Source organism: Pseudanabaena sp. UWO311 (genome assembly GCF_006937785.1).
Lineage (GTDB): Bacteria > Cyanobacteriota > Cyanobacteriia > Pseudanabaenales > Pseudanabaenaceae > Pseudanabaena.
Genome location: NZ_SJEE01000007.1, coordinates 115,343 through 168,679, shown reverse-complemented (window position 1 = coordinate 168,679; position 53,337 = coordinate 115,343). Strand labels below are relative to the sequence as shown.

46 protein-coding genes, 2 pseudogenes and 1 CRISPR repeat array are annotated in these 53,337 nt (G+C 43.1%); of the genes and pseudogenes, 24 read left to right on the top strand and 24 right to left on the bottom strand.

The annotated features are described in order from the left end of the window. Positions 1-462: 462 nt before the first annotated feature. From PseudUWO311_RS24580 to PseudUWO311_RS08265, 9 genes and pseudogenes are all read left to right on the top strand, one after another. A pseudogene (locus PseudUWO311_RS24580) lies at positions 463-576 on the top strand (oxidoreductase); the annotation flags it as partial. A gap of 45 nt (positions 577-621) precedes the next feature. Further along, positions 622-2,193 (top strand): oleate hydratase, encoded by a 1,572-nt coding sequence (locus PseudUWO311_RS08295; RefSeq protein ID WP_142654723.1) that lies wholly within the window; start codon positions 622-624, stop codon positions 2,191-2,193. A gap of 65 nt (positions 2,194-2,258) precedes the next feature. Further along, on the top strand, positions 2,259-2,951 hold the full coding sequence (locus PseudUWO311_RS08290) for a type 1 glutamine amidotransferase domain-containing protein (protein ID WP_142654734.1): 693 nt from the start codon (positions 2,259-2,261) through the stop codon (positions 2,949-2,951). A 115-nt stretch (positions 2,952-3,066) separates the two neighbouring features. Beyond that, positions 3,067-4,119, top strand: a complete 1,053-nt coding sequence (locus tag PseudUWO311_RS08285; protein ID WP_142654722.1) for an NAD(P)-dependent alcohol dehydrogenase — start codon at positions 3,067-3,069, stop codon at positions 4,117-4,119. 42 nt (positions 4,120-4,161) lie between these two features. Beyond that, positions 4,162-4,338 (top strand): annotated as a pseudogene (locus tag PseudUWO311_RS08280) (NADP-dependent oxidoreductase); the annotation flags it as partial. A gap of 538 nt (positions 4,339-4,876) precedes the next feature. Further along, positions 4,877-5,281: a VOC family protein gene (locus PseudUWO311_RS08275; protein ID WP_223807499.1), complete on the top strand. Its 405-nt coding sequence runs from the start codon at positions 4,877-4,879 to the stop codon at positions 5,279-5,281. Further along, positions 5,256-5,417: a hypothetical protein gene (locus PseudUWO311_RS23965; protein ID WP_190303436.1), complete on the top strand. Its 162-nt coding sequence runs from the start codon at positions 5,256-5,258 to the stop codon at positions 5,415-5,417. The genes PseudUWO311_RS08275 and PseudUWO311_RS23965 overlap by 26 nt, the downstream gene beginning before the upstream one ends. Before the next feature lie 18 nt (positions 5,418-5,435). Beyond that, positions 5,436-5,729 carry a DUF6335 family protein gene (locus PseudUWO311_RS08270; protein ID WP_142654720.1) on the top strand — a complete coding sequence of 98 codons (294 nt, stop codon included), beginning with the start codon at positions 5,436-5,438 and terminating at the stop codon, positions 5,727-5,729. Between the two features lie 102 nt (positions 5,730-5,831). Then, positions 5,832-6,836 carry an NADP-dependent oxidoreductase gene (locus PseudUWO311_RS08265; protein ID WP_142654719.1) on the top strand — a complete coding sequence of 335 codons (1,005 nt, stop codon included), beginning with the start codon at positions 5,832-5,834 and terminating at the stop codon, positions 6,834-6,836. Positions 6,837-7,199: 363 nt separating this feature from the next. Here PseudUWO311_RS08265 and PseudUWO311_RS08260 read toward each other — a convergent pair whose 3' ends face one another. Both PseudUWO311_RS08260 and PseudUWO311_RS08255 read right to left on the bottom strand, forming a co-directional pair. Beyond that, complete coding sequence (locus PseudUWO311_RS08260) at positions 7,200-8,048, bottom strand: energy-coupling factor transporter transmembrane component T family protein (RefSeq protein WP_142654718.1); 849 nt, start codon at positions 8,046-8,048, stop codon at positions 7,200-7,202. Between the two features lie 3 nt (positions 8,049-8,051). Then, entirely contained in the window at positions 8,052-9,773 is a 1,722-nt protein-coding gene (locus tag PseudUWO311_RS08255; protein ID WP_142654732.1) for an ABC transporter ATP-binding protein, read from the bottom strand. Positions 9,774-10,473: 700 nt separating this feature from the next. Between PseudUWO311_RS08255 and cas6 the strand changes: the two genes are divergently transcribed. From cas6 to cas2, 9 genes are all read left to right on the top strand, one after another. Further along, positions 10,474-11,133, top strand: a complete 660-nt coding sequence (cas6, locus tag PseudUWO311_RS08250; protein ID WP_142654717.1) for a type I-MYXAN CRISPR-associated protein Cas6/Cmx6 — start codon at positions 10,474-10,476, stop codon at positions 11,131-11,133. Beyond that, the gene (gene cas3, locus PseudUWO311_RS08245) at positions 11,133-13,511 is read left to right on the top strand and encodes a CRISPR-associated helicase Cas3' (RefSeq protein WP_142654716.1); all 2,379 of its coding nucleotides are present in this window, start codon (positions 11,133-11,135) and stop codon (positions 13,509-13,511) included. The genes cas6 and cas3 overlap by 1 nt, the downstream gene beginning before the upstream one ends. Next, positions 13,499-15,139, top strand: coding sequence for a type I-MYXAN CRISPR-associated Cas8a1/Cmx1 (gene cas8a1 / locus PseudUWO311_RS08240; RefSeq protein ID WP_142654715.1), 1,641 nt, complete (start codon positions 13,499-13,501; stop codon positions 15,137-15,139). Before cas3 ends, cas8a1 begins: the two co-directional genes overlap by 13 nt. Positions 15,140-15,142: 3 nt before the next feature. Then, on the top strand, positions 15,143-15,442 hold the full coding sequence (locus PseudUWO311_RS08235) for a DUF433 domain-containing protein (RefSeq protein ID WP_142654714.1): 300 nt from the start codon (positions 15,143-15,145) through the stop codon (positions 15,440-15,442). 2 nt (positions 15,443-15,444) lie between these two features. Continuing rightward, positions 15,445-15,783 (top strand): DUF5615 family PIN-like protein, encoded by a 339-nt coding sequence (locus PseudUWO311_RS08230; protein WP_142654713.1) that lies wholly within the window; start codon positions 15,445-15,447, stop codon positions 15,781-15,783. A 69-nt stretch (positions 15,784-15,852) separates the two neighbouring features. Then, on the top strand, positions 15,853-16,764 hold the full coding sequence (locus tag PseudUWO311_RS08225; RefSeq protein WP_142654712.1) for a DevR family CRISPR-associated autoregulator: 912 nt from the start codon (positions 15,853-15,855) through the stop codon (positions 16,762-16,764). Positions 16,765-16,766: 2 nt separating this feature from the next. After that, positions 16,767-17,399, top strand: coding sequence for a type I-MYXAN CRISPR-associated protein Cas5/Cmx5/DevS (gene cas5, locus PseudUWO311_RS08220; protein WP_142654711.1), 633 nt, complete (start codon positions 16,767-16,769; stop codon positions 17,397-17,399). Between the two features lie 83 nt (positions 17,400-17,482). Continuing rightward, positions 17,483-19,174, top strand: coding sequence for a type I-MYXAN CRISPR-associated endonuclease Cas4/Cas1 (locus tag PseudUWO311_RS08215; protein ID WP_142654710.1), 1,692 nt, complete (start codon positions 17,483-17,485; stop codon positions 19,172-19,174). A gap of 4 nt (positions 19,175-19,178) precedes the next feature. Continuing rightward, positions 19,179-19,472 (top strand): CRISPR-associated endonuclease Cas2, encoded by a 294-nt coding sequence (cas2, locus tag PseudUWO311_RS08210; protein ID WP_142654709.1) that lies wholly within the window; start codon positions 19,179-19,181, stop codon positions 19,470-19,472. Between the two features lie 246 nt (positions 19,473-19,718). Next, positions 19,719-24,824: a CRISPR direct-repeat array (repeat unit 35 nt; unit sequence GTGTCGAATCTCTGATGCCGAAAGGCGTTGAGCAC). Positions 24,825-24,962: 138 nt separating this feature from the next. Here cas2 and PseudUWO311_RS08205 read toward each other — a convergent pair. From PseudUWO311_RS08205 to PseudUWO311_RS08195, 3 genes are all read right to left on the bottom strand, one after another. After that, positions 24,963-26,603 carry an acetolactate synthase large subunit gene (locus PseudUWO311_RS08205; protein WP_142654708.1) on the bottom strand — a complete coding sequence of 547 codons (1,641 nt, stop codon included), beginning with the start codon at positions 26,601-26,603 and terminating at the stop codon, positions 24,963-24,965. A 58-nt stretch (positions 26,604-26,661) separates the two neighbouring features. Further along, positions 26,662-28,026: an NAD-dependent succinate-semialdehyde dehydrogenase gene (locus tag PseudUWO311_RS08200; RefSeq protein WP_142654707.1), complete on the bottom strand. Its 1,365-nt coding sequence runs from the start codon at positions 28,024-28,026 to the stop codon at positions 26,662-26,664. Positions 28,027-28,372: 346 nt separating this feature from the next. Continuing rightward, positions 28,373-28,600 (bottom strand): Uma2 family endonuclease, encoded by a 228-nt coding sequence (locus tag PseudUWO311_RS08195; RefSeq protein WP_142654706.1) that lies wholly within the window; start codon positions 28,598-28,600, stop codon positions 28,373-28,375. Positions 28,601-28,785: 185 nt separating this feature from the next. Here PseudUWO311_RS08195 and PseudUWO311_RS08190 point away from each other — a divergent pair, with 185 nt between their 5' ends. The 3 genes from PseudUWO311_RS08190 (at position 28,786) to PseudUWO311_RS08180 (ending at position 30,723) form a co-directional block, all read left to right on the top strand. Beyond that, positions 28,786-29,301 (top strand): heavy metal-responsive transcriptional regulator, encoded by a 516-nt coding sequence (locus PseudUWO311_RS08190; RefSeq protein ID WP_142654705.1) that lies wholly within the window; start codon positions 28,786-28,788, stop codon positions 29,299-29,301. 203 nt (positions 29,302-29,504) lie between these two features. After that, positions 29,505-30,365, top strand: coding sequence for an acyl-CoA desaturase (locus tag PseudUWO311_RS08185; RefSeq protein ID WP_142654704.1), 861 nt, complete (start codon positions 29,505-29,507; stop codon positions 30,363-30,365). A gap of 88 nt (positions 30,366-30,453) precedes the next feature. Then, a complete protein-coding gene (locus PseudUWO311_RS08180) occupies positions 30,454-30,723 on the top strand; it encodes a PipX family protein (protein WP_142654703.1) in 270 nt (89 codons plus the stop codon). Positions 30,724-30,935: 212 nt separating this feature from the next. On the opposite strand, the gene PseudUWO311_RS08175 is transcribed toward PseudUWO311_RS08180, so the two are convergent. The 13 genes from PseudUWO311_RS08175 to PseudUWO311_RS08115 form a co-directional block, all read right to left on the bottom strand. Continuing rightward, positions 30,936-31,214: a putative toxin-antitoxin system toxin component, PIN family gene (locus tag PseudUWO311_RS08175; protein WP_223807500.1), complete on the bottom strand. Its 279-nt coding sequence runs from the start codon at positions 31,212-31,214 to the stop codon at positions 30,936-30,938. 28 nt (positions 31,215-31,242) lie between these two features. Next, positions 31,243-31,479 (bottom strand): hypothetical protein, encoded by a 237-nt coding sequence (locus tag PseudUWO311_RS08170; RefSeq protein ID WP_142654702.1) that lies wholly within the window; start codon positions 31,477-31,479, stop codon positions 31,243-31,245. 118 nt (positions 31,480-31,597) lie between these two features. Next, positions 31,598-31,831 carry a hypothetical protein gene (locus PseudUWO311_RS08165; RefSeq protein ID WP_142654701.1) on the bottom strand — a complete coding sequence of 78 codons (234 nt, stop codon included), beginning with the start codon at positions 31,829-31,831 and terminating at the stop codon, positions 31,598-31,600. 46 nt (positions 31,832-31,877) lie between these two features. Next, positions 31,878-32,288, bottom strand: a complete 411-nt coding sequence (locus tag PseudUWO311_RS08160) for a type II toxin-antitoxin system VapC family toxin (protein WP_142654700.1) — start codon at positions 32,286-32,288, stop codon at positions 31,878-31,880. Next, positions 32,275-32,532 carry a CopG family transcriptional regulator gene (locus PseudUWO311_RS08155; protein ID WP_142654699.1) on the bottom strand — a complete coding sequence of 86 codons (258 nt, stop codon included), beginning with the start codon at positions 32,530-32,532 and terminating at the stop codon, positions 32,275-32,277. Before PseudUWO311_RS08155 ends, PseudUWO311_RS08160 begins: the two co-directional genes overlap by 14 nt. A gap of 12 nt (positions 32,533-32,544) precedes the next feature. Further along, positions 32,545-35,913, bottom strand: a complete 3,369-nt coding sequence (locus PseudUWO311_RS08150; RefSeq protein WP_142654698.1) for a tetratricopeptide repeat protein — start codon at positions 35,911-35,913, stop codon at positions 32,545-32,547. Between the two features lie 10 nt (positions 35,914-35,923). Beyond that, on the bottom strand, positions 35,924-37,255 hold the full coding sequence (locus tag PseudUWO311_RS08145; RefSeq protein WP_142654697.1) for an AAA family ATPase: 1,332 nt from the start codon (positions 37,253-37,255) through the stop codon (positions 35,924-35,926). Positions 37,256-37,473: 218 nt separating this feature from the next. Beyond that, positions 37,474-38,505: a phosphoribosylformylglycinamidine cyclo-ligase gene (gene purM, locus PseudUWO311_RS08140; protein ID WP_142654696.1), complete on the bottom strand. Its 1,032-nt coding sequence runs from the start codon at positions 38,503-38,505 to the stop codon at positions 37,474-37,476. Positions 38,506-38,558: 53 nt separating this feature from the next. Continuing rightward, a complete protein-coding gene (locus tag PseudUWO311_RS08135) occupies positions 38,559-38,777 on the bottom strand; it encodes a CopG family antitoxin (RefSeq protein WP_142654695.1) in 219 nt (72 codons plus the stop codon). After that, the gene (locus PseudUWO311_RS08130) at positions 38,774-39,067 is read right to left on the bottom strand and encodes a BrnT family toxin (protein ID WP_142654694.1); all 294 of its coding nucleotides are present in this window, start codon (positions 39,065-39,067) and stop codon (positions 38,774-38,776) included. Before PseudUWO311_RS08130 ends, PseudUWO311_RS08135 begins: the two co-directional genes overlap by 4 nt. A gap of 108 nt (positions 39,068-39,175) precedes the next feature. Beyond that, the gene (gene proC / locus PseudUWO311_RS08125; protein WP_142654693.1) at positions 39,176-39,970 is read right to left on the bottom strand and encodes a pyrroline-5-carboxylate reductase; all 795 of its coding nucleotides are present in this window, start codon (positions 39,968-39,970) and stop codon (positions 39,176-39,178) included. Between the two features lie 22 nt (positions 39,971-39,992). Beyond that, entirely contained in the window at positions 39,993-40,577 is a 585-nt protein-coding gene (locus PseudUWO311_RS08120) for a cell division protein SepF (RefSeq protein ID WP_103669507.1), read from the bottom strand. Positions 40,578-41,392: 815 nt separating this feature from the next. Next, positions 41,393-42,073, bottom strand: coding sequence for a YggS family pyridoxal phosphate-dependent enzyme (locus tag PseudUWO311_RS08115; RefSeq protein WP_142654692.1), 681 nt, complete (start codon positions 42,071-42,073; stop codon positions 41,393-41,395). An 89-nt stretch (positions 42,074-42,162) separates the two neighbouring features. Between PseudUWO311_RS08115 and pheT the strand changes: the two genes are divergently transcribed. Then, the gene (pheT, locus tag PseudUWO311_RS08110; protein WP_142654691.1) at positions 42,163-44,574 is read left to right on the top strand and encodes a phenylalanine--tRNA ligase subunit beta; all 2,412 of its coding nucleotides are present in this window, start codon (positions 42,163-42,165) and stop codon (positions 44,572-44,574) included. Between the two features lie 44 nt (positions 44,575-44,618). Here pheT and PseudUWO311_RS08105 read toward each other — a convergent pair whose 3' ends face one another. From PseudUWO311_RS08105 to PseudUWO311_RS08085, 5 genes are all read right to left on the bottom strand, one after another. Continuing rightward, complete coding sequence (locus tag PseudUWO311_RS08105; RefSeq protein WP_142654690.1) at positions 44,619-44,891, bottom strand: hypothetical protein; 273 nt, start codon at positions 44,889-44,891, stop codon at positions 44,619-44,621. Between the two features lie 12 nt (positions 44,892-44,903). Beyond that, positions 44,904-45,305 carry a type II toxin-antitoxin system HigA family antitoxin gene (locus PseudUWO311_RS08100; protein WP_142654689.1) on the bottom strand — a complete coding sequence of 134 codons (402 nt, stop codon included), beginning with the start codon at positions 45,303-45,305 and terminating at the stop codon, positions 44,904-44,906. Between the two features lie 32 nt (positions 45,306-45,337). Then, the gene (locus PseudUWO311_RS08095) at positions 45,338-45,640 is read right to left on the bottom strand and encodes a type II toxin-antitoxin system HigB family toxin (RefSeq protein ID WP_142654688.1); all 303 of its coding nucleotides are present in this window, start codon (positions 45,638-45,640) and stop codon (positions 45,338-45,340) included. Positions 45,641-45,735: 95 nt separating this feature from the next. After that, a complete protein-coding gene (locus PseudUWO311_RS08090) occupies positions 45,736-45,945 on the bottom strand; it encodes a hypothetical protein (protein WP_142654687.1) in 210 nt (69 codons plus the stop codon). A gap of 43 nt (positions 45,946-45,988) precedes the next feature. Next, positions 45,989-46,726, bottom strand: a complete 738-nt coding sequence (locus tag PseudUWO311_RS08085) for an SDR family oxidoreductase (RefSeq protein WP_142654686.1) — start codon at positions 46,724-46,726, stop codon at positions 45,989-45,991. A gap of 318 nt (positions 46,727-47,044) precedes the next feature. On the opposite strand from PseudUWO311_RS08085, the gene PseudUWO311_RS08080 reads away from it, so the two are divergent. Both PseudUWO311_RS08080 and PseudUWO311_RS08075 read left to right on the top strand, forming a co-directional pair. Continuing rightward, positions 47,045-51,271 (top strand): PAS domain S-box protein, encoded by a 4,227-nt coding sequence (locus PseudUWO311_RS08080; protein WP_142654685.1) that lies wholly within the window; start codon positions 47,045-47,047, stop codon positions 51,269-51,271. A 135-nt stretch (positions 51,272-51,406) separates the two neighbouring features. After that, a complete protein-coding gene (locus tag PseudUWO311_RS08075; RefSeq protein WP_142654684.1) occupies positions 51,407-52,588 on the top strand; it encodes a DegT/DnrJ/EryC1/StrS family aminotransferase in 1,182 nt (393 codons plus the stop codon). Here PseudUWO311_RS08075 and PseudUWO311_RS08070 read toward each other — a convergent pair. Next, positions 52,569-53,237, bottom strand: a complete 669-nt coding sequence (locus PseudUWO311_RS08070) for a LuxR C-terminal-related transcriptional regulator (protein WP_142654683.1) — start codon at positions 53,235-53,237, stop codon at positions 52,569-52,571. The two genes, PseudUWO311_RS08075 and PseudUWO311_RS08070, sit on opposite strands and share 20 nt — an antisense overlap. Positions 53,238-53,337 lie beyond the last annotated feature (100 nt).

The window sequence follows — 53,337 nt, the reverse complement described above, 5'->3', positions numbered from 1 at the left end:
GCGCAGTGAACCGTAAAATTTCAACATCTCCGTCTCAAGTTCTTCGCTGTAATAACCCAAAATTATTCCTTTTCTTTCTTTATCTGAGATTATCCTAATTTGCACAAGTTATTTGTTTTTCATTCCTAACGGTGACATTGTCGCAATTTGGATTGCTGACGCTACTGGGAGAAAGACACTGGTCAAATTAGAAGCCTAGAGACAAATAACTCTCAAAACATCAACTTCATTTCCATTTTTGATACTCCCTTCCTACTAAAAGAATAGGAGTTATACAGTAAATAATGGATGGTGTGAGGCTTTGCCTCGTACCATCCATTACTTAAATGGAAGATAGTAAGCCCAAAACCTTACTGAGTTTGATTTTTAATTCTCGAAAGTGTGACTGCACTTTCGAGAATTGGTATTTGTTTGCCTCATATCCGAATCATACCCCACGATTTACAATCCACAGGAATCTATATGTCCGAGATTCAAAATAAAGTAGTAATCATCACAGCTAGCAGTCGCTTAGGTGAAGCAACAGCTTTTCGACTAGCTGCAAGTGGAGCAAAACTGATGTTAGCTGCTCGTCAATTGGTATTAGCTAGATAAACTAACTTTTTTAGGAGTTCTATCAACATGAATAATGAATCTAAAGCATATATGTTGGGTGGTGGAATTGGCTCTTTAGCCGCCGCCGCATTTATGATTCGCGATGGTGGATTCTCTGGATCAAATATTTCTATTTTAGAAGTGAAGCCGCTTCTAGGTGGGAGTATGGATGGAATTGGAAACCCAGTAGATGGCTATTCGATGCGCGGAGGTCGGATGTTAACTACTGACAATTATGAATGTACTTGGGATCTTTACAAGTCGATTCCTTCCCTAAACTCGCCAAATAAAACAGTGTTTGACGAAACGGTAGAGTTTAATGAGCAGCACAAGTCAAACTGTATGGCGCGACTCGTTGATCATCGTCGTGAAAAAGTGCCTGTCACTTCAATGGGCTTTTCGATGCAAGATCGTCAAGAGCTACTCAAGATCAGCCAAGCTGACGAAAAAGAGCTGGCAGCTAGTCGGATTACAGATTGGCTCTCTCCAGAATTCTTCGAGACTGAATTCTGGTATATGTGGTCTACGACTTTCGCTTTCCAGCCTTGGCATAGTGCTGTTGAATTCAAGCGTTATTTACATCGCTTTATGCTCGAATTTACTCGGATTGAAACCCTTGCTGGAGTGAAGCGATCAATCTACAATCAATATGATTCATTGATTTGTCCATTGCAGAGTTGGCTCAGCACTCAAGGTGTTAACTTTATCCTAGATTCTAAAGTATTAGATCTTGATCACTGCACTGAGGAGAGTAAATTTGTGGTCACGAGCATCCATTATGAGCAACATGGCGATCGCAAAACAATTGAAGTAAATAGCGACGATTTTGTGTTTCTCCAGAATGGCTCAATGACTGATGCTTCCAGTTTGGGTTCGATGACCAGTGCGCCTCAAAAATTGATTAAACAAGACTGTACTAGTTGGAACCTATGGGAAAAGCTGGCGATGAACAACCCAGAGTTTGGGAATCCTTCTGTTTTCAACAGTAGTATTGCTGAATCGCTCTGGGAATCTTTTACAGTCACCCTGAACACTCCCACATTCTTCAATAAAATGTTGGAATTTAGTGGCAATCAAGCGGGAACTGGAGGACTTGTAACTTTTAAAGACTCCAATTGGCTGATGTCAATAGTACTTGCCAATCAGCCCCATTTTAACAATCAGCCTGCAAATGTTCAAGTTTTCTGGGGATATGCGCTCTTTCCCGATCGCGTTGGTGATTTTGTCCCTAAACCAATGTCTGATTGTAATGGTGAAGAAATCCTTCAAGAACTCTGCGGTCATTTGCGATTCGATTTAGATGTGATGGCAACTGCAAACTGTATTCCTTGTCGAATGCCCTATATCACCAGTATGTTTATGCCGCGATCTCATAGCGATCGACCATTACCCATTCCTCATAACTCCAAGAACCTCGCTTTCATCAGCCAGTTTGTCGAAATTCCTGAGGATGTTGTTTTCACGGTCGAATATTCAATAAGGGCTGCACAAATGGCAGTTTATGAATTTCTAAATATCGATCGCCAAATCCCACCCGTTACACCTCACGACAAGTCTTTGCTAGTGCAGTTTGAAGCTTTAGTCAAGGCCTTTAAATAGCGCTATTCCAAGCGATCGTCGAATTCATGTTAGTTGAAAAAATCAAAGTAATTGAAAGAGTCAAGATGAAAATATTAATGGTGCTAACCTCGCACGATAGGCTTGGTAATACGGGTAAAAAAACTGGTTTCTGGCTTGAAGAATTCGCCGCCCCCTACTACACATTTAAAGACACAGGTGCGATCGTTACCCTAGTATCACCGCTTGGTGGTCAGCCGCCACTCGATCCTAAAAGCGATACCCCAGATTCCCAGACTAAAGACACGCAACGCTTCAAAGCAGATTCCGCAACCCAATCCGCGCTCGCACACACACTTAAATTAAGCGAGGTTGCCGCTGGCGATTTCGATGCTGTATTTTACCCTGGCGGTCATGGCCCGCTCTGGGACTTGGCTGAAGATGCATCTTCGATCGCTCTTATCGAAGCCACACTAGCAGCGGGGAAACCAATCGCCTTAGTTTGCCATGCACCTGGAGTGCTGCGCCACGTCAAGTCAGCCAAAGGAGATCCCGTGGTGCAAGGTAAAGCAATCACAGGCTTCACCAATACCGAGGAGCAAGCAGCAGGATTAACCGAAATTGTTCCGTTTCTAGTCGAAGACATGCTCCGAACGAATGGTGGGAATTATTCAAAAGTGGCTGACTGGCAGCCCCATGTTGTTAAAGATGGACTACTAATTACTGGGCAAAATCCCGCATCTTCTGCGCCAGCCGCAAAGGAGCTGCTGGAACAGCTCAGTCTGCTTGCTAGTGACTAGAATTAGCTTTTTTAGTGTCCAGTAGCGGCAACCATGATTTCAGTTTGCAGCTTTAGTCAAAGTATTTAAGTAAGTTTATCCAAACAAATAATCCAAATAATCAGGAGAAAAACCAATGCAAACGAATGCCTACGCTGCCCAAAATGCCACAACTCCCCTTGCGCCCTTTAGCTTTGAACGTCGAAAAGTTGGCAAGCATGATGTGCAGATCGAAATTCTATATTGCGGCGTGTGTCACTCCGATTTGCACACCGTCCGTGGCGACTGGGGCGGTGCTACTTACCCCTGCGTCCCCGGTCACGAAATCGTCGGTCGAGTCGTAAAAGTTGGCAAAGATGTAAACAGGTTTAAGGAAGGCGATAAAGTTGGGGTGGGCTGTATGGTCGATTCCTGCCTTACCTGTGCCAACTGCAAGGACAACTTGGAGCAGTTCTGCGAGAAAGGTACGATTTTTACTTACAACTCTCCCGATAAACATACTGGCGGAATAACCTACGGTGGATACTCCGAGAGCATTGTGGTGGACAAAGAATTTGTACTGAAAATCCCCAAGAATTTGGATCTCGCGGCAACTGCCCCATTGCTGTGTGCTGGGATTACGACTTATTCGCCTTTACGCTATCACAATGTGACCAAGGGTCAAAAAGTAGGTGTTGTGGGACTCGGTGGGCTAGGACATATGGGGGTAAAATTGGCGAAAGCTCTCGGTGCTCATGTCGTGGTCTTTACTACTTCACCAAGCAAAGTTGAAGATGCACTGCGGCTCGGAGCAGATGAAGTCGTCAATTCTAAAAATGCAGACGAGATGCAGAAACACCTAAATAGTTTCCACTTTATTCTCGACACTGTGTCTGCAAAACATGATATCAACGCTTACCTCCTCCAGTTGAGACGGGATGGAAACCTCACTCAAGTCGGAATTCCATCTGAGCCGCTTTTGCTTTCAGTGGGCAGCCTAATTTTCGGTCGGCGCAGTATGAGCGGCTCTCTGATTGGCGGCATTAAGGAAACCCAAGAGATGTTGGATTTTTGCGGTAAGCACAACGTTACTTCTGATATTGAACTTATCCCTATCCAAAACATCAATGAAGCCTACGATCGCCTCGTGAAAAGCGACGTGAAATATCGCTTCGTGATTGATATGGCTTCATTAAAACAGGCTTTATAAATCTATTTTCACGACTCATAATGAATTATTTGGAGAAAAAACATGACAGATGAAATAATCAGCTACGAGATTCGGTTGGATTCTCGCCCCAATGGGATTCCGACAAAAGATAACTTTGCGATCGCTCAGGTCAAGCTAGATTCACTTCCAGATCAGCAGGTTCTAGTTCGTAATTTATATATGTCAGTCGATCCCTATATGCGAGGTCGGATGAGCGATCGCTTATTCCTTAAAAGATGCCGAACAGATTTTGATCTTTAGTTGTGCCACGGGAGCCATTAGTGCCATGGATTATCTGACAGACGAATTCAATTAAAATCACGCAGATATTGCTAAAAAATAGTCGGTGCGATCGCGGTGAATGAACAACACACGACTAAAGATCAGTTACTTTCTCAGGCAAGGGCATTTTATGAAGGGAATGGCTAATATCCAATCTTATGAAAAAGGCGATCGCTTAATGGATATGGCGACTATCCAAAGGAGAGGCTACGCCAAAGCACCACGCTTAAACAAAACAATCACTTAAACCTATTCTGTTGGCATCATCCATCGTTGTGGGGTTTGCTACCAGAGAAGACCGCTCCTGTTCCTATTGTTCCAGATTGGCGCAATTTCTTCAAGGTTGTTTGCGCTATAGGTCATCACTAGATGAGCAATTGCCAAATGTTAAAAGAATAGATCAGCCATATCAGAAATGATAGCCAACCTCGTCCCACTGATAACTAAATCGGAATAAAACAACATAAATAAAATCATGGCTAACTTCCAAAGCATTATTCTCGACCATCTCAATATCGGCGTAACTGATATAGTACGCTCAACTTCCTTCTATCAGGCTGCGCTCTCCCCTCTTGGAATCCAGAAATTCTTTGATATTGATGCTTCCCGCAGTGAGTCGAAACAACAAATCGTTGGGTTCGGGAAGGAAAACGATCGACCAGTGTTTTGGCTAATCGACAAACAACCTGTCGGCGGTCATACCCATATCGCATTCGCCGCCGCCAGTCGGGAGCAAGTCGATTCATTCTATTTAGCTGCGATTAAGGCAGGTGGAATAGACAATGGACAATCTGGAATACGCTACTATCACCCAAATTACTATGGCGCATTTGTCCTCGATCCAGATGGAATCAATGTCGAAGCGGTTTGCCACTCGTAAAAATGATGCCCTCGACTCGCTCTGGAATATGCTCGATCTCACTCCCGAAGGACGCGGAGATTTTCATCCTCAGTTGAGTTATAAACGGTCCATAAAAGTTGCGTTACTTGCGATCGCTTCGCAAATAAATGCTTAAATTCAAAGGAGAAAATGTATGACAAACCCACAATCGCATTCATTAAAAGGTGCAGACTCATCCGATGACGCTGAGAATGATTCCTATCGAGCCGAAGTAAATGGTGATGAAGCCGTTGGCGGTAGCTCCGCAGTTCCCAATCACAATGACATGGAAGAAATGGCGAAAGCAGTAGGGATTGAAGTAGATGATGGCACACCCCTTGCTACTGAAGAAATTCTCCTAAAGCGCGATCGCGATCGCTGGGAATTAGATCCCGCATCGGCTGATAAACATTACAGCTATTTCCGATCAAACGAACCACAAGAATAAATTGGAAAGCATAGCGAAGCAATGCTTTCCAATTTATTCTTGGTTCGAGATTGAGTACAAAGCGCTTTAAATCACTTAAATAAATCATTAGGAAAAAAAACTATGACAGATATCATGAGTCGCGAAATTCAATTAGTTTCTCGTCCCAGTGGGATGCCAACCGCAGCCAACTTTGCGATCGCTACAACCAAATTAGAAACACTTCAAGATGGACAAGTGTTTGTTCGCAATCTCTATATGTCAGTCGATCCCTATATGCGCGGGCGTATGAGCGACAGGAAATCCTATGTTCCTCCCTTTGTGCTAGGCAAACCCCTTGATGGCGGCGCAGTTGGAGAAGTGATCGAGTCCCGCGCTAAGGAATTTAAGCAAGGAGATATCGTCACTTCCAGCTTTGGCTGGCGAGAATACTTTATCGCTGCACCAAAAGATTTGCATCTGGTCAGTCGAGATATCCAACCACTTTCAGCTTATCTCGGGGCATTGGGTATGACGGGTATGACCGCTTGGGCTGGATTGAATCTAGTAGAAGTCAAAGCAGGTGACGTGATTTTTATTTCAGGCGCGGCTGGAGCTGTAGGTAGTGTTGCTGGGCAACTAGCGAAATTGCGAGGATGTTATGTGATTGGGTCGGCAGGTTCTGAGGAAAAGATCAAGTTTCTGCAAGAAGAATGTGGTTTTGATATCGCCTTCAACTACAAAACCGCTCCTATCCTCGACCAATTAAATCGAGCTGCTCCCGATGGGATTGATGTCTATTTCGATAATGTCGGCGGTGAAACTCTTGAAGCTGCACTCTCAGCATTACGCATTCACGGACGGATCATTTCCTGTGGAGGCATTTCTGGTTACAACGAAGAAATTCCTCAGGCTGGGCCATCTAATCTTTTTAACATGACTATTAAGCGCTTGACGATGAAAGGGCTAATCGTCAGTGATTCTCTCACTCGTCAGGGTGAATTTGAGCAGGAAGTGGGCGGCTATTTCCGAAATGGCAAGCTGAAGAATAAAGAGACAGTAGTAGTGGGCATCGAACATGCCGTGAGCGCATTTATCGGACTCTTTGCAGGAAAAAATATTGGCAAGATGGTAGTGAAGTTAGATTAAGAGTCAAGATTGGTTGCTCTTCAAGCCACCAATCTCAATATCTTTAGGTGAAGGTTTGTATCTCATTCAATCAATTCACTTAGAAATCAAGTGATCGCCTGTCACAGTATCTCGATGCAGCAAGTCGTGAAAAACAACTGGCGAAGGCGATCGCTAATCAAGCTAACCTAAAAAAACAACAAGCAGAGGCGATCGTTGAGCAAGAGCGTCAGCAAAAAAAGAAACTTGCTGCACTTCTATCGATCGCTTAGCATTAATTCCAAAGAAATTAGCTGATCTCGTATAAACTTCTAAAAAAGCCAATCACTTGCAAATTTCTGCGAATATCGTTATAAAATCGCTTTATACCTACAAGCGACGCTTTTAGGTATAAAGAAGCCAAGCAAATTTGCCAATTCCCCAACCAAAATATAAGACGATCGCAATTACAAATATCAGACTAGAAACAATCATCAACAGGTAATCAGCAGTTGTTAAAGCTGACTCATGCAAATAAGTGCGATCGGAACTACCTGAAAAACCTTTTGACTGCAAAACTATTTCTAATTTTTGCGATTTCGAGAGTGAATTTAGAATTAAAGGTACAGCAACCTTGGCATAAACTCGCGCTTTTTTTAACCATCCCATCTTCTCGAAATTTAAGCCACGTAAGCGCTGTGACTCAATGATTGATTGCACTTCTTCTAGTAAAAGTGGCACAAATCGCAAGGTTGATGAAAAGATAAACACCACTTTATAAGGGATTTTGGCGCGTACCATGCCCACTGTCATTTGATTAACATCGGTAGTGAAAATCGCTAACGGAATCACCAAAATCATCGTCAGCGTTTTAAACACAATATTCAATCCGTAAAGCGTTCCCTCTTGACTCAGTTTTGCACCACCAACTACCCACCATGTTTGGGGCAAGCTCAATAGGGACGTTAATTCTAATTTATTGGTAAGCAACTTAACCTGCTCCACATTAAAAAACCCCATGCTCAAAATCAGAAAGATATAAAAGGGAATCATCACTTTTAAAATGCTTCCTAGATAATTGAGCCTGACTCCAGCAAGAACGCAGGAAGCAATCACGCTCAACATCAAAATCCCACCTGCGATCGGGCTTTCCCATAGGAAAGCAAGAATTGTGACCGAAAGCATCACCACCAACTTAGAACGAAAATCTAAGCGCGTAAATAGAGAATCATACTTAACTGTTTGCAATTTCATATTCTAAATTTGTGGAGGAGTAAAACAACTAGCAAATTCGGTTGGAGTAATCAAAGAATATTCGCGATCGCATATTTCACTGAGCTTTTGCGATAGCTCCACCGATTGCGGCGGCGTGAGGTAGGTGGACTCCAGCAAATCAGTTTGATGATAAGCTTGGCGCAAGGGTGCATCTAGCAAAATCGTGCCTTTGCCCATTACGATCGCGCGATCGGCATAGTCAGGCATGAGATATAAATGATGGGTAATCACAATCACGGTTTTTCCCATTTGGTGTAGCTGACGACTGACTTCTAAAATCGAAGAAGCACCCTGATAGTCTTGTCCTGTAGTCGGTTCATCAAAAATGATGATCTCAGGATTCATGGCTAATAGCGCCGCAATAACGATGCGACCACGTTCTCCCTTTGGTAAAGATAATGGATGAGCATGGCGCTGCTCCCATAGCTGCATGGCTTTAAGACTGCGCTCAGTTTCTTTCTTGACGATATCGGGCGCATAACCAAGGAAAGGCAGCGCAAAAGCAACTTCTTTCTCGACGGAAGTATTGAAGATTTGGTTGTCGGGATTTTGAGCGAGATAGCCGATGGATTGAGCAAGATCGCTGACTGATAGATCTTTAGTATCGCGATCGCGTACCAATACTTTTCCTGATGTGGGTTTTAGCAAATTTAGGAAATGCTTCACAAGGGTACTTTTTCCTGCACCATTCTGTCCGACGATTAGCACATATTCGCCTTCATGGATATCTAGCGAGATATTTTTGAGTGCTTCCGTGCCGTCATCGTAGGTATGTTTTAGATTTTGGACTGAGAGAACGGGCGATTTATTGCTACGAAAGGGAGTGGTGAATATTGGCGGCTCAATTGGTTGAATTTGCGATCGCAGTTCACTTAAGGCTTTAATCCCAGTCTCTAAAGTAACGGGAATTTTAGGGATATCAATGCCCTTTTGTTGGATTTGGCTAAAAGCTTGAGCGACTTCAGGAGGACGCAGTTTGTTGTGTTGTAGCAGATCTACCTGTGAGTAAATTTCTTCTGGAGTGCCAACTGCGATTAATTTACCATGTGAGAGTAAGGCAATGCGATCGCAAAATTCTGCCATTTCTTCAGCAGCATGGGAAACCATCACGATCGCTACGCCCAGTTCTTCTTTTAATTCCCTGACTGTAGCAAAGACTTCTTGAGAACCAACAGGATCGAGTTGTGAGGTTGGTTCATCGAGTATTAGTAAATCAGGTTGTAGAGCAAGAGCAGCAGCGATCGCTAAACGTTGTTTTTGACCGCCCGAAAGCTCTTGCGGATTTTTCTTTTCAAATCCTTCGAGACGAACTGATTTTAAAACAATGGGAATCCGTCGCAAAATTTCTTCGCGGGGAATGCAGAGATTTTCGAGGGCAAAGGCGATTTCATTTTCAACAGAGGTGGCGGTAATCTGGATTTCAGGATCTTCAAAAACAATTCCCACATGACGCGCTAATTCGCTCACGGGATGTTCGAGGGTATCTAAACCAGCGATCGCAATTTTGCCAAAAAAACGTCCACCATAAAACTGGGGAACGATACCTGTAAGGGCAAGACATAGTGTAGTTTTCCCTGCTCCTGTCGCACCAATTATGCCTAAAAATTCTCCTTTCTTAATCGTTAGCGATATATCTTTTAATACTGTCTCCTTCGCGTTGGGATATATAAATGAAACCTTATCTAAAACTGCGATCGCATCGATCTCATTCATAATTTTGACTAAAAATACGCCAATTCAAACCTGAAGTGTAACTCGCTAAGCCTTAAAAAATGATAAGGTTACAGTCAAATCTTTGATGCTTTAAAGATCTGTGCAAAAGCGTTGAGCACATACTAATGATCTCCGTTGGTTGATCAGTGCCGAGCAGATCTGCTTCAATCACGCCATCTGCTCTCAACCTCTGATGCCGTAAGGCGATAAACCCAAGTCAGGTTAGCCCTCTTTGGGGCTTATAACTTTTAAGATGATACTAATGATATCGGTAGGTTGTTAAGGATTAAAAAATCTTGACAGAACAAATAATTTGACATAGTATAAAAAAAAGGGGGCAACTATTTGGCTGCCCCACTTCTAAAATTTATTAATTATTAAGTTTATGCTATCACATCCCCCTCGTATACAAAGTGGGCAGCTTTGCCCATTTTGCTTAAAGTGTAAGGCTTACCAAGAGTTAGAGTCCGAAAATCAGCGATTGCGCCTTGATAACAGTTCGCTATCTGAGCGGAATTCCTTACTCGAATGTCGGGTAGATCATCTTTCGCCAGATTGCACACCTCTAGCTGACTGGTGGAACGATTACTAAACTTTTAGGCTTTCGTAGTAAGTATTTCATTGCTTCACAATGTCCAATCACTCAAAGCAAGCCTACAGAATTTTCTTTAACTAAATAGGAGAGTTACCAATGGTTACTTCTTTACAAACGGCTCGTCAGGTTTATTCCAGCGAGTCATTGGGATCGTTTATTGATTTATCTTTTCATGTGCGTGGTACACAGTTACCTGCCGATCATGGGTATGCACTTTTAGCCGCGATCGCCAATCATGTACCGAATATCAAAGAACATCATGACATTGCGATTTTGTCTGCGGCAGGGTTTGGAGATCGTAAAGGGAAAATTTTGCTTACGGAGAATTCCTATTTTCGGCTGCGCGTTCCTATAAGCAAGATCCAAATGGTTTATCCACTGGCAGGAAAACGCTTGAGATTAGGGATACACGAGGTGCAGTTAGGAATTCCCACTATTCATACCCTAAAGCCTCACGCCCATTTGCGATCGCGTATTGTCACAATTAAGGGCTATGAAGAACCAGAACCTTTTTTGGCAGCAGCAAAACGACAGTTAGAAGCATTAGAAATTCAAGGAGAGATTTTGATTCCTAGCGATCGTAATGGAGATCCTGCACGGAAAACTATCAAAATCAAACGTTTTACGGTGGTTGGGTTTACGGTAGAAGTAACTCGCATAAGTGAAGAAGATTCATTGAAATTACAAGTCTATGGACTTGGTGGTAAGCGTCACATGGGATGTGGTGTATTTATTCCAGTCAAAGAGAGGAAGTGATGTTTGAAAGATTACTTGCAAAATCGGCAAACTCTGTATCTTGCACATCGGCAACCTTTACAGGGCATATCTGGGCTGTGTATAAATCTGCAAAAACAATCCTTGGGGAAATTGGCGATCGCATTTTTCAACAATTGGAAGTAGACGCGAAAGATCGTCCAAAATTTGAAAGAACTGTGGAATTAGCCGCATATCTCCATGATTGGGGTAAGGCTAATCAACATTTTCAGGAAATGGTTTATCGTAACTCGACCTCGGATATTTTGCCACCGACTGAACATGTGCTAGTACAAAAAGCTTGGCGATCGCATGGACAGCGCCAAATGATTCGCCATGAGGTATTGAGCGGTATCTTGGCTTTACAGGTTCCAGCGTTTCGCACATGGCTTTCACAAGTGCCTGATGCCGATCTAATCGTGGCAGTGTGGGCGGCGATGGGGCATCATCTCAAACTTGATGCAAATAAAATCGATGATTTTCCTAATGGAACAGGCTCAACTCTCACAGTCTTTACATCCCACGAAGATTTTGAATTGATCACTAAGAAAATGGGGGTAAAGTATTTAGGTTTACCTTCGTTGGTTCCCACTGTGCCAACCCGTGATTGGAGTCGAGAGGAGCTAGAAGATGCGATCAGAAAACTCATGGATGAATTTGGCAATTTATCAAAACGTAACAAATATGAACAGCGCTTTATTGCCGCTGTAAAAGCTACGGTAATTGCTGCCGATCTTGCTGGTTCCGCTTTGACTGAACAAGGCGAAAATATTAAGGACTGGATTCCTAAAATGCTGGAACTAGTTTTAGATCATGAGGATTTAGATAATATTCTACAAGAAAAGCTGGGAAGCAAAAAATTACGCCATTTTCAAAAAGCCATAGCGAATACTGAACATCGCGTCACGCTGGTTAAGGCAGGTTGTGGCACTGGAAAAACCATTGCTGCCTATGCTTGGGCACAAAAATGGGCAACAAAAAATCCAAATCAGACTGCTCGTAAACTGTTCTTTTGCTATCCCACCACAGGAACAGCAACGCAAGGATTTATTGACTATGCAAATGGTAGCAAGACTGAATCAGCACTGATGCATTCTCGTTCAGAACTTGATCGCGAATTGTTGTTTTCTGGTGAACAAGATGATTCAGAAAGTATTGATGCGAGATTATCAGCATTGCAAGCATGGACAAAAAAAATCGTAGTTTGCACAGTGGATACAGTTTTGGGATTGATGCAAAACAATCGTCGTCCTTTGTACGCCTTTCCTGCTCTAGTGCAAGCTGCTTTTGTATTCGATGAAGTTCATGCCTATGACGATCGCTTGTTTGGGGCTTTATTGAAATTCCTAAAAACCTTTCGTGGTGCGCCAATTTTGCTGATGAGTGCTAGTTTTAGCGAGGAACAGAAGGAAGAAATCCGTAAAGTGATTGAAGAAGATCTCAAAGAGGGGATTAATATTTTGGATGAAGGTTACAAACCTCTTGAAGAAATTAAGCGTTATCAATTTGACTATCGTCCTGAAGTTAATTCTAAGATCGAGAATTTGCAGCCAATTTTTGCGGCTGTAGCTGAAGCTTTAGAACGTGGTGAAAAAGTCTTGTGGGTGACAAATTCAGTCCAATCTTGCATTGATATTTACCACAAAGCAAAAGAATATATTGCAAAACTAGATTACCCAAATATCAAACATTTGATCTATCACAGCCGCTTTCGCTATAAGGATCGCGTTAAAAAACATGAAAAAGTTATTGAAGCTTTTAAGTGTTGCGATCCCTGCCTAGCAGTCACAACCCAAGTTTGTGAAATGTCACTCGATCTTAGCGCCGACCTTTTAGTTTCTGCAATGGCTCCTGCGGCTGCATTAATTCAGCGTTTAGGACGATTAAATCGGAAAGCAGATGAATATGCTCCCGAACAGTTTCGAGTCAAACATATCCGTACTGCGATCTTTTATGCTTGGGATGGAATGCCATATACAAATGATGAAATGAGAACAGGAATTCGATTGATTGAGGAATTAAAGAATTATGAATCAATTAGTCAAGAAGATCTTGCCAACATTGCTAAAGAAATTGCTTTACCAGTTCCTCAAGAAGAAATACCCTCAGCTTGGCTAGAATTCGATTGGGAAACTTATCCTGTAGCGTTGCGTGAAGGTGGTGGAACGATGACCGTCATTCTTGACAATGATATGGCAGCAATCAAGGAAGCATCAGAAGTAAACAAGAAATCCTTTATACAAGAGGCTCAAGCTTGGAGCATACCGATCCGACTTATGAAAGGATGGGAAACTTGGAAACGTTGTAAATTCTATCTAAGAGCGCCAAATGATGCGATTCAATACAGCGAAGAAGTAGGAGCAGAACCATGCAAACATTAATTGCGTTAGAAATAGAGACACAAACCCTGACTTTTGATCTCGCCGATCCACAGATGACTTTAATGCATCGGGCTGGATTAGCAGGTCTATACATGACGCTTCGGCAGCTTGATCGCGAAAATCAGAATTTCCAACATAATTCTCAGATCCCTCTGCAATGGAATCTCGATCAAAGATCTATAACTTTAAGCTGGCAAGGTAAAGCGCTTGATACCTTGAAATGGTTGTTCGAGCAGTCTTTTCAATTACAGGGTGACATGATTAGCTTGCGTGGACTAGACGCAAAACAAATGCCACCGCAGTATTTAGCGATCGCCCATCAGGGTATTTTAGGCACTTTACTTCAACACAACAGCACCCATAAAAGTATTGGAGTACAAACCAAAATTTATTACGAAGATGAGGAATCTTATCCAATTATTATTCGCTACAAAGCATTAAAATCCTATGTCTATCAGGAGTTTGCCGAAAATCTTTGTGACAAAAATGGAAATCTCTCTACTAAGCCAATTAGTATTGCAGGCTGGCTTAATCTAGGTGCAGCAGTTCGTCACACAGCGTTTAGTAGTGATACGAGCTTTCAAGAACCTGCTCATCTTGCCTTAATTTTGCTATTTGCACCTGTTGCTTGTTGTTATTTTGTATTGCGATCGCGCCTTCGTGAGCAACGCGCTCAATATGCACTAGTTATCCCCGAAATTCGCAATCTAGAAAAGTATGCTAGGTATCGCATAAGTCTCCGCAATCGAGCGTTTAAGGAATTCTTTGCGTCCAGTTTGGGAGATGCAGGATTACAATTTCTAACAATGGCAGAGAAACTGGCGAAAGACTACGATATTCCAGCTTGTCAAGTCATCACGATGGGAACAGTCGCATGGTCAACTCAACAAAAAACTCGTACTGATCTCTATCTTGTTAATATTGGTGAAGCAAGTAAAGTTCTTCAAAATTATCGAGTTAGTCGAGAATGTTTACAGGATAGGATTATTGCTAGAGATAAAGAAGAAAATAGCTTTATAGCAATAAGTCTAGCGCGGGAGTTGATTGCCGATAATCTTGCTAGAGGTAAGCCTTGGCATGCTGAGCTTTCTAACAAAATTACAAGTAGTGATTTATTTGAAAAATTAAACTATGAGCGAGAGGGATTAAATCAAATGATTCAGAGCAAAAAGATTGAATGGAGCAAGGAAGAACGGCTTTTCGTAAAAGCTTTTCACGAAGCATTACGCAATACCTATGGGCAACAATCAGAACGTACTAAAGAAGATGAAAAAATTCGCCTTGACAAGGTGAACCAGAAATTTAGAACTAAACTAATGCGTTGCAAAAATCGGAACTCTGTAAGAGAATTTGTGATGGACTTCTGGGCTAGAGCAGGCAGGTTACCTACTGTGCAAGATAACTGGGAAGAGTTTATGAGACTCATGACAGATGATTGGAAAGCAGCAAGGGATTTGGCTTTGCTTGCCTTAGTTAGTTATAAAGGGAGAGATAACTCTGGGTATAACGGTTCTACTACTCAAGAATCAGAAGATTCAGAAGTATCCAGTCAAATTGAGCATGAGCCTAAGACCGCTCCTATTCCTAAAGGTTTTACAAACGTAGATTTTGATGAAGAGGAGGATTAAGTAATGACAGTTTCTAAGGCAATTTATCCATACATTACAACCAATGTAGGTATTTTGGGTGGTGTACCAATTATTGAGGAAACTAGAATATCGGTAAGGGCGATCGCAGGTTATTACCAAATGGGAATGACTGTTGATGAAATTTTGGCAACCCTAACTCACCTACGACCTTCACAGGTGCTTTCGGCACTTGCCTACTATTTTGATCATCAGCAAGAGATCGATCGGGATTTGGCTAATGCTTCAGATGTCGAGTTTTGGAAATCGCAAGTACTCATACATCCTAAAGCGAGTAGTACATAACTATGCAAATACGATTATTACTTGATGAGGATGTCCATGCAACTCTGGCACAAGCACTCTGCAAGCGAGGATTTGATGCCGTTCACATTCAAGAAATCCATAGAAAAGGATATAGCGATCGCGAACAACTTGAATTTGCAGTTACTCAAGGTCGATGTTTATTAAGCTTTAACGTGCGAGATTTTGTTATTTTGCACAACGAGTTCGTTGCTAGAACGCAAGAGCATTGTGGCGTTCTTGTCTCCCCACAACTACCTATTGGCGAAACCTTACGCAGAGTTCTTGTTGTTCTCAATACTCGAACCGCTGAACAATTACAAAATCAACTTCAGTTCCTTTAAAGATTTTTCCTCAGATGCCAATAGGCGTAAAAACAGAAATCAAATAAATTTATTTCAAGGTAAATAACTATGACTTGGCATCTTTTCGGCAATATTCTCACTAATTACGGTGCGGCTGCAAACAATCGCGGTGAAAACGAAGGCAACATCACAACTTTGCAAAAGATTCTCTGGCAGGGAGAAGTACATACAACTGTTTCGGCTGAGGCAATTCGTTGGGCTTTGCGCTATTACTGGCAGACCTCTGGCGAGTATCAGGTTAATCGTCAATGGGATGAGGGCAAAAACGATAACGTTTGGCAAAATGCTGCTTTTGATGATGCACTTTACATTGATGATGATGTCTTGGGCTTCATGCGTGCCGATGCTGCCAAGACTGAAGCGAATGAAGAACAAGAGCCGACGGGTACTAAGAAGAAGCCAAAGGCGGCTCCGAAAGGAACTGCTATGGTCAAGCGTGGGGTTTTGGAAGTAACTCGTGCGGTTTCGACAATTCCCTATGCTGGCGATATTACTTTTAATGCGACCAGTGGGCAGAAAGGACGGACTTCTCTTTATGGAACGGAAGTTCATGCAACTCGCTATCAGTATGGATTTGCGATGACACCCGATCGCCTCAAGGATAAGTCTCGCATTCATGCGGTACTTGATGGGTTGATTGACCTTGGCGGCGTGGCTGGCAATCATTCACGATTTCTCTATGATTTTGCTCCTGATAGTATTGTTTTACGCTGGACAAATGATTTTTCGCCGCGTTTGCTTTATTGCTTTACCGAAGATGAAGGTGAGATCTCTGCTCCTGACTTATTGCGCCGAGTCGAAGCAGAAGATATTGATTCCGATGAGTTGTGGATTGCAGGAGCAATTCTTGATACAGAGATTGGTGAAAAGCTTGAAGCCAAGGGAGCCAATGTTTTTAAGGGCATTAAGTCGGCAGTGGAAGATATCAAGCGCAAGATTCAGCGAGATTTGGAGGTTTAATTATGTCGATCTCGCTTTTAGTGGAAGTACCGATCGCCTGTTTTCGGCAATCCCGCGCCCGTGAGTACGCGGAAACCTATCCAGTGCCGCCGCCTGCTACGGTTTATGGAATGCTGCTGTCCTGTGTGGGTGAAGTGAATCGCTATCGACATATAGGTGTGAAATTAGCGATAGCCATGTTGTCACAGCCTGAAAAATCAACCGTAATCCGTACTTTTCGGCGCTTTAAGAAAAGGGAGATTGCTGATCCGACTAATGCACGTCCCGACTATCAGGAATTGCTCACGGATATTCGATTTGTAGTGTATTTGGATTCTCAATTGGAATCGGCACAGCCAAATTTAGCCGATCGCCTGCAATCTGCTTTTGAGAATCCTGAAGTGATCGCTCGTTTTGGTGGTCTATGCTTGGGTGAAAGCCGCGATCTCGTGAATTCGATTCAGCTCGTTAAATCCACAGATTTAGCGGGACATTGGCAATGGCTAGAACATGATAAGGACGGTTTACTAACTTTGCCCTATTGGGTCGATCATGTTGGCTCAAAGGGAACTAGATGGCAGCGCTATTCTCTAAAAAAAACAGAGATTAACTATGATCCACCAGTTAATTCATGGACAGAAATTAACCCAAGTTGATACTTTTTCTACCTCTGATGCCGCTAGGCGCAAAATTAACTTTTATCGTTTTTGCACCTAAATATAATTGGAGGTAATGAAATATGTTGGCACTAGAATTTGATAAGACTGATTTACGATTGGCAGAAACTGGCGATACCGCACAAGATACGATCCGTGTTTCGGCTCTCCATGCATTAGCCTACTGCGAACGTCTGTTTTATCTCGAAGAAGTAGAAGAACTCTATACCCAAGATGCCGCAGTTTTTGCAGGACGACGGCTCCATGCTGAACTTGAGAAACAAGAAGATGAGGACTGGGATGAACTTTTTTTAGAAAGTGCTGAACTGGGTTTGCGTGGCAAGGTTGATGCTCTACGTACCCGCAACGGTCAGACAATTCCCTATGAACATAAACGGGGTAAAGCGGCGCGAGACAAAAACAAACAGCCGGTCGCATGGGAAAGCGATCACTTGCAGATCCTTGCCTATGCCTATTTGCTTGAGATGGCTTTGGGGATTTCGATTCAAGAGGGAAGGATTCGTTACCATGCCGACAATGTTTTAGTTCATGTAACCCTTGATGATGAAGGTAGAAAATTAGTGCGTGATGCGATCGCTAGATCAAAATATTTACGTGCTTCACCTTGCCGACCACCAGTTACCGATAATGAAAGGCTTTGTGGGCGATGCTCTCTTTCACCTGTGTGTCTACCTGAAGAAGCGAGATTAGCGCACGATCGCGAATGGCAACCTGTGAGGCTATTCCCCAAAGATGACGAACGTGAGGTAATCCATGTACTTGAGGCTGGTACGAGTGTTGGTAAGAAAGGCGAACAAATCAAAATTGTGAAGCGCGATCGCTCTGAGGAGATTGTGCCAGCCAAGCAAATTGGACAGTTGGTTTTACATAGCTTTTCGCAAATCTCGACTCAGGCTCTACATCTTTGTGTTTCTCAAGATATTGGTGTGCATTTTGTGTCGGGGGGTGGGCGCTATGTGGGCAGTTTCGATCCGCGTAATGGCAGTATCCAGAGACGTATTCGCCAATATGCAGCTTTGAGTAATCCTGATAAGTGTCTGGATTTGGCTAAGAAACTGGTGATTTGTCGCGGCAAGGGACAACGCAAATTTTTGATGCGGGGTCAACGTGGAATGGAGCAAGTTCCAGAGGATCTGGAAAAGGCGATTAAGCAGATGCAAATTATCCTCAAGCAAATTCCAGAGGTAAATTCTATTCCTTCACTTTTAGGATTAGAAGGCAATTTAGCGGCTTTGTATTTTGGGGCTTTGCCTAAACTTTTAGGTGCTGATGTACCGATGGAAATGCAGTTTAGCGATCGCAATCGTCGTCCTCCTAAAGACCGTTTTAATGCTTTATTGGGGTTTGGGTATGCACTTTTATTGAAGGATGTGATGAGTGCAATTTTGGCGGTGGGTTTGGAGCCTGCGCTTGGGTTTTACCACCAGCCGCGAACGCAAGCACCGCCTTTGGCTTTGGATTTGATTGAGATTTTTCGTGTACCTTTGGTGGATATGCCGATCGTGGCTTCAATCAATCGTGGTCAGTGGCAGGTTCAGGAGGATTTTGAAATTCGCGGCGCTCAGGTATGGCTAAGTGAGTCGGGGCGGCGTAAGTTTATTGATATCTATGAGAAGCGGAAGCAGGAGAGTTGGAAACATCCTGTTTTGGGATATTCGTTAACTTATCGCCGTTTGTTTGAGTTGGAAGTTCGTTTACTAGAGAAAGAATGGAATGGAGAAGAAGGTCTATTTGCTCAATTGGTTTTGAGGTAGTCCAGTGGCTGAAACAAAGAACTGGTATTTAATTTGCTATGACATTCGCGATCCGAAAAGATGGCGCAAAGCTTATAAGCTTTTGCAAGGCTATGGCGATCGGGTTCAATACTCAATTTTTCGTTGTGCGTTGAATATGCGCGATCGCGAGAAGTTGCGATGGGAGCTAGAAAAAATCCTGACGGCTGATGATAGTTTGCTTTTGGCTGGGATGTGCGATCGCTGTGTCTCAAGAATGATTTCTTGCAATCGTTCTGAGTCTTGGACAACGACCTGCGATCATCATCGGATTTTTTAGCATGGATCACCGACTGTTTTGAGCTTCGGCTTGTCCATCAGACCTCAATGCCCTTATGTGTAGTTGTTTCAATATATCTTTGGGGAACTGAGGTGCTTGTATTGTTTGTTTGTCATGCTAGGTATGAGTTTAAGGGTGTTTGGCTTAGAAAAAGTTGTTAGCTTTAGTGGCGATTTATACTATTCTTATGAAGTGCTTGCAAGATTGGCTTCCGTTATAAACTCTATAAGGGTTTTGGCTGTCGCTGTGTCGAATCTCTGATGCCGAAAGGCGTTGAGCACGAGCAGCTCCTACAGCAGCGGGGAAAGCAGGATTATGTGTCGAATCTCTGATGCCGAAAGGCGTTGAGCACGAAGATCATCGGAAAATGCGTGCCTGATAGTATCCGTGTCGAATCTCTGATGCCGAAAGGCGTTGAGCACATGAGCATTGAAAAATTCAAAGTCAAGCATATTTTTGTGTCGAATCTCTGATGCCGAAAGGCGTTGAGCACCAATTCGGAATTACCGATCGCTCTTTCTCATTTTTGTGTCGAATCTCTGATGCCGAAAGGCGTTGAGCACCGATCGCAGATGGTTTCAAGTTTGAAGATTTTATGTGTCGAATCTCTGATGCCGAAAGGCGTTGAGCACATCGATAAGCGGTTTGATAAGACGAAGGAAGATAGTGTCGAATCTCTGATGCCGAAAGGCGTTGAGCACGATTTTTGACCTTCAAAGAAAGCACTAGAAACAGATGTGTCGAATCTCTGATGCCGAAAGGCGTTGAGCACTTTAAATCGGTTGCCATGTCGTCAAGCAGATCTGTGTGTCGAATCTCTGATGCCGAAAGGCGTTGAGCACGAGATACTTGCGCACCTTTGCCGTTGCCAATTTTAGGTGTCGAATCTCTGATGCCGAAAGGCGTTGAGCACAATCAACAATGGGCAAAGGTGAGGCTAGACAGCCTCGTGTCGAATCTCTGATGCCGAAAGGCGTTGAGCACACGGAGACTATTGGCGCTTTTATGGGTTTTGATGACCTGGTGTCGAATCTCTGATGCCGAAAGGCGTTGAGCACATAAATTTGCGGGGATATGCACGGGATGATCGCCGTGTCGAATCTCTGATGCCGAAAGGCGTTGAGCACGAAGTAGTGGAATTACGGTCGTATCCCAAGGGGGAAGTGTCGAATCTCTGATGCCGAAAGGCGTTGAGCACAATCTGATGACGGGAACAAATATCGCGTCTTTATGTGTCGAATCTCTGATGCCGAAAGGCGTTGAGCACATACTAGCAGGGTTGCGGTCTACAAAGCAGATGGAAGTGTCGAATCTCTGATGCCGAAAGGCGTTGAGCACAAAGGAAGAGAATTACCGAGAGAATTAATCAAGCTGGTGTCGAATCTCTGATGCCGAAAGGCGTTGAGCACAAACTAGGTAGAGGTAGTTAAAATGCCTGAATTTTCTGTGTCGAATCTCTGATGCCGAAAGGCGTTGAGCACAAGAAACACCAGATCCGACATCGCAAGAAAATCAATGTGTCGAATCTCTGATGCCGAAAGGCGTTGAGCACCTAAGCCTTCAGAAATCTTGGTCAGGACTGCCGAGGTGTCGAATCTCTGATGCCGAAAGGCGTTGAGCACGGCAGAATTGCCGCAGGTCAATTTCTAAGATTCGAGTGTGTCGAATCTCTGATGCCGAAAGGCGTTGAGCACACATTAATTCTGCACCGAGGGCGCAGGGCTAAAAGGTGTCGAATCTCTGATGCCGAAAGGCGTTGAGCACGGAATGGGAACTATGGGTTCTGTTGGAGCGGGTCGTGTCGAATCTCTGATGCCGAAAGGCGTTGAGCACAAAATATTGTGTCTCGTGAGTTTGTGGAGGTGGAAGTGTCGAATCTCTGATGCCGAAAGGCGTTGAGCACGGCAGGGGGAAATCGTGGATTATACACCAGTGCAAGGGTGTCGAATCTCTGATGCCGAAAGGCGTTGAGCACGCTCAGAATATTGAAGGTACTAAAACCTTTATTATTCGTGTCGAATCTCTGATGCCGAAAGGCGTTGAGCACTGTGTAGATTGATAGTTGAGATTATCTCTGCTTTGGTGTCGAATCTCTGATGCCGAAAGGCGTTGAGCACATACTAATTTAGAGATATTGCAAACAACTACAGGGTGTCGAATCTCTGATGCCGAAAGGCGTTGAGCACTATTGCCAAACCCTTCTAAGTTTGCGCTGAATACTGGTGTCGAATCTCTGATGCCGAAAGGCGTTGAGCACATAGCTTTGTGAGAATCGACAAGCGGTTTGACAAGTGTCGAATCTCTGATGCCGAAAGGCGTTGAGCACAAAAAAGTATCATCAGATTACCAAGCATTTGCAATCGTGTCGAATCTCTGATGCCGAAAGGCGTTGAGCACGATGATTGTACAAAAATTCAAATAGTCCATCTCCTTTGTGTCGAATCTCTGATGCCGAAAGGCGTTGAGCACAAATTATATCAATCATTCCGCAAACGAGGATATTTGTGTCGAATCTCTGATGCCGAAAGGCGTTGAGCACAAAATAGTAGTTTTTATCATTTTGATTTCCTGTTGTGTCGAATCTCTGATGCCGAAAGGCGTTGAGCACCTAAACGTTCTACTGGAGCTTCAGCTAATAATGTGTGTCGAATCTCTGATGCCGAAAGGCGTTGAGCACTAGCGTCGCCCGACTGTTGACCCGTATCGCCAGTAGTGTCGAATCTCTGATGCCGAAAGGCGTTGAGCACTTTTTTTGTCGCGTCGGACAAACATGTCCACTCCACGTGTCGAATCTCTGATGCCGAAAGGCGTTGAGCACGGATCTGTTCTAGTAAGGATTTTGTTGTTGACTGTGTGTGTCGAATCTCTGATGCCGAAAGGCGTTGAGCACTCCACTCCACTCTTTTCTTGAATATCTTCAAGTACGTGTCGAATCTCTGATGCCGAAAGGCGTTGAGCACTAAACCCTTTGAAAAAAGAATAGTTAACTTGAGTGTGTGTCGAATCTCTGATGCCGAAAGGCGTTGAGCACATTGGATGGTATGGAACACCGTTCAAAATTAACGAAGTGTCGAATCTCTGATGCCGAAAGGCGTTGAGCACACGGTACTAGGAAACCACAAAGCATCAATCGATAGTGTCGAATCTCTGATGCCGAAAGGCGTTGAGCACACTAAACCCCGCTTCAACGCCCAAAAAATCCTAAGTGTCGAATCTCTGATGCCGAAAGGCGTTGAGCACGGAATAACTCTAGTCACACCTGTTTTAGTATTTTGTGTCGAATCTCTGATGCCGAAAGGCGTTGAGCACTTGTTGAATGTTGGTAAGCTGCAAGTCTTAGAACGGTGTCGAATCTCTGATGCCGAAAGGCGTTGAGCACGATTTCTACGCCTTTATCCTGATGGGAACGTAGAAGTGTCGAATCTCTGATGCCGAAAGGCGTTGAGCACATTAAATCTCCACATTCTTTTGACTTTTCTTTACTGTGTCGAATCTCTGATGCCGAAAGGCGTTGAGCACTTGAGGGTGCTGGAGGCTGCAACAATCTCCTCAAAGTGTCGAATCTCTGATGCCGAAAGGCGTTGAGCACGAAGGGTACAGCTTTTCCCATCTCTGCGAGAGAACGTGTCGAATCTCTGATGCCGAAAGGCGTTGAGCACGCAACTTATGAGCGATCGCGCCATTGCCGATCATTGTGTCGAATCTCTGATGCCGAAAGGCGTTGAGCACATTGGAGTTTTCGCACCGATTACCGTGGCAATGAGTGTCGAATCTCTGATGCCGAAAGGCGTTGAGCACATGTCGCGTGATTTCAGCTTCACCGATGCCGCGATGTGTCGAATCTCTGATGCCGAAAGGCGTTGAGCACTACCACCGCAATGAACAGGAGATGAGCAAGCGCCCGTGTCGAATCTCTGATGCCGAAAGGCGTTGAGCACAAGTATTAGGGCTGTTTGTCTACACTCATTCCAATCGTGTCGAATCTCTGATGCCGAAAGGCGTTGAGCACACCCATAGGGAGAGTTCGAGTCTCTCTCGTTAACCGTGTCGAATCTCTGATGCCGAAAGGCGTTGAGCACAAGATGGAGAACAAGGCACAGTAATCAATTCATCGTGTCGAATCTCTGATGCCGAAAGGCGTTGAGCACAGTCAAAGCAATCAAATAAAAGTTTATCGGCTTTATCTGTGTCGAATCTCTGATGCCGAAAGGCGTTGAGCACAAATTGGACTAGATAATTTTGCGATCGCTGACGGATTCGTGTCGAATCTCTGATGCCGAAAGGCGTTGAGCACATTTGAGATGTCATGGATCGCACTCCGTTACAGAATGTGTCGAATCTCTGATGCCGAAAGGCGTTGAGCACAAAGCCAAACTGCGAAGAAGATTATGTTTGCCTTGGGTGTCGAATCTCTGATGCCGAAAGGCGTTGAGCACCAAAAGGATTAGATTGAGAATCTCTTGATGCTTCTGTGTCGAATCTCTGATGCCGAAAGGCGTTGAGCACGAGCTGGAGGTTGAAGTAATCTTCTCAAATACTCCGTGTCGAATCTCTGATGCCGAAAGGCGTTGAGCACCGAGAGGAAACTGCAACCGTGAATAAAGGAGGGATTAGTGTCGAATCTCTGATGCCGAAAGGCGTTGAGCACGAACAACCTATTGCGATCGGTAAAGCTAATATTAGTGTCGAATCTCTGATGCCGAAAGGCGTTGAGCACTACTTAGGTAATCAAGAAGGGCAGGCAAAATGTTGTGTCGAATCTCTGATGCCGAAAGGCGTTGAGCACCTAAATCTTGAGCCAAAGACTCAGCTAAATGTAATTTGTGTCGAATCTCTGATGCCGAAAGGCGTTGAGCACGATTCTTACGACTGTATTCTGATAATCCTCCCTCTGGGTGTCGAATCTCTGATGCCGAAAGGCGTTGAGCACATATTACTGGCATAGCTTTAAAAAAGTGAAGTTTGTGTCGAATCTCTGATGCCGAAAGGCGTTGAGCACTACTACGCGATCGCCACATTCAATGCTTTGGGACTGTGTCGAATCTCTGATGCCGAAAGGCGTTGAGCACTATTAGAGTCCTTCACAAATGGCGGTCTATCCGATGGTGTCGAATCTCTGATGCCGAAAGGCGTTGAGCACTAGCTTTATCCTCAAACAGAAAATAATCTTTGTCATGTGTCGAATCTCTGATGCCGAAAGGCGTTGAGCACGTGAAGAAGAATTAGATTGAGAATCTCTTGATGCTGTGTCGAATCTCTGATGCCGAAAGGCGTTGAGCACAATTCTGCAACCTTTTCATCGGTAAGCGCGATCGTAGTGTTGAATCTCTGATGCCGAAAGGCGTTGAGCAAAACAAAATTTTTGTGTTCTCAGAATACTAGCCTACGTGTTGCACTTCAGATTTGAATCAGAGATCTATTTTTGAACTTTTAAAACCAGACACTGACGCACCCGCTTTGCGGGCGTTTCAGTATCTGGGTTATAGCTACTTACATTGGGCAAGATAACTCACCAACTTTGCGAGAAAAAAGCATGTTTTCACGGTAATCAACGGGGCAATCAATAACGGCAGGAACATCTTGCTCAAGAGCTTCCTTAAGCGTCGGAATTAAATCCATTGCTGAAGTAACGCGATAGCCTTTAAGTCCCATACTTTCGGCAAGTTTCACAAAATCAGGGTTGCCAAATTTGATAAAAGCCGATCGACCGTAATGGATTTGTTGCTTCCATTCAATGAGTCCAAAACCGCCATCATTAAAGATCAGCGTCACAAAGGGCGTACCAATGCGAGTGGCAGTTTCCAGTTCCTGCATATTCATCATAAAGCCGCCATCACCTGTGACAGCGACAATCTTGAGATCAGGATTGACGAGTTTCGCCGCGATCGCTCCTGGGATAGCGATCCCCATCGCTGCAAAACCATTAGAAATAATGCAAGTATTGGGGCGATCGCAATGGTAATGCCTCGCCATCCACATTTTATGCGCTCCCACATCAGAAATTACGATGTCTTCGGCTGCCATGACTTGGCGCAGATCGTAGATGATCTTTTGTGGCTTAATCGGAAACCCATCATCATGGGCGTACTGCTCATAGGTGGCGAGAACTTGGGGACGCAAGGCGATCGCATGGGGATCTTGCCTTCCTGTGCGATCGCAACGGTGCATAATCTCCATTAATGAATCGGAAATATCACCCACAATTTCTACCTGTGGCATATAGCTGCTATCGACTTCTGCCGTTAGCTCCGCAATGTGAATGATCGGAATTGTACCTTTGGGATTCCATTTCTTGGGTGAGTATTCGATTAAGTCATAGCCAACTGCTATTACCAAATCCGTTTCATCAAAAGCACAATTAATCACATCTCTTTGCTGTAAACCGATTGACCAAAGCGCCAGAGGATGGCGATAAGGAATGACACCCTTACCCATAAAGGTATTTGCCACAGGAATATTTAAGCGCGTTGCAAAATCAGTCAAAGCTTGACTAGCTTGGGAACGAATCGCACCATTTCCAACCAAAATCAAAGGATTTTTTGCTTGAGCAATCAGTAGAGCTGCTTCTGATAGGCTGCGATAGGATGCATACATCGAATTGCGATCGCCTTTAATCAATAAGGGCTGACCCGTCACTTCCATATCGGCAATATTTTCGGGTAAATCAATATGCACTGCTCCTGGTTTCTCAGACTTAGCCAGTTTAAAGGCTTTACGCACAATTTCAGGAGTGATACTAGGACGGACGATTTGCGCATTCCATTTAGTTACAGGCTCAAACATCGCAACCAGATCGAGATATTGATGGGAATTAGAATGCATACGGTCAGTTCCCACCTGCCCTGTAATTGCGATTAGCGGGGCACAGTCCAAATTCGCATCGGCAACCCCCGTCATTAAATTGGTGGCTCCGGGTCCAAGGGTCGATAGACATACTCCTGGTTTGCCTGTCAGCCTTCCATAGACATCCGCCATAAAGGCAGCGCCTTGCTCATGGCGAGTAGTAATAAATTTAATCGATGAGTTTTCAAGGGCATTAAGAACCGCCATATTCTCTTCCCCAGGCAGTCCAAAGATATACTCTACGCCCTCATTTTCCAAACATTTGACTAATAATTCTGCGGTGTTCATAGCTTCCTCACAAATTAAGTTTGGAGTTGCACGCAAAGCGTGTGAATCCAAATAGGGTTTATTTAATCCAGATAGTTTTAATATTCACAAATTCGCGAATACCTTCTAGCCCTAGCTCACGACCAAAACCCGATCGCTTAATGCCCCCAAAAGGAACACGCGGATCGGATTTGACCATACCATTGACAAAGACTGCACCCGCCTCGATTTGTTCGATCGCTGTCTCTATTTCTTGTTGATCATTGCTCCAAAAGCTCGCCCCCAAGCCAAAGTTAGTGCTATTCGCAAGGGCGATCGCCTCGGTCAAATTCTTAACACGAAATACTGACGCGACGGGACCAAAAAATTCTTCTTGATAGGGCGGCGCTCCCAAGGGAATATCTGCCAAAATCGTTGGCGCGTAGAAATTACCTTTCTCTTTTAGTCGATAGCCACCAACTAATACCTTTGCGCCTAGATCGACAGTGGCTTTCACCTGCAAATCTAGTTCATTTAAAATTTGCGGCGTAGCAAGTGGCCCCACGTCAGTTTCAGGTTGCATTGGATCGCCCACTTTTAGAGCTTTGAATTTCTCCACAAATTTAGAAATAAACTGATCGGCGATCGCCTCTTCGACAATAAATCGCTTCGCAGCAATACAAGTTTGACCATTATTCATTACCCGTGCTGTTACTGCGGTGCTTACCGCCAAATCCAAATCTGCACATTTCAGAACAATAAACGGATCGCTTCCCCCTAGTTCCAAAACAACTTTTTTGAGATGATGCCCCGCGATCGCGGCTAGACTTTGCCCCGCAGGTTCACTGCCAGTTAACGTGGCAGCTTTGACACGACTATCCGCTACTAAATTTGCCACGCGATCTGCCCCAATCAGTAAAGTTTGAAATGCTCCTTCAGGCACACCCGCTGCGTGGAAGATTTCCGCGATCGCTAAGGCACATTGCGGCACATTAGAAGCATGTTTGAGCAGTCCCACATTTCCTGCCATCAAGCAAGGTACGGCAAAACGAAATACTTGCCAAAAGGGAAAGTTCCAAGGCATCACCGCTAGAATAATTCCCATAGGTTGATAGCGAATTAGGGTGCGGCTAGCATCGGTTTGCGCGATTGTATCTGCTAAAAATTGGGGTGCATGTTCGGCATAAAAACGACAGAGATTAGCGCATTTCTCGATTTCCGCGATCGCACTTTTCAGTGTTTTCCCCATTTCGAGCGTCATGATAATCCCGAATTCTGTTTTTTTCGCCTCCAGAATATCGGCAGCTTGGTTCATCCATTGGGCGCGATCGCTAAAACTACTATGCTTATAGGTAGCAAAGGTGCGATCGGCAAGTGCCAATTTATGCTCAAGTTCTTGATCTGTCAAAGGCTCGAAAGTCTTTAATACTTCTCCCGTTACAGGATTGATTGATGCGATCGCCATGATCTTTTCTCCATTCCTGAGAAGGCTACAACGAGTTTAGACTTGCCATAGGTAAGCAAAACTCGCTATACAAAATGTTTGTATGCATAAGATCTTAAGTCGTGCGATCGCCAAATATACCGATAATTCAACTAAATTTACGATTGATAGAGATTACTGTTGAAATAATTAGGACTTACGCAGTAGCCCTGCACTCAAGTGCGGGCTAAAAGCTCAAACCCATTGAAACGGGTTGATTAGAAGTATTCTGTAGTCCACTTCAGTGGACTTTAGCTTTTAGCCAAGAACTTGAGTTCTTGGTTTATTTGCGTAAGCCCTAATAATGACAAATTGCAGATCGAAAGGTTTAGAAAATCTCATCAACGACGATCGCCATATCCGCAAACATATTCATTGGAATTGGTTCACCCTTTCCGTAAGTCTGAACCTGTTCATAACTATCCTGATTTGGCAATTTATAAACTTCAAATATTTGCTCTTCAATATTAACAATCCATACTTCAGGAATTCCCGATTTTGCATAAAGAGGAATTTTAACCTCGCGATCGCAATTCAAAGTGGAATCAGAAATCATTTAATAAGTGCTGTGCGATTTAATAAAGCACCAATTCTGGGAAATCTGGATTGGGACTTTATTTTTTCGCAAGTCCCTAACGAGAAATCTCTTTACAAAGCAGAGATTTTACTGAATCACTTGACCTTATACCATAGTATAAGGTCTAAGCTGTAGTTGTTGGATGTAAAAAAGCAAGGATAGCAATGCTGCAAGTTGGTGAAGTCTCTCGCAAATTAGGGCTAAATCCTCAAACGCTTTATTTCTATGAGCGAATTGGGTTAATTCCCTCACCCCATAGAACTGAAGCAGGTTATCGCCTGTTTAGCCAAGAGGATATAGATCGATTAGCGTTTATTACCCATACCAAGGCGATGGGTTTGAGTTTAGACGACATCAGAGAAATTTTGGCAGCTAAAGATGGAAAATCACAGACTTGTCAAGCCGTACATGATTGTCTTCTCAAAAAAGCAAAATCCATCGAAGAGACTATTCAGCAACTGCAAATATTACTTGACGAGCTTCATCCACTTATTAGTCATTGTCAGAGCAATATTGAATGCAAAGATTGCACAAGAGAAGAACAACCTTGTTCTGTGCCAGAAGATCCTCGCTATGAGTTTCATCAAGCTTGTAGCACTTGGCAAGGATCTGCACAAGGATCTTCAGACACACAAAATATCTCAAATCTAGATAGAGAGAAATCTTCCAATACTCTCTAAATAGTATCTCTTTTCAAATCTTGGTAGCACAGGATCTAGAGGTGAGGATATACGGCGCTTCACACCGTATATCCTCACCTCTAGACACAATATTTTGGTCAGTTTTCTGGTGGATTTAGTTTCTTGTTACGAGGTGCGAATAGCCAAGTTTCGGGAATAAGAGGCTCATTTTCCAATCTTTAAGAATTATTAGTTTACAAACCATGACAAGATTATTTTCAGAGCATTTCCCTGCGTCTTCTGCCCCCACTCCTGAACCGCTAAAACTTAGCTGGGTATCAATAGTTTTCTTCACAATCGTGCATGGGTTGGCTCTATTAGCACCTTGGTTTTTCTCATGGTCAGCATTGGGAATTATGATCTTGCTGCATTGGTTCTTAGGCAGTATTGGTATTTGTTTGGGATATCACCGTTTACTTAGTCATCGCAGCTTTCAAGTTCCTAAATGGCTCGAATATGCGATCGCTTTAGTGGGTGCAACAGCTTTACAAGGTGGCCCAATCTTTTGGATCGCAGGTCACCGCTTACACCACGCTCATACTGAAGATGAAGAGAAAGATCCTTACTCCGCCCGTAGAGGATTTTGGTGGAGCCATATGCTGTGGATGATCTATCCTAAAGAAGAGTTTTTCAATCCCAACCTGTATCGCAAATATGCTCCCGAAATGGCACGCGATCCCTTTTATCTATGGCTAGATAAGTACTATCTACTATTGCAAATTCCTTTAGGAGTTGCCTTATATCTACTCGGTGGCTGGTCATATGTGATCTGGGGAATGTGTTTGAGAGCAGTTTTACTATGGCATAGCACATGGTTTATCAACTCAGTTACACACATGTGGGGATATCGCACCTTTGAGACCAATGATAATTCACGAAATCTCTGGTGGGCTGCGATCGTTACCTATGGCGAAGGATGGCACAACAATCACCATGCCTATCCCCATGTGGCAAAGGCTGGATGGCGCTGGTGGGAAGTTGATGTTACTTGGTGGGCAATCCAAGTACTACGGAGCTTAGGATTAGCAACTAAGGTAATCATGCCTCCTGCGGTCAAAAATTAAAAAAAGGTTGATACGCAAAGCGTATCAACCTTTTTGATAGAGCTAAGAAACTGACAAATTGAATTTACTCAATTATCCAATTTACAAAATGGCTGAACACTATTTAAATCATCCCAATTTTGGTTTAATATCCTGCTTATGTAGGGTTGATGAGTTCCATAGTTTGTTTACTACGCTCTTCTCTCAAAGATTATTTTTATTGACTACTATTAGTCCTAATGGTATTTCGTTTGAATCAGTTCCGAGAGCAGATGCTAAGCTCATGGTCGAAAATCAAATGCGATCGCTGCGACATATTGGTTCTCATAACGATCAAAAAGATTTACGAAATATATACAAACGCACTTTTTCCCAATAATATCGAATCTTTATGTCAAAATAGCTTTCTCGTCTAGCTGTCCTAGCTTGTGGACAAATTTCTCTTGAGATTCTGATTGACTGACTAATAGGCGCGATCGCATATTGTTGAGAAAAGACTTTGTTATTATTGTATCTAGGATTGAAAGCGTGGAGCGCATCGAATGCTGTCAAAATCTGAGTCGGTCTTTGCCATTTCACGATCGCTGTCGGTTAATCGCAAAATAATTTTTTGAAATCTCTGACAGATAGAATAGTCGTATTCTCTAATATTTGCACATCCTCGAAGTCCCGATCGCCTGTTATCAGAAAGTCTGCATTGGCAGCGATCGCACAAGCGAGAAATTTGGCATCTTTGCGATCTCTAGGAAAGTCAACTTCGATATTGACTTCAATTAGCCTTGTAACGGTTTGGAGTAAATCAATCCATTCTTGCTGCACTTCTTCGCTTAACTTGAGTTTTCGCCGTTGTAAAACTTCATTGCCGCAGATACTAAGATATTCGTGTCAATAACTACTTTCATTGTCCATTTCTATATGCGTTAATTTCTGCTTCGATATCTGCGTCTGTAATTGTGCTGATTTCGGGTAGGGCTTGAGTCTTTTTAAATAAGGCTTTGAGCTTTTGGCTAATTGCGGCTCGGTCATATTCAGGTAAGACGATAATTTCTACGCGCTGTCCTGCCTGAAATGGTAAGTTTGAAAGGACAACTCGCTCTGGATTTTCTATGGTGATATAGGTCTTGTAGGTTTCCATTGGTTCTCACGGAGTTAAATAAATTTATTAATCCTATTGTATCAAGGCTTGAAAGGGGCGATCTCGGTGGATTTCTCTACCAACGGAGGGATTGAGTTGAACTAGCCAGATTTCACCTCTATTCATATTCGTAAAAGTCCTTGCCATCAAGGGCTGTTAGGGCTGTTAGTTCTGGATCGTTGGTGTAGTCGTCAACGGCAAGTAGGGCGGCAATTTTTAGTTGTTGGTTAATTTGGGTGCGGGTGGGTTTTGTTTGAGTTAGTAGTCTTTGTAAAAGTGTTTCTGCTATTTGGAAGCAGTCTGCTTGAGAGAGTTTGGGAATGGTTTGGAGGATTTCTGTAATTGTAATCATGGTGTTTCTCTCCTATTGTATCAAGGCTTGAAAGTGGAAAGAATTACTAAATCAAAAGGTTCTCAAATGGTTTATTATTCCAGCGATAGACATTGAAATCGCGGCGATCGACTGTCAATATGCGCCCACTGTTTAACTGCTCTGCTAAAACGACTAAGGAGGCATCTGCCATATCCATTGGGAGATCTGCGTATTTTTCCATGAGAACGATCATGCGATCGATGTGTGTTGGTTCAAGGTCGAATATTTGAAAGGCTCCTAAGACAAAGCTTTTTAGAAAGTTAGATTGGGCGGTGTGGCTGACTCTTGCGGCTAAAAAGTAACAGGTTTCGGTAATGACAGGGAATGTCGTAATCATTGGTTCTTGGATTGTTTCAAAGGCTCTTTGGGCTGCTAAATGGGCAGAATCGCGGCGATTGAAAAGTGCGACAAAGGCTCCTGTATCAACTATGATCATGCTTTTTGAGAATGTAGGATTTGACTACGGATTTGTAGTTAGTTGAGAGATCGGGTTCTCCTTCAATACATCCAACTAAGCCGAGTTCTGTAAATATTTGGAGGGGGCTTTTTTGTGTGGGTGCTTTATTGACTTGATACTGTGGTCGCGAAATTTCTTGCAGGATTAGCTGTGCTAGTTGGTCTTGTCTCTCTTTAGTTAGTTTAGTTGCTGCGGTAAAGGCTTGTTCGAGTAGGGTAGTCATGGTGTTTTTCTCCTATTGTATCAAGGCTTGAAAGCGTGGATCGTGGCGGATGTTGTCAAAATCTGAGTCGGTCTTTGCCATTTCGCGAGACTTCTCAGGATCGAGTTGAATTGCTTTTTGCAGGTTCTCTAAGGCAAGTTTGATCGTATTTAGCAGAGAATAAGCACAGGCTTTGTTGTAGTAAAATTTTGGCTCATCAGGTTTAATTTCTAATGCTTTGTCATAGGAATTGATCGCTTCTTCGTATTTGCCTAGATTAAATAGTGCAAAACCTCTATTGCTCCATGCTTCGTGGAAGTCAGGTTTGATTTCTAGGGCTCTGTCATAGGAGAGGATCGCTTCTTCGTATCTACTTAAACTATCCAACGCAGTACCACGGTTGTGCCATGTAAAGTAGAAATCAGGTTTGACTGCTAATGCCTTGTCATAGGAGGCAATTGCCTCTTCATATCGGTCTAGTTCACTTAGGACATCTCCACGATTGTCCCATGCATAGTGGAAGTTAGGTTGAATAGCCACTGCCTTGTCATAGGAGTCTAAGGCTTCTTCATATCTAAGTAATTGTCTTAGCGAATCGCCTCGGTTATTCCATGCATAGTGGAAGTTAGGTTTGATAGCTAATGCCTTATCATAGGAGGCTATTGCTTCTTCATATCTGCCTAATTCATCTAGTGAAATGCCTCGATTATTCAATGTATCATGATCGTCAGGTTTGATAGCTAATGCCTTATCATAGGAGGCAATTGCCTCTTCATATCTGCCCAGTTCACTTAGAGCATCTCCACGATTGTCCCATGCATAGCGATCATCAGATTTTATAGTTAATGCCCTATCATAGGAGGCAATTGCTTCTTTATATTTACCTAGTTCACTTAGAGCATCTCCGCGATTGTTCCATGCATAGTAAAAGTTCGGTTTGATAGCTAATGCCTTATCATAGGAGGCAATTGCCTCTTCATATCTACCTAGCTCAAATAGGGCAATGCCAAGGTTGTCCCAAGCTTCGTAGAAGTCAGGCTTGATTGCTAGTGCCTTGTCATAAGAGAATATTGCCTCTTCATATCTGTCTAGTTGTCTTAATATATCGCCTCGACTGTTCCAAGTATGAATATTGTTACCGATAAAATTCTTAACATAATCAAGATATTGCTCATTTTCTTTATTCTCAAATAATAATATGATTTCTTCAGGAATATCTTCTTGCTGTATACGATACCATTTAAAAGATTTAGCTATTACTTTTGTTCTTTCCACCTTATTATCTACGCTATCTACAAAAGAACCTTTTGCTTTCAAATACTGTAATTTATGCTCATCTATATCATAAAAAGTAATAGTACCAAATCCAGGAATGTATGAATCTCTTCTATCTTGCCTAACAAGTTTTGTAGAGGCTTTGTAGTAGTATAAAACTGTATTATTCTTGTTTTTGTCAACAGAAATGCAATCTGCTTCAAATCTTCTGAAAATAGAATTTTCTTGTATATTAAGACCTGTGATAGCCAACTTATCTTTCGAGTCTTCTGTGATACTATGTTTAATGTAAATCAAGCTGTATGACTCATCTCCAATGATGTTTTCAAACCAGTATCCTTCAATCGGAGTAATATCCTCACTGCAAAAAGAAGTATTAGATTCTTTGTGGATACTCTCTAAAAGTAGCTCTAACTTTTCGGAGTCACCAGCATAGTTTGGGTTTAGGCGTATAGTTTCAATGTAGTCAGCAACAGCGCCTGCAACATCACCTAACTCATATCTTGTAAGTGCCCTTACATAATAAGTACTCGCATTTTCAGGGTCAATATTAATTACTTTATCGTAGGAAGCTATCGCTTCTTCGTATCTTCCTAAATTAAATAGCGCAATGCCTCGGTTGTACCATGCTTCGTGGTAGTCAGGTTTGATTTCTAAGGCTCTGTCATAGGAGGCGATCGCTTCTTCGTATCTTCCTAAATTAAATAGCGTAACGCCTCGGTTGTACCATGCTTCGTGGTAGTCAGGTTTGATTTCTAAGGCTCTGTCATAGGAGGCGATCGCTTCTTCGTATCTTCCTAAATTAAATAGCGCAACGCCTCGGTTGTTCCATGCTTCGTGGTAGTCAGGTTTGATTTCTAAGGCTCTGTCATAGGAGGCGATCGCTTCTTCGTGTTCGTTTGCGGCAGCATGGATGAGTCCTTTCTCAACCCAAAGTTCTGATGTTCGCGTTGGATCTGAGCTTTCGTCAATATAGGATTTGATTTGGCATAGCTTGGCAATGCGTTGTTCCTTTGTTTGCTGCTGATATTCATCAAAGCTTCCGTCTGAAGCTAAATGAAAAGCCTCTTGATCGACTAGGGATTTTTCGGTGGAGATGTCATAGATATTTGACCGCCAATCGAAGAAGGCAGGGGCGCGGCGAATGAAATAGCGCAGGGCAAACTCTGGTAAAAGGAAGACAATACAAAATTTAAAATTATCGCGAAAGAGTTCCCGACTAAGGTTAAGATTTCCCAAAACGCGCGGAGCGCCTTTTCCTATACCACCATATATGGAACTTTTGCTTCTGAGACTAATATCATTCATTTCCCTATCTTCATAAGCAAAAATTGAATACTCTATCCCCCTGATAAAGAGAACATTGATTTGATTGCAGTTTGGCAAAGTAGCAACAAGATCGTAAAGATTATCAATAGACTCCTTCAATTCCAAAGACTCAATTGTTTTGCTAGGTAAGTCAGCGCAAACATGATTGACAATCTGGACACTTTGCACAGGAGAACAACGCACAAACAGCACTGAAAAACCATCTGTATGTCTCAGAGATTGCACTAGTGATTCATATTCCTCACCATAATCAAATAAAACAGGTTCAGGCATATCAATTACTCCCGATCGCCAGTCAAAGAAATCAGGAGCGCGACGGATAAAGTAGCGAAAGGTAAATTCGCGTATTAGAAAAACAAAACAGAATTTAAAATTATCGCGAAAGCGTTCACGGCTGAGGTTTAGATTCCCTAAAACACGTGGAACACCTTTCCAAGTTCCACCATATAAAGAACTCTGACTTCTAAAATTAACATCATTTTTTTCACGATCTTCATAGGCAAAAATAGAGTGTTCTATGCCCTTAATAAAGAGAACATTAATTTGATCGCGATTTGGTAAAGCAGCAACATGATCATAGAGATTATCAATCGATTCCTTTAATTCCAAAATCTCAATTGTTTTGCTAGGTAAGTCAGCCCGAACATCAGTAAGAATCTGATCGCCTTGCACAGGCGAACAACGCACAAACAGCAACGCAAATCCATCAGTACGCTTAAGCGATCGCACTAGTGATTGATATGCCTCATCAGCATCTAACGGTAAATCCTGCTCCCAGTCGATTTCTTCTGACTTCATCGTTTTGTTACTACTGCTCCTTCTTAGCTTTAGCTAACTCTGCTGACGCATCTTTAAACTGCTGAATACTTTTAATCAAGGGATGCACATCATACCAAGGCTGAAGTTCGCCCTCATCATCAAAATAGACATACTGCAACACACAGCGATTGAATAACAATTTACGATAGTCTTCAGCATTATCGATTTGTTTGTCACGAGCCACCTTTGCCAGTAGTTCCCATTCCTCTTGCTCCACCGTACGGCGATAGGTATCCTTTGCTTGCGTAATACTACGCTGGATCGCCTTGTCTGTAATTGGCAAAGCATCAATATAATCGATCGCTGATCGCATCAATAGCATCAAATTCCGTACATGACCACCACTCATCAAACAGAGTCTCTGTAACCCTTGCATACTGCCAAATATATCAGGAACTAAGTTAAGATCAGCTTTATTAATCCGCTTCGTAATGATTTCAATAATTTTAGCAATTCCCGCCTCATCGGTTTCTCCTTTAGGAGTCTGTACCATCACCATCGGCAAAATCTGCGGATCGCCATAAATATCGCGCAGATCAGACGCTCGACTCGAATAAACCATCGAAATCGGAATTGTATAAATAACATGGCAATTTAAACCCTGCAACTGTTGCGCCCGATCCAAAAAAATCTCATCGTGAATAGTACGCCCATGATCTTTGGGAATTGGGACAATTCGGTCAAGATTATCTGCGATCGCCACTAAATGAGTTTTGCCTTTAGGCAGTTTCCGCTTCGCATCATCAATAAATTCATTCAGGGCATTGAGCAAGGTAATCGTATGAGGATTTACCTTTTCACGAATCTTTTGTCGCTCCGAAGGAATCGCCCGAATGCTTGCTGTCAGCTTGGCAAATTGTGTAATCTGTGCCTCAACACTCAACTTCTCAAAGCTAATTTCTGTGAGTGCCAAATCCTTAAGATCATTCCAGCGATCGCGTAACCATCCAAGAATTGGTGTAGGGTCAGCATCTTTCAGCCCTTCTAGTAAATGCCTTGTACAAGACAGCAAAATATCCGTATATTCAGCATCTTCAGGATCGATGTCATCCTCATCCGCCGCAAAATAGACAACCAAACATCCTTTCTTTTCTAAATGATCCTTTAGCCGCAATAACTCTGTAGATTTACCACCCCCACGATGCCCCGTATATAACTGACAGACCATACGATCTGACCGCAAAATCTTATTCCCCAAGTCCACCAAAATATTGGTGTCACCTCGCACCTCTGCACAATCTACATAGGCAGGATCGCCCGCAGGCAATGGCTCAAACGGATCAAAAGAATTATAAATCTGAGTCAGCAGATCTTGAGACATGAGGTTAGATTGCAGGATGTTTTGACAGCATTATAGACCACCAGTTTAATTACTGGGCAAGTTAGCCATGCGATCGCAACTTTCAGCAATAGAACTAAACCAAGAACTCAAGTTCTTGGCTAAAAGCTCAAGTCCACTGAAGTGGACTAAATAATACTTCTCCGTAACCCGTTTCAACGGGTTTGAGCTTTTAGCCCGCACTTGAGTGCAGGCTATTGCTAAGCAAAAATCAGCGATCGCTCTGCTGCGATCACTTCACCGATGCGGTTCGTTACAAAACCTTGAGATTGAAAATAGGCGATCGCATCATCTGCTTTAGTTGGATCAACGACTACCGCCATGCCAATACCCATATTAAAAGTATTAAACATATCTAGTTCGGGAACTTCTCCCTCAGACTGGAGCCACTGAAACAGAGCAGGAATTTGCCAACTATTGCGGACAATTTGTACTGCTTGACCTTCACCGAGGCAACGCGGCAAGTTTTCGGGTAAACCGCCGCCTGTAATGTGTGCTAGTCCGTGAATACCGAAATTGGATTTGAGCGCCGCCAAAACTGGCTTGACATAAATCTGAGTAGGCGTGAGAAATATTTCAGCTAAAGTTAAATCCTGCGTATCAATTGAAATTTCTAACTTATCGCTCCAGCTATAGCCTTTGCTTTCGATAATCTTGCGGACAAGACTGAAGCCATTGCTATGCACACCTGAACTCGCCAAACCAATTACCACATCGCCAATATTTACCTGCGTGCCATTAAGCATTTCCGACTTTTCTGCGATCGCAACACAAAAGCCCGCCGCGTCATATTCGCCCACACCATAGAAACCTGGCATCTCCGCCGTTTCGCCACCAAGCAAAGCACAACCTGCCATCTGACAACCATCAGCAATGCCCTTAACCACTTCAGCGAGTTGATCGGGTTCGAGTTTGCCAGTGGCTAAATAATCTAAGAAAAATAAAGGTTCTGCGCCAGAGGTCAGCACATCATTCACGCACATCGCCACGAGATCGATGCCGATCGTGTCATGTTTATTGGCTGCCTGAGCAATCTTCAGTTTTGTGCCAACACCGTCTGTCCCTGAAACGAGAACGGGTTGCCGATAACCTGTGGGCAATTCAAAACAGCCACCAAAACCACCAAGATCGCCTAGTACGCCCAGACGATGGGTTCTTGCAACAGAATCGCGAATTTTTTCAACGAAGGTACGACCTGCTTCGATGTCTACACCCGCTTGACGATAATCCAAAACCTCTAACTCCCGATACTTTTTTGATTTGAAACATCTGCTCTAACACAGTGTTAGACACTTTGCACCCATTCTAATGACAATCTTTTTTGTGATCGCATACAGTCTTTTAGGTAAAGATTTATGAGGCTCTGATAAGGAATTCCCACTTCTTCAGATAGATTCTTGAAATAATCTACCACCTCCTCTTCAAGGCGAATCGTCATTTGCTTCTTTAATTTCTTAAAGTATGGATTTTGAACTGAGTCAGAAAAATCGTATTCATCTTTCATAAGGAAAACCTACGATATTGTTGAACCTCTTGCTTAGTTGCCTTACGGGCTGAAATAATCCTAATGATGCCATTTTCTTCTTTATAAACATGACACACAACTATAAGGCGAAGCGAACCGCTAATACCTAAGAGAATGTATCGTTCTTCGTCTAAAGAGTGGTCTGAGTCGTAGCGTAAGCGTGCATTTTCATCATAAAACACGGTTTGCGCTTCTTCAAACGAAATTCCATGCTTTCGTTCGTTGACAATAGCTTTTTGATCATCCCAGTCGAATGCTAACTCGCTCATGCCTACATTGTAACTACAAAGTAGTTTATAAGCAATCTATAAAGCCCAAAACTGGTTCGGCGGGCTTCGCCCGCCGAACCAGTTTTGGGCTTTATTAAATTTTCGTTCCTAATTACCCAATTCGTCAGCGCGACGGGTTGCGGCAAGCACGGCTTCAATCATGGCGGAACGCAAGCCTGCTTTTTCTAACTGGGTGATCGCAGCAATGGTTGTACCAGCGGGACTAGTGACTTGATCCTTTAACTGAGCAGGATGTAGCTTAGTTTCACTTAATAATTGTGCTGTCCCTAAAACTGTTTGGGTGGCAAGCTGCATCGCGATCGCTCTCGGCAATCCCGCCGCCACACCACCATCAGCCATTGCTTCAACCATGAGCGCAACGTAAGCGGGCCCAGAACCAGACAAACCCGTCACAGCATTCATCAGCGACTCGGCAACTTCGACAACCGTACCGACCGCTCCAAAAATTTTTCGCACAGCATCTAGCTGCGCTGTAGTTACTAATGCATTAGCTGCGATCGCAGTTACACCTGCACCTACCTGAGCTGGTGTATTTGGCATGGCTCGGATAATTGACTTAGAAGGAAACATCCCCTCTAACTGAGCCAAAGTTACACCAGCTAAAATTGACACAATACAAGGTGCAGGAGCATTTGCGAGTCCTATTGCCGCCGCATTTAGCGACTGTGGCTTAACCGCTAGCAGCATAATCTCTGCATCGGCAGCCACTAAATTATTTGGCGTAACTTGCACGCCATACTTTTTTTCTAAGAGCGCACGACGCTCTGGCATCGGGTCACTGACGCAGACATCGGATGGCAGGTAAATATTACTAGCGACAAGGCGAGACAAAATTGCCTCACCCATTACACCGCCACCGATAATACTGAGTTGAGCTTTCAAAGATTCACCAATAACCTAAATATTATTGAGCGAAACGGCTAACTGGAGCTTCAGATGCCCATGCTGGAGCAGGAGCTGCGGTAGGACGTACTACGCGAGGCTGAGGCATTGGTGCTTCGTTCAATACTGAAGATTGTGATGAAACTTGAACGCAGGAAGGTGCAAACAGGAAGATGCTATCGCCAATGCGTTCTTGATGACCATCAAGGGCATAAGTACCACCAGCAACAAAGTCAACTGCACGTTGAGCTTGATCGGGATCCATCATCGTCAAGTTCAGCACAACTGATTTGCGTTCACGCAATGCTTGGATTGCTTGAGGCATTTCTTCAAAGCTGCGAGGCTCCATCACCATTACTTGGGACAAACCATTTGCAGCGCCAGGCATACCAATTACATTGCTCATGTTTTCAGAAGTTGCTCTTAAAGCGGTGGGACGTTCACGGGTGCGGCGAGCTTGAGGCTCTTCAGGTTCTGGTGCGATCGCGCCATTATCTTCTTGATAAATGTCTTGGTATTCACGGCCAGAAGCTTCATCGTACTCATATTCGTACTCTTGAGCTTCAGACAGACCAACAAAATCCTTGAGCTTAGTAAAAATTCCCATCGTAATTAACTCCTAGTGTTTGCTCCTCAGTTTTGGCTTGGAAACCGAAACATCATACTTCTAGACTAGATGAGGAGTGCAATCTAATAAAGCAGTCTTAAACAATGTAAAGAGTTGCTTTGTCTAGTTGTGCTAAGTTGCCTTTTCTGTCCAAAACAGTATTGACAAAATATTTACTCGCAGACTGTAACCGATAACAGGCAAAAAAGCTAGATATGGTTACTAAATTTTTTTAATACGACAAAACACGACTTTTATTTGACAAAGCCTTGTAGCACATAGGGCTTAACTACTTAAGTAAACTAGTTACCTATGAAGAGTCCTTTTTGATATTTAACAAATTTTTAATAACTAGGTAAACTTGTTTGCTACTAAGGACTTAGCTAAATCAATTTGTTTTTTGCTAAGAGCGTCTATGTGAGTCTAAATGATGATAATTGCACAATGTGATATCACGATAAAAACTTAGTTTGACATTATCTTTCTAATAGTTTTTCGTATTAGTAATCACAAAAGACAAAAACCATAACTTCAAAATGGTTAGACATATCTTGAGTCAATACTGATTTTGGAATATCAGTATTTTTATTCTCAATTAGAGTGTTCTAGGATACAAAAATTACAGGAATTTATTGTACTGCCATCGGTAAATTCAAGCTGTGATTGTCAGGATTAGTGAAACCCTCAATGTAAATGAGAAAAACTGTTTGGCTTAGAACGCTAAACTTATAACAGGTTTATGCATATCTGGCAAGAAAATCTAATATTCGTTAAGGCTGAGTTTGCCAGCCCTAACAAATTGCTTGTACCTAAAATTATTGAGCAAAAATCTGGCTACCGACGCGAATGATCGAAGCACCTGCTTTGACCGCGATCGCATAGTCCGCCGACATCCCCATTGAGAGTTCTTGAATATTATGCCAACCGAGCGATCGCAGTCTTTCGGCCAAGTTAGCCACGCGATGAAATACTTCATAGGCTTGAGAATCGTCTAAGCCAAGTGGCAATATCGTCATCAGTCCCACGATATTAAGATTTCGGAGTTTTTCTAGCTTGGGTAAATCAGCTAAGAGTTCTGATTCTGACCAGCCAGACTTACTGGGATCATGAGCTAGCTTGACTTGTAGTAAAAGCTTAGGTGATTTATTCAGTTCGGGAATGAGGCGATCGCATTGCTCCGCAAGACTAAGCCGATCAATAGAATGTATCCAGTCAAATTGCGAGATCGCAGCTCTTGCCTTGTTACTTTGCAAGGAACCAATCATGTGCCAAGTGATATCGGTTAAATCCGCTAATTCTTCTTGCTTAATTTTTGCATCCTGTACCCGTGATTCTGCAAAGTCGCGTACATCTGCGGCATAGGCTGCGCGTATTGCCTCAGTAGTCGTATATTTGCTGACAACAACGAGTTTTACCTGCGGCGGAATTTTGGCACGAATTTGATTTAGGCGTTTTGCGATTATTTGACAGAGCGAATCAGGATTGACTTCAGACATGAAATGTAGTTGTCAAGTTTGGAGTGCGGATTTTGCTAAACTACTATAACCTGAATATTTCTTAATACTCTTTTCGCCAGAATTTCCCAATGCGTATCTCCCTTAATTGGCTCCGTGAACTTGTAAACTGCGATCTCTCGCCGCAAGAGCTAGATGAAAAACTAACGATGGCAGGCTTTGAGGTCGAGTCAATAGAAGATCGCAGGACATGGGCTGAAGGAGTTGTGGTTGGTCATATCCTTACGGCTGAGCGACACCCCAATGCCGATAAATTACAGGTATGTAAAGTAGACATCGGCGCACCTGAGCCTTTACAAATCGTCTGTGGGGCGGCAAATGCTAGACAGGGTTTGTTTGTACCTGTAGCCACGATTGGTACTTATTTGCCAACGGTTGATCTGAAATTGCGTCCCACTAAGTTACGTGGCGAGCGTTCTGAGGGAATGATTTGTTCACTTGCAGAAATTGGGCTAGCTAAAGAATCAAGCGGTATCCATGAATTTCCTGAAGGCGTGACCGTTGGGTCAGATGTGCGTCCATTGCTGGGACTCGATGATGCGATCCTTGATGTGACTTCAACAGCTAACCGTGCCGATGCCCTGAGTATGGTGGGGATCGCCCGTGAAGTAGCGGCTTTGCTTGGTAAAGAAGTGCGTTTGCCCTTAGCAACTTCAGATTCTCAGCCAAAAGCGGCTAATTGGGTAACGGTAGAAGAGCCTAAATCCTGTCCTGCCTACGTTGGGACATTGATTAAGGGCGTAAAAGTTGCACCTTCGCCTGATTGGTTGAAGCGTCGTGTTGAAGCCGCAGGAATGCGCTCTATCAGCAATATTGTCGATATTACCAATTACATTTTGTTGGAATGGGGACAGCCGCTCCATGCCTTTGATACAGATACTTTGGCACATGGCTTCAAAATTGGCGTGCGCTTTGCAAAAGCTGGTGAAAAAATTAAAACCCTGGACGAAGCCGATCGCAGTCTCACCACACAAAATTTGTTGATCACGTCAGGAGATAAACCGATCGCAATCGCAGGTGTGATGGGTGGTGCAGAAACTGAAGTTTCTGAAAAAACTATAAATATTGTTTTAGAAGCAGCTCTATTCACGCAAGTCACCACAAGGCGATCGGCTCGTGCTCAAGGGCTTCGCACCGAAGCATCGGCACGCTATGAACGCGGCGTTAATCAAGCTGCGATCGAATCTGCCTCGGCAAAAGCGGTGCAGATGATTATGGAGATGGCTGGTGGTGAAGTCGTAGAACAGAGCATCGTGGATGCACGATCCAAGGAAGTTCGCGTGATTGATTTGCGATTAACTAAGGTGTGGCAAGTCCTTGGTGAAGTCGATCGCGACGATGATGACGCATTAGCTTTACTTTCTGAATCTGAAGTCGAACAAACTCTCAAAGTACTGTCCTTTGAGCTGGTAAAGCAACCGATCGAAGAAGGCAGCTATGCTACATGGAAAGTAACTGTCCCTCCCTATCGTTATGCCGACATTGAGCGCGAAATCGACTTAGTGGAAGAAATTGCGCGGATCTACGGCTACGATAAATTTGTGGAAACACTACCTGCGCGAACTGAGTTTGGGTTCCTTTCCGCCGATCAAGAAGGTGGTCGGATGATTCGAGCCGCCTTTCGTGCTGTCGGCTTGAACGAAGTAATGCATATGTCCCTATGCAGTCCTGCTGAATCGCATCAGGTGAAAATCAACAATCCTGTAGCAATCGAATATGGCGCTTTGCGTGGTGATTTACTTACTAATCTGATTGAGTCATGTGCTTTCAATATTAATCAGGGCAATGGAATCCTGAATGGTTTTGAAATTGGTCGCGTGTTCTGGCTCGATGAAGCTGGTACTGATGAAACCGATCGCATTGCAGGTATTTTCGGCGGCGACCCGACCGTCGGCACTTGGCAGCATGAATCCAAGCCCATGAATTTCTACGAAGCAAAAGGCTTGCTGGATTCTGTCTTCCACAATCTCTGCGTCTCAGTCGAGTATCAACCCGATCAAAAAGATACAAGATTGCATCAAGGACGAACTGCATCGCTATGGATCTCAGGTGAACGCCTCGGTACATTCGGTCAGTTACATCCCCAGCTACGCGCCGAAAAAGAACTCCCTGATGAAATTTATGCCTTCGAGCTAGATTTCTACACATTGCTTGATGCGATGATGAAAAAGTCAATTCCTACTTTCCATCCTTTCTCTACTTACCCCAGCAGCGATCGCGATATTGCCTTTTTCGCGCCATTGAAGTTCACCGTTGCCGATATTCAGCGATCGATTACCCATGTGGGCGGCGAGTTGCTAGATTCTGTAACTCTCTTCGATCAATACATCGGTAAAGGCGTTCCTGAAGGTTCTCGCAGTCTTGCCTTTAGACTAGTTTATCGAGCTAGCGATCGCACGCTCACTGATGCCGACATTAATCCTATCCATCAGAAAGTCCGCGATTTACTCGAAGAGAAGTTTCAAGCAACATTGAGAAGTTAGTTTTTTGTTAAAACGATTGGCTTAAATTAAAGAGCAAGGGCAATTTATGAATTGACCTTGCTCTTTGATTTTGTCTGTGGTCGATAAGACGTTTTACAAAAGGCGGCAATAACGCGATCGCCTGTTTTGTAAGAATGAGTAATCTCTAATTTCTCCCAGACTTTAGGTTGGGTAATTTGGATAAAGGCGACGAGTACCTCATTAGGGAAAATGACATTTTCGCGATCAAATTCCTGCGGGAAATGACGCTGATATCCAGATGCTAATAGAACATCTGCGATCGCATTTTCAAAGGCTTGTTCAGAGGTTCTATTCATGGAAATCTATGATTATCCCTTGAAAAATACTGAAGGGGAGAGATTGAAAAAGTTAGCAAGTTTTTCGATATGTTCTACTGTGAACTTACGCTTGCCATTAAGGATTGCTGACACAATGGATTCTGTTTTGAAAATTGGAACTAGGTCTTTTTGTTGAAGGTTAAACTCATGGATTAGTGCCTTGAGTAACTCAACGCCGCTTAAATCGGGGATGGATACATACTTTTCTTCGTATTCATAAATAAGCATCCCTAGAATATTAATGTAGTCTTGTTCTTCTGGTGTTATTTCGTCAGCATCGACTATGCGATCGATCACTCTTTGAACTGCAAGTAAGTCCTTTTCTGATTTGATTGGTCGTGGTGGAAATGTTTGTAGAAGTTGGATGTAATTATTTGGTTCGGCTGTAATCATAAATTTTAATTTTTGGTTGATAGCTAATTGTTTTATTCGTACCAGTCATCTTTTTTCCAGTCGTTTCTGTCATATTCGGCATGAGTAAGAATATTGCGAATAAAAATCTTTTGGTACTTATAATCAATGAATGCGATTAAACGGTATTTATTGCCTCCGATATTAAAGACTGTCAGATTTTTTACTTGATCGGCTGAGGCAAAAACTTCACGCACTTCGATAAAGTTTTGCCATTTGGCAGTAATAGCGATTTTATGCCAGAGGAGTAAACTCGGTTTTGAGTCTGGATGCTTTGCCCAAAATTCAATAAGGCGCGATCGCGTGATGATGGGCATAGATAAAATCTTAGCAGATTGCGAAGTTAGCTAAAAGGGTGAGGATGTCAAAATCTAGAATAAGGTAAGACACTATTTTAGTTTTTCGCTAAAATCTAAAATAAGCACCATTGGTATTTTAGTTTTTTGAGATCGAGGTCTTTTGATTGATGACGCTGATATCTAGATGCTAATAAAACATCGTCGATCGCATTTTTAAAGGCTTGTTCAGAAATTCGTAATGTGGCAGCTACTTCCGAGTATGCAAAGTTTACCCACTCTGATGAATATAGCGATCGATGTTCTACCTTAACGCATTGACACATTCTATGAATCTCCTGTGTCGATCCATTGACAGTAATTTTGCACCTACCACTCTGTACTTCCTACAAATATAGTCTCTCCACTGCTGAGACTGGTATTTGCACAAGCATCAGCGATCGCCTTTGCAAAATCAGCAACAGTTGGTAATGTACCTGCTTGTTCGCGCCGTTCATTGATAAATCCTCGATTTGCTCGTTCCATTAATTTTGGCGTGATTGTACCTTCGATTAAATCTCCACTAACGACCACCAAACTAATTCCTTTATCAGTGAGTTTGGGAATGCGATCGCGCAGTGCCTGTTCACCTGCATATTTACTTGCAGCAACGTTTTCGTAGATGGCACTTACAGGCTTTTGTCCATAAAAATGCGCTAAGTGACTAGTCACAAACACAATTCGCCCACCATCTTTCATCAAGGGAACAGCTAGATCGGCTAGTCGCTCTTGTGCCTTGAGGTTAAGATCCATCGCATAATCTGCGGATTTATCCTTTTCCATGCCACCACTGGCATTCAGTACTAGTAAGTCCAATTTCGTCAAGTCATTGGCAATGTTCTGCATCATTTTGCCAACCTCCTCTTCATTAGTGATATCTGCCTGCACAAGAACTGCCCGTTGACCAGTTGCCACCACATTCGCAGCAATTTCCTCTGCTCTATGCGCTTTGCTGCGGTAGTTGATGATGATATCGGCTCCCCGCTCAGCCAACTGTTGAGCAACAGCTGCACCAATGCCTCTCGATGCACCAGTGATTAAAGCTATCTTTCCTTTTAAATCAAGCACGATGCAGCTTTACTCCTACGAATTTAAACTTTGTCTAGCTTCAACGATAAAACAGTCGCTTACCAAAGTAAAGTAGAGCGAAATACACTCATGCTTTTGTATGATGCTAATTGATGAGATGTTCTCAATGCTTTCTGGTCATTGGATTTACGAGTGAACGTACATTATACACAAGCTTTCCAGACAATATACATTTAGTCAGAATTATTGGTCTATTCTGAAGCTTTAGGTGATAGAGGCGCAACGTACATCCTTGACATTCAGTGTGTAATAATAGAGAAAAAACGCTAAAAACTTTGAGCTAAGTGTCCCAATCCTATGACATACATTGCTGAAGCGCTCAATACAGGGGTCATGAGAAATCCAGCCTGTACTTCACCTGACACTATGGTGATTGAGGCAATGACTGCTATGAGTAGGATAAGTGAGGCTCATGCAAATTGTATTGTCGTTGTAGAGCAGGAACAGGTGGTCGGGCTCTTAACAGAACGAGATATGTTGCGCCTAGCCGTACAGCAGCTTCCATTAGAGCATCTAACGCTACGACAAGTATTGAAACACCCGCCCGTAACCATCAGAGAATCAGCATTAAACGATCTGAGCACTGTGCTTAATCTCTTCGAGCAACTCCAAGTCAGCCACTTACCCATCGTAGATGATAGCGATCGGCTGGTAGGACTGATCAGTAATTCCAGTCTTCATCAAATATTAAGTTCCATTGCTCTCCAACAGGCAAAAGAACAAGAACAGTCACAAACGGAATTATTCCGCCAGCAATCCGAAGCAAGGCTTCGGGCTAGTGAACAGCGCTATGTGTCCTTATTAGCAGCATCTCCTGTAGGTATTATTCATACTGATCTAGAGGGGATTTGTACATACGCTAATGAACGCTACTGCGAGATTGTTGGGGTTGAGCCAGCCAAACTCATCGGGCAACTTTGGTTTCAGGGACATACCCCTGACAATTTGGAGCGCATTAATCAAGAATTTGAGCTATCCTTGCGCGAAAACCGTCCTTTTCAACTTGAATATAGTATCCAACGTTCAGATGGAGCAGAAGTTTGGGTTTATGGACAGGCGGTTGTAGAGTATGATGCTGAAGGGGAAAAGATCGGCTATATTGGCACGGCTACGGATATTACCGATCGCAAGCTAGCCGAATCCCTTCTCGCCAGCCAACACAAGATTCTCGAACGGATTGCTAAAGCTGAACCACTGTCGGACATTTTCGAGGCATTGCTCCAAACAATGGAATCCTACCTCACAGGAGCAATCTGTTCGATTACGCTTTGCCTCGATGGTCAATTACGCCATGTGGCAGCACCAAGTCTACCTCAAAATTATGCATCGGCTTTAGCAGGAGCCGATTTACCGATCGCGGAAGGAGTCGGTAGCTGTGGGACAGCAGCTTTTCGACGTGAGTTAGTTATTGTTTCCGATATCGAGAATGACCCCTTATGGCGGAATTACAAATCCTTTGTACAAGACCATGGTTTGCAAGCCTGTACGTCGATCCCAATTTTTGCTAGCGATCAGACTGTATTGGGTGTGTTTGGCATTTACTATCGCGAGAAAAAAGCACCGCAATCCCAAGAACTAGAATGGATTGCTCAGGCAGCAAATATTGCAGGCATTGCGATCGAGCGCCAGCTAGCAACGCAAGTCCTAACCCAGCTCAATGAAGATCTAGAAATTCGAGTTGTAGAACGGACAGCGGCTTTACAAATGAGCGAAGAGCGTTGGCAATTGGCGCTCAAAGGATCGAATGCTGGTATTTGGGATTGGGATATCGCAGGGAATAAGAAGTTTTTTTCCACTCGCTGGAAAGAGATGCGGGGCTTTGCTGAGGACGAGATTAGTGATTTGGTTGATGAATGTAAGAGTCGGGTTCACCCTGATGACTACGATCGCATCTTTGCCCAACTTAATGCCCATCTTGCAGGAGAGACAGAATTTAGTGAATTAGAATATCGGACACGTTGCAAAGATGGTTCCTATATTTGGATACTCGATCGGGGACAAGCTTTACGAGATGAGACAGGACGAGCCATTCGCATGATTGGCTCTGATACAAATATTACAGCGCGTAAACAGGCCGAAATTGCACTCCAAGAAAGTGAACGGCGGTATTCAAGCTTGGCTGCTGCTGCACCTGTAGCAATTTTTCGATTTGATGTACAGCTCAATTGCACCTATGTGAATCATCGTTGGTGCGAAATGACGGGTCGCTCTGTGGAATCGGCTTTAGGGCGAGGGTGGATCAAGGCCTTGCATCCAGCCGATCGCGATCATACTCTTGAAGAATTGAATTACCTGCATGAAAATGCTTCTCCAGATTCTCATTTTCTAAAAACTGGAGAGGGACGGCATTTACGACCAGATGGCACGATCAATTGGTTTTATTCTCAAGTTGTTCAAGAGTTCGATGACTCGGGTAATCTAATCGGCTTTGTCGGCACGCTGACAGATATTACGGAACTCAAAACAGCAGAAATCGCCTTACAAGAAAGCGAAACAAAGTTTCAACGGATCACAGAAAGTCTACCTGGAATGGTTTATCGCTATATCTTACATTCCGATGGTAGCGATGAATGCACCTATGTGAGTCCTCAAGTTCGGCACATTTTTGAACTTGAACCAGACATTGTGCTCCAGAGTGTTAGCCATCTATGGGAGAGAGTTCACCCAGATGACATTCCTATAACACTAGAAGAAGTAAAAGTTTCGGCTGAATCTTTGAAACCATTCTTCGTTGAAGAAAGGTTGATTCTCCCCCAAGCAGGGCTAAAATGGGTACAAGTTATTGCTCGTCCTGAAAGACATAAAAATGGTGATATCGTTTGGGATGGAGTCGTTATAGATATTACCGATCGCAAAAAATTAGAACAAGAACAAACAAAACTTACGACAATACTTGAAGCAACGCCAGACTATATCGGGATGATCAATGCCCAAGGTGAGATTTTGTGGCACAACAAGCAACTCCGCAAACTCCGTCCCGAAATCGGCGATCCTAAAGATCATCGCATTGTTACTGAATGTCATCCAGATTGGGTCAATAAAATTATATCTGAACAGGCTCTACCCATAGCGATTCAGGAAGGTAGTTGGTCTGGAGAATTAGCACTGTTGGATGGAAAAGGGGGAGAAATTCCTGTTTCCCAAGTGATTATTGCTCACAAATCAGCCGATGGCATCGTCGAAAATTTCTCTACCATTATGAGAGATATAAGCGCCCGCAAGCAAGCAGAAGCCCAACTCCAGCGTGCCTATGAAGAACTCATCCGCGCAACTCGTATGAAAGATGAGTTTCTCGCCAACATGAGTCATGAACTCCGCACGCCTCTCAATGCCATTTTAGGTATGTCTGAGGCATTGCAAGAAATGGTATTTGGCACATTAAATGATAAGCAAATCAGATTTCTAAAAACAATTGAAGACAGTGGCAATCATCTCCTAAGCTTGATTAACGACATTCTAGATGTTGCCAAAATTGAATCTGGACAAATAGAGCTGGATTTTCAGCCAACAGTTATCAGCTCTTTATGCAACTCTAGCATGGCATTTATTAAACAGCAGGCTCTGAAAAAAAGCATTCAGATCAGGACGAACATTCCAACCCAACTCCCAACACTGTTAATTGATGAACGTCGTATCCTGCAAGTTCTAATTAATTTACTAAACAATGCGGTTAAATTCACGCCAGCAGGTGGACGTATTACTTTGGAGGCAAGCTATCACCAGCAACATGTAAATCCAGAATCATCAAATTTTCAAGATACATCGAATGAGCACCATAATCGTCTTGTAAGCGAACAAGCACCAATTACATTATCAACTAGAAGCTATATCAAAATAGCCATTACTGATACTGGAATTGGTATTGCTTCAGAAGATATAGCTCGGATCTTTCAACCCTTTATCCAAATTGATAGTGCCCTCAATCGGCAATATACAGGAACGGGATTAGGATTAGCTTTAGTCAAAGAGATTACGGAACTGCATGGAGGTGTGGTTAACTTAACGAGTGAAGTCGGGGTTGGCAGTTGTTTTAGCATCGAACTTCCTTGTGATATTGTTGCGCCTATACCAGATCTAACTAGAACTCCTAATCAAGCATCCCAACCACAACCATCTAGCCCCAGCAAAACAGAAGTATCACATCTCATCTTACTTGCGGAAGATCATGAAGCCAATATCAGCACAATTGTGGGCTACCTAGAAATCTATGGTTATCGATTCATTATTGCTAATAATGGACTTGAAGCGATCGTATTGGCAAAATCCGAACATCCCGACCTGATTTTGATGGATATTCAAATGCCCATAATGGATGGACTCGAAGCTATTCAACAAATCCGTCAAGATTCACAGTTGCAAAATACTCCTATCATTGCTTTAACTGCTTTGGCGATGGATGGTGATGAAGAACGTTGCCTATCTGCTGGAGCTAATAGTTATGTCAGTAAACCCCTAAAACTCAAACAATTAAATGAGTTAGTTCGACAATTAATTGATATCAGTAAACTGGCTACTAAAGACTGATCTAACCCTTGTTTGGAGATGGCTGCCGAAAGATGCTGATCTTTTGATTGAGTATAGTTTGGTTTTTAATTCACAAAAGTGTGATGACACTTCTGTGAATCGGTATTAAAATCAACTTTTTTGAGAGCGATCGCCATGAAAATATATCCACGAATTGAGTTAGATATCACGATTAAGGATTTAAGTGTAGGCCTGATTTCTTCCTTCTCATCGCCTGAGAGATCAAAAATAATTACTCAGATTCAATCCTATTGGCATACACCAAAAGAAGTTCTAGTTACACTGTGCGTTAGAACTTCCTTTGATCTACTACTACAAGCATTATGCTTACCTGCTGGCTCTGAAATTATGATGAGCGCAGTGAACATAGCTCACATGGAAGAGATTGTCAAAAAGCATCATTGTATTCCTGTTCCCATAGATATTGACTTAGAGACACTTGTACCCTCTTTAGAGTTGCTCAAAAGCTCTATTTCTAATCAAAGCAGGATATTTGTCGTTGCCCAACTATTTGGCGCGATCGTACAACTCGATCCTTATGTAGAAATATGCAAGAGCCATAATATCTTGCTTGTGGAAGACTGTGCTCAAGCATTCGACGGTCTGCGTTATATTGGACATCCTCATGCTGATATCAGTCTTTTCAGTTTTGGCCCAATCAAATCCTGTACAGCTTTAGGTGGTTCCATCACCATAGTTCAAGAGCCAAATTTAGCCCAGAAAATGCGAGATATTGAGCAAACCTATCTTGTCAAGACTGATTTTTGGTTCTTGAAAAGATTACTTAAATATCTCTGCCTTAAAGTTCTCTCTACTCCTACGATCTTTGGGATTCTTATCGCTTGTTTAAATTTACTGAAATTAGATGCAAATAATTTTATTAGTATGCTAACCCGTGGGTTTGGGAAAGGCGACATCCAGACTCAATTGCGATATCGTCCGCCCAATAGGATGCTTAGGCTTTTGCTCCATAGGCTAGAGCTGCTTGATCAGACCTATTACGATCGCCGAAAGCAGTCAGCTCTTGTCTTTTTTGATTTATTAAAGAAGACAGACGCTAATCTTGGTAATGGTGCAATGCAGCATTCGTACTGGGTCGTTCCTTTGATGACAGAAAATCCAGAGATGCTAATGCAGAAATTGAGGGAAGCAGGATTTGACTCGACTACAGGAACAACAAGTTTGAAATCTCTAGCAGAGGAATCATCCTTTGCGACTAAGTTAATGCGTAGCATCCTTTACTTACCGATATATCCTGCTGTCCCATTGCAAGAAGTGGCTCGCCTTGCCCAATCAATCAATGATAGTGCTTCGTAGAAATTTGTCCAACCATCTCAGCTCGCGATGAAACCTTAAGCTTACGGAACATTCGCTTCAAAGCTTGCTTGACCGAATTTTCTGTAATCCAAAGCTCAATCCCAATTTGGGCATTTGTTCGACCAAGAGCAACCAGTTCCGCAATTTGTAACTCGCGAGGGGTTAAGCGATCGCTACTCAGAGATTGACGCTGAGATGTATTTGTTGCCATCCAAGCTGATATATGCAAACAGATCGCGCTCAAATCAGCTAAATTTTGCATGTCAAAGCTAGTCATGGACTTCTCACGGGTGCAACCAACTACACCCACTAACTGACCACTATTGACAATTGGGCCTGCCATAACATGCCAATGATCGGGGCGGGGACAAATTAATGTCCAGACTTTGGGTGTTACAACTAAACCTTCATGAACTGGAGAATGTCGCTCGACGAGATATCGGGCAATGGGATTATGCTCAACCGATAGCGCCACATTCAATATTTTCTGAAAATCGCGATTGCCCAAGTGTAATTGGTCAAAGAAAAAAATCGCCGATCGCTTAGCTGCAAAATATTCACCAATAGTCGGTGCAACCTGCGATCGCAAATTGTGTCGATCCTGCGATTGGTTAATTGCTTCAAAGATCAGCTTTAAGGGACTTGTCATAGCGCAAACTTTTGAACGAAGTGTACCCGATCGAGGTCTAGAGAAATTAATGTACTCAGCTTAATATTACTCTCGTTCTCCCTAACGGATGAAAATGAGC

Excerpts from the sequence above, each read along its gene's own strand:
- PseudUWO311_RS08290 (WP_142654734.1), top strand. The coding sequence starts at position 2,259 with ATGAAAATATTAATGGTGCTAACCTCGCACGATAGGCTTGGTAATACG.
- PseudUWO311_RS08095 (WP_142654688.1), bottom strand. The coding sequence starts at position 45,640 with ATGCCCATCATCACGCGATCGCGCCTTATTGAATTTTGGGCAAAGCAT.
- PseudUWO311_RS08170 (WP_142654702.1), bottom strand. The coding sequence starts at position 31,479 with ATGGAAACCTACAAGACCTATATCACCATAGAAAATCCAGAGCGAGTT.
- PseudUWO311_RS08215 (WP_142654710.1), top strand. The coding sequence starts at position 17,483 with ATGTTGGCACTAGAATTTGATAAGACTGATTTACGATTGGCAGAAACT.
- PseudUWO311_RS23965 (WP_190303436.1), top strand. The coding sequence starts at position 5,256 with ATGTCGAAGCGGTTTGCCACTCGTAAAAATGATGCCCTCGACTCGCTC.
- PseudUWO311_RS08075 (WP_142654684.1), top strand. The coding sequence starts at position 51,407 with ATGAAAATATATCCACGAATTGAGTTAGATATCACGATTAAGGATTTA.
- PseudUWO311_RS08185 (WP_142654704.1), top strand. The coding sequence starts at position 29,505 with ATGACAAGATTATTTTCAGAGCATTTCCCTGCGTCTTCTGCCCCCACT.
- PseudUWO311_RS08275 (WP_223807499.1), top strand. The coding sequence starts at position 4,877 with ATGGCTAACTTCCAAAGCATTATTCTCGACCATCTCAATATCGGCGTA.
- PseudUWO311_RS08145 (WP_142654697.1), bottom strand. The coding sequence starts at position 37,255 with ATGTCTCAAGATCTGCTGACTCAGATTTATAATTCTTTTGATCCGTTT.
- cas8a1 (WP_142654715.1), top strand. The coding sequence starts at position 13,499 with ATGCAAACATTAATTGCGTTAGAAATAGAGACACAAACCCTGACTTTT.
- PseudUWO311_RS08180 (WP_142654703.1), top strand. The coding sequence starts at position 30,454 with ATGGCTGAACACTATTTAAATCATCCCAATTTTGGTTTAATATCCTGC.
- PseudUWO311_RS08265 (WP_142654719.1), top strand. The coding sequence starts at position 5,832 with ATGACAGATATCATGAGTCGCGAAATTCAATTAGTTTCTCGTCCCAGT.
- PseudUWO311_RS08200 (WP_142654707.1), bottom strand. The coding sequence starts at position 28,026 with ATGGCGATCGCATCAATCAATCCTGTAACGGGAGAAGTATTAAAGACT.
- PseudUWO311_RS08080 (WP_142654685.1), top strand. The coding sequence starts at position 47,045 with ATGACATACATTGCTGAAGCGCTCAATACAGGGGTCATGAGAAATCCA.
- PseudUWO311_RS08155 (WP_142654699.1), bottom strand. The coding sequence starts at position 32,532 with ATGACTACCCTACTCGAACAAGCCTTTACCGCAGCAACTAAACTAACT.
- pheT (WP_142654691.1), top strand. The coding sequence starts at position 42,163 with ATGCGTATCTCCCTTAATTGGCTCCGTGAACTTGTAAACTGCGATCTC.
- PseudUWO311_RS08270 (WP_142654720.1), top strand. The coding sequence starts at position 5,436 with ATGACAAACCCACAATCGCATTCATTAAAAGGTGCAGACTCATCCGAT.
- PseudUWO311_RS08130 (WP_142654694.1), bottom strand. The coding sequence starts at position 39,067 with ATGAGCGAGTTAGCATTCGACTGGGATGATCAAAAAGCTATTGTCAAC.
- PseudUWO311_RS08195 (WP_142654706.1), bottom strand. The coding sequence starts at position 28,600 with ATGATTTCTGATTCCACTTTGAATTGCGATCGCGAGGTTAAAATTCCT.
- PseudUWO311_RS08295 (WP_142654723.1), top strand. The coding sequence starts at position 622 with ATGAATAATGAATCTAAAGCATATATGTTGGGTGGTGGAATTGGCTCT.
- PseudUWO311_RS08230 (WP_142654713.1), top strand. The coding sequence starts at position 15,445 with ATGCAAATACGATTATTACTTGATGAGGATGTCCATGCAACTCTGGCA.
- PseudUWO311_RS08150 (WP_142654698.1), bottom strand. The coding sequence starts at position 35,913 with ATGAAGTCAGAAGAAATCGACTGGGAGCAGGATTTACCGTTAGATGCT.
- cas5 (WP_142654711.1), top strand. The coding sequence starts at position 16,767 with ATGTCGATCTCGCTTTTAGTGGAAGTACCGATCGCCTGTTTTCGGCAA.
- cas3 (WP_142654716.1), top strand. The coding sequence starts at position 11,133 with ATGTTTGAAAGATTACTTGCAAAATCGGCAAACTCTGTATCTTGCACA.
- PseudUWO311_RS08115 (WP_142654692.1), bottom strand. The coding sequence starts at position 42,073 with ATGTCTGAAGTCAATCCTGATTCGCTCTGTCAAATAATCGCAAAACGC.
- PseudUWO311_RS08235 (WP_142654714.1), top strand. The coding sequence starts at position 15,143 with ATGACAGTTTCTAAGGCAATTTATCCATACATTACAACCAATGTAGGT.
- PseudUWO311_RS08190 (WP_142654705.1), top strand. The coding sequence starts at position 28,786 with ATGCTGCAAGTTGGTGAAGTCTCTCGCAAATTAGGGCTAAATCCTCAA.
- PseudUWO311_RS08100 (WP_142654689.1), bottom strand. The coding sequence starts at position 45,305 with ATGATTACAGCCGAACCAAATAATTACATCCAACTTCTACAAACATTT.
- PseudUWO311_RS08205 (WP_142654708.1), bottom strand. The coding sequence starts at position 26,603 with ATGAACACCGCAGAATTATTAGTCAAATGTTTGGAAAATGAGGGCGTA.
- PseudUWO311_RS08120 (WP_103669507.1), bottom strand. The coding sequence starts at position 40,577 with ATGGGAATTTTTACTAAGCTCAAGGATTTTGTTGGTCTGTCTGAAGCT.
- PseudUWO311_RS08090 (WP_142654687.1), bottom strand. The coding sequence starts at position 45,945 with ATGTGTCAATGCGTTAAGGTAGAACATCGATCGCTATATTCATCAGAG.
- PseudUWO311_RS08070 (WP_142654683.1), bottom strand. The coding sequence starts at position 53,237 with ATGACAAGTCCCTTAAAGCTGATCTTTGAAGCAATTAACCAATCGCAG.
- cas6 (WP_142654717.1), top strand. The coding sequence starts at position 10,474 with ATGGTTACTTCTTTACAAACGGCTCGTCAGGTTTATTCCAGCGAGTCA.
- PseudUWO311_RS08260 (WP_142654718.1), bottom strand. The coding sequence starts at position 8,048 with ATGAAATTGCAAACAGTTAAGTATGATTCTCTATTTACGCGCTTAGAT.
- PseudUWO311_RS08105 (WP_142654690.1), bottom strand. The coding sequence starts at position 44,891 with ATGAATAGAACCTCTGAACAAGCCTTTGAAAATGCGATCGCAGATGTT.
- PseudUWO311_RS08165 (WP_142654701.1), bottom strand. The coding sequence starts at position 31,831 with ATGATTACAATTACAGAAATCCTCCAAACCATTCCCAAACTCTCTCAA.
- PseudUWO311_RS08135 (WP_142654695.1), bottom strand. The coding sequence starts at position 38,777 with ATGAAAGATGAATACGATTTTTCTGACTCAGTTCAAAATCCATACTTT.
- PseudUWO311_RS08225 (WP_142654712.1), top strand. The coding sequence starts at position 15,853 with ATGACTTGGCATCTTTTCGGCAATATTCTCACTAATTACGGTGCGGCT.
- PseudUWO311_RS08285 (WP_142654722.1), top strand. The coding sequence starts at position 3,067 with ATGCAAACGAATGCCTACGCTGCCCAAAATGCCACAACTCCCCTTGCG.
- PseudUWO311_RS08160 (WP_142654700.1), bottom strand. The coding sequence starts at position 32,288 with ATGATCATAGTTGATACAGGAGCCTTTGTCGCACTTTTCAATCGCCGC.